This is a genomic window from Mycobacterium sp., assembly GCF_019247635.1.
In the GTDB taxonomy this organism is placed as follows: Bacteria; Actinomycetota; Actinomycetes; order Mycobacteriales; family Mycobacteriaceae; genus Mycobacterium.
The window spans coordinates 1-44,775 of record NZ_JAFBAR010000105.1; the positions used below are offsets into that span (position 1 = coordinate 1).

Genomic DNA, 44,775 nt, shown 5'->3' on the forward strand with positions numbered 1-44,775 from the left:
CTACCTCACCAACCGGGGCTGGCGGGTGTCCAGCCGACCCCGCCGGGACTACTTCGCCGACTATGGGCGCGCCTTCCCCGACGACGACCCGGCAACCCCGCTGCGCAACATCGTCACCGTCAGCGCAGTACTGGCATAGGAGACCAACCCATGACATCCGAGACATCCGAGACATCCGAGACATCCGGCACGCCCGACACCTCCCGGCATGACGGCGACAGTTGGGACCTTGCCTCCAGCGTGGGAGCCACCGCCACCGCGGTGGCCGCGCGGCGTGCCCTGGCATCCAAGGGACCGAACCCCCTGATCGACGACCCGTTCGCCGAGCCGCTGGTGAATGCCGTCGGCGTCGACGCCTTCATCCGGATGATGAACGGCGAAATCGAACTCGACGACGACGATCCCGCGTTCACGCCGCAACGGCTCAGCGAAGGGATGGCGGTGCGCACCCGGTTCTTCGACTCCTTCTTCATCGGGGCCGCCGACGCCGGCGTGCGCCAGGCCGTCATCCTGGCCTCCGGGCTGGACACGCGCGCGTATCGGCTGCAATGGCCCGCCGGCGCCGTGGTCTACGAGATCGACCAGCCACGGGTGATCGAGTTCAAGACCACGACGATGGCCGGCCTTGGCGCAACCCCCACCGCGGACCGGCGGCCGGTGGCCATCGACCTTCGTGACGACTGGCCGGCGGCGTTGCGCGACAACGGATTTGACTCAAGCCAGCCGACGGCCTGGATCGCTGAGGGGCTGCTGGGCTATCTCCCGCCCGAAGCCCAGGACCGGTTATTCGACCACATCACCGCGCTGTCCGCCCGCGACAGCCGGTTCGCCACCGGCTATATCGCCGACATCCGCGAGCGCGTCGCCAACCGCGGTCGCGAAATCAGCGAGCGGTGGCGCCGCCTCGGCCTCAACCTCAATTGGGCCGAGTTGATCTACGCCGATCAACGCAACGACGTGGTGGAGTACCTTGCGGCCCAGGGTTGGCAAACGCGCGTGCGCAGCACACGAGAGCTGTACGCCCACAACGGTTTCGAGTTTCCCGAGGAGTCGTCGATGGCTGCCTTCGGCGACATCAGATACGTTTCCGCGGTACGCGCTTAAGCGCACTCTGTGGGCGGTGAGTCGCCGGGCACAGAGATAGGCGTTTACCAGGACGTTTGAGGGCGCCTAGGCGGGTCGGCGGCCGGGGTCCGCACGACCATCGGCACGGCCGGAAAGCTGTAGGCCATCTCCGAGCGCGACTTGCGCAGCGCGGCAGTGCCGTAACCCTTCCTGCGGTGTTCGGGGTGTATCCAGATCCGCACGTCGACCTCGCCGTTCACCAACTCACCGAACACCATGCCGACCTTTTCGCCCGAATCGACGGCGACAAACCAGGCCGCCTCTTCGTCGTCGAGGCGTTTGAGCGCCGCGCTGATCTCGTCGTCGAGGTCCCCGGACGGCCGGCCGGATCCGTCGCCCGCGGCACCCATTTCCTGGGTTCGGGTGGCGAAGATGTCACGATCCTCGTCTGCGACGAAGGCCCGTAGCACCAGGCTCTCTCCCGAGCTCGCCGGGCGATCCTGCAATGTGAAGGTCAGCTGCTTGTTCAGGTCCTCCAGTTCGGCGAGGATCTTCCTCCGCGAATCGATGGTGAGCCGGTCGAACGACATGCCCATCACCGCTTCGGCCGCCAGCTGCGACGTGTCGAGCAGCTTGCCAATCGCCTCGACCGCGGCCGCCTTGTTCTCGGACTCCACCACGACGTCAGCCACCTCGTGCCGGCGTTCGAGCGCCTTGTACAACGCATCCGCGATCTCACGGCGGGCGGCGGTCTGGTCGTGGTCAGCCATTGGCTAAGCGTAGAACGCACACCGTCGCTCGGCGACACTCGGTCAGGCCAGCCTCGACCCACTCAGATGCAGGAATCGGCGGTAGCGGTCCAGGGTCGGACGCACCCAGTCGGGCCGGGGTTCCACGACCTTCTCGGTCGACGCCCAGCGGGCGGCGTCGGCGATCGAGGATTCCAGGCCGACGGCCATGCGCCCCAGGAACGCGGCTCCCAGCGCGGCGCCCTCGGCCACCGCGGAGACCTCGACCGGCCGGTCGGTGGTGTCGGCGATCGCCTGCATCCAGGAGCGGTCGCGGGTGCCTCCCCCCGCCGCGACGATGCGGGCTACCGGCGCGGCACTCAACTCGATCAGGTGGCGGACCACGAACGCCGACGACTCGTAGGCGGCGCGCCGCAGCGAAGCGGCGTCGTGGGTGAGGTCCAAACCGTCCAGCGCGGCGCGGCGGTCGGGGTCGTGGAACGGCGTGCGTTCGCCACGGACGTAGGGCAACCACACTGGCACCCGCCCCGGATCGACCGCCCCGAGATCTCCAGCGGGACTACCCGGTCCCAGCAGTCGATCCACCCAGCCGAGAAACAACCCGCCCGCGTTGCTGGCCCCGCCGATCAGGCTCTTGCCCGCCTTGGTGTGCGGGATGGTCCACAGGCCGGGCACCTGCCGAACCTCGGGGATGGTGATCCACACGATCAGGGTGGTGCCGCACAGCACCAACACGTCGCCGTCCCGGTCTGCACCGGCCACGAACTGCTCACACAGGGCGTCGATGGCGCCGGTGGCCAGGACCGCACTGGTGCGCTCCACCTGTCCGGCCGCCACTCCGAACGACTCCACCCCAGGCATCTGGTCGACCGTCACGCCACAATCGGCACACGCCTGCGGGTTCCAGCCGGTCCCGTCGAACAACGGAAAGCTGGTGATCGCGGTGGCGGAATCAATCACCGCCGCACCAGCCAACGCGTAGTTGGCCACCGCCGGCGCCGGCCAGTAACCCGCCGCGTCCGGGGCGTGCGCGGCCGTCCAGCGCAGGAACTCGGCGGCCTCACCCACCGCGGGCAGCGGCACCTCCGCGGCGTTCGCGACTTGGCCGCGGCTGTCGCCGTACAACAGCCCGGGTGAGACGGGCCGGCCCGTCGCGTCGACGGCGGTCATCGACGGGACCATCGCCGAAACCGCGACCGCCTTGGCGTCGGTGCCGGCGAGTTGGTCCAGGGCCGCCGCCGGCGCGCGCCGCCACACCTCGTCGGCGTCGTGCTCGAGATGGTCGGGAGTGGGGACCCGAAGTTGGTGCGGTATCCGGACCCGCGCCGTCACGTTCCCGTCGCCGTCGGCGGCGACCGCTTTGATCGCGGTGCTACCGATATCGATCCCGATAGTGACGTCCTGGACGTCTTTGCGTGACACGGGCGCCACCGTACGCCAGCATTGGCAATCGTGACGTCCCGACCACGAGCCCTGGTGACCGCCCCTTTGCGGGGTCCGGGGTTCGCCAAACTCCGCCAGCTGGCCGAGGTGGTGTACGACCCCTGGATCGATGCGACCCCGCTGCGGATCTACAGCGCCGAGCACCTCGCCGAGCGCATCACCGCCGAGTCCGCCGACGTCGTCGTGGTGGAGTCCGACTCGGTCGGGGGCCCCGTTTTCCAGCTGGATCTGCGTGCGATCGCCTCGACCCGTGGGGATCCCAACAACGTCGACATCGACGGTGCCACCGCAGCCGGCATTCCGGTGCTCAACACCCCGGCCCGCAACGCCGACGCCGTCGCCGAGATGGCCGTCGCCCTGCTGTTCGCGGCCACCCGCCACCTGCTGACCGCCGACGCGGATGTGCGTTCCGGCAACATGTTTCGCGACGGCATCATCCCTTACCAGCGGTTCCGCGGCTGGGAGATGGCGGGCTTGACCGCTGGCTTGGTGGGGCTGGGCGCCGTCGGCCGCGCGCTGCGCTGGCGGCTGACCGGGTTGGGCCTGCGGGTCATCGCCTTTGATCCGTACCACGACGAAGCACTGCACAGTCTCGACGAGCTGCTGGCCGAGGCCGACGTCGTCTCGGTGCATGCGCCGGTTACCGACGAGACCGTCGGCATGATCGGCACACGGCAGTTCGCGGCCATGCGCGACGGCGTCGTCTTCCTCAACACCGCGCGGGCCCAACTGCACGACACCGACGCGCTCGTCGACGCGCTGAACTGTGGCAAGGTCGCCGCCGCCGGTCTGGACCACTTCGCCGGCGAATGGCTGCCCGTCGATCACCCGCTGGTGCGCATGCCCAACGTCGTGCTGACCCCGCACATCGGCGGGGCGACGTGGAACACCGAAGCCCGGCAGGCGCAGATGGTCGCCGACGATCTCGAGGCGCTGCTCTCCGGCCGGGTGCCCGCGAATATCGTCAACCCGGAGGTGCTGGGCTAATGAAGTTTGTTGACGAACCGGAGGCCGCGGTACTGGCGGCTGCCAAGGACATGTTGCGCCGCGGCCTGGTGGAAGGAACGGCGGGCAACATCTCGGCAAGGCGCGCCGACGGCAACGTCGTCATCACGCCGTCATCGGTCGATTACGCCGACATGGTGCTTGAGGACCTGGTGCTTGTCGATGCGGAAGGTGTTGTGCTGCAAGCCAAAGAGGGCCGGATGCCGTCGACGGAGATGAAGTTGCACCTCGCGTGCTATCAGGCGTTCGACGACATCGGCGCCGTCATCCATAGCCATCCGGTGTGGGCGACCATGTTCGCCATCGCGCACCAGTCGATTCCGGCGTGCATCGACGAATTCGCCGTCTACTGCGGAGGGGATGTGCGCTGTGCCGAGTACGCCGCCTCCGGCACTCCGGACGTCGGCATCAATGCGGTCAAGGCCCTGGAAGGTCGCGGCGCCGCGTTGGTCGCCAATCACGGTTTGGTGGCGGTGGGACCGCGACCCGACAAGGTGCTGCATATCACCGCACTGGTCGAGCGCACCGCGCAAATTGTCTGGGGGGCAAGGGCTCTCGGCGGGCCGGTGCCGATTCCCGAAGAAGTGAATCGCAACTTCGCCGGTGTCTACAGCTATCTGCGCGCCAATCCGATGTGACCTCGACCTCCTTGCGCCGACTGTGAACTACGCGACGCAACACGCCGTGGAAGCGTCGTGTAGTTCACACTCGCGGCCTTACTTGAGGAGGGCAGTATGCGACGGTACCAAGTAGTTCAGTGGTCCACCGGCAACATCGGTAGGCGAGCGCTCGGCATTCTGCTCGACCGCGACGACTTCGACGTCGTGGGCGTGCACGCCTATGGCTCGGACAAGGTGGGGTCCGATGCGGGCGTGCTAGCGGGCCGAAACCCGGTCGGAGTTGCCGCGACGGGCGATGTCGATGCGCTGATCCATCTTCGACCGGACTGCGTGAACTACATGCCTCGCGTCATCGACTACGAATTGGTGGGCAGGTTGCTGCGCAGCGGCATCAACGTCGTCACGACCGGGGACTTCCTGACCGGCAGCCATCACCCGGTCGAGCGCGCGAAGCTGCACGAGGCCGCCCGAGCGGGCGGGGCGACCTTCCTGGGAACCGGGTTCGAGCCGGGCTTCATCAACGTCGTCGCCGGCTTCTTGACCGGCGCGTGCCGACAGGTGCGCAACGTTAAACTCGTCGAAACATTGGACTGCACAACCTATCCCGTGCGAGATGCGTGGACGGTGCTTGGGTTCGGCAAGCCGCCGCGTGAACGGGTGACGGTGATTGACCCGGCGACCCAACGCTTCGGCCTCGGCTACTTCGAGACGCTCGACATGATTGCCGAAATGCTGAGCGTCGAGCTCGACTCTACGGACGCCTTTGTCGAGCACGCGGTGCTGACCCGGGATCTGAGCCTGGGCTGGGCGGACTTCGCCGCGGGGACCGTCGGGGGCCAGCGCCGGTCCTATCGGGGTCACCGCAACGGACATCCGCTGATCGAGCTGGCGATCTGCTGGACGATGAGCGATGACGCGCTGGACCCGCAATGGGACGACCCGGAAGGTTTCAACATCACCATCGACGGCGAACCGCGGGTGGACGCGCTGATCCGGTTCGGCGAACCGGGGCAGGACGTCATGACCGTGTTGATGGACAGCACCGCCGTCGCCGCGGTCAACGCTATCCCGTTTGTCTGCGACGCGGGGCCGGGCGTCATCACCCCGACTGATCTGCCCGTCGTCGGATCCCGAGGCGCTGTGGGTTAGCCACGCCGACTGTGAATTTCATGACGCGACACGCCGTGGACGCGTCGTGGGATTCACACTCAGCGGCCGGAGACCCACCCCGCGGCCTGCATTGCGGCGAGGACACGGGCGATGAACGTGCCCTGTCGGAATCGCAGGAGTTCGGCACACACCCTGATGATCGTCCACCCCAGAACGAGTAATGCGTTGTGCCGGTCGATATCCCGCCCACGCTGCGCGGGGTCCGTCCAGTGTTGCGGTCCGTCGTACTCGATGCCGACGCGCAATTCCTCGTAACCCATATCGACGCGGGCAACGAAGTCGCCGTACTCGTCGAACACTTCGATCTGGGTTTGCGGTTTCGGCAGGCCCGCGTCGATCAACACCAATCGGGTTCGCGTCTCCTGCGGGGATTCCGCACCACCGTCGACAAGCGGCAAGATCCGTTGCAGCCGAAGCAGGCCGCGCACGCCCGGATGGTCGGCGATGATCGCCTCGACATCGGCGAGCTTGACATCGGTCGCGTTCGTCAGGGCATCGAGCCGCTGAACCGCCTGCAGTCGTGTGGTTGTTCGTCTGCCGATATCGAAAGCGGTGCGAGCTGGGGTCGTTACCGCGATCCCGTCGATTGCGAGGATCTCGTGTGGCCCCAATTCGTCGGTATGTACGACGATTCCCGACGGCGGCCGTCGATTGTCGTGCGCCAACTCGGCGTCGAGGGAGGGACTTACCCACTTCGCGCCAAGGAGGGCCGCCGCGGAATTGCCGGCGACAACCGCGCGCCGCCGCGACCACAGCCATGCCGCATGTGCGCGCTGCCTCGCCGTCAGCTCGATGCCCCCCGGTGCGTAAACGCCCGGGTAGACCGGCTCGTAGCTGGCACGCATCGCCCGCTCAGGAAGGGCCCTCGCTGCCAGCGCTTCTGAGCCCAGGAAGGGCCAAAGGTGTTCGTTCATGGGCGAATGCTGGCACCACCCACCGACAGTCTCGCCGACTGTGAATTCAGCGACGCGACACGCCGATGACGCGTCGTGGGATTCACACTCGGCGGGGGGCGGGCGCTGGGGCCGGCGGGGGGCGGGCACTCGGCGGGGGGCAGGCGCTGGGGCCGGCGGGGGGCGCTGGGCGGGGGGCCGGCGCTGGGGCTCGGCGGGGGGGCTGGCTAGCGCTGGTCGATGGCCACCTTCACAGCGCCACTCTCGCCCTGATCGGCGATCGCGAGGAAGGCATCGCGCCACTCGTCCAGCCGAAACGTGTGAGTGAGCATGGGTCGCAAGTCAATCCGGCCGTCGCTGGCCAGGTCGAGGTAATGGGCGATGGCGTGCTTGCGTTGACCGTCGACCTCCTCGACGCCGAAGGCGTTGGACCCGACCCAGCTGATCTCCTTGAAGTACAGCGGACTCCACTCCCACCGCCCGGGCGCGTGCACGCCGGCCTTCACCAGGGTGCCGCGCGAGGTCAGCACCCGCACCCCGACCTCGAACGTCTCCGGCTTGCCGATGGTGTCGTAGACGACGTCGACCGCGCCAGGGTGCGCCATCGGCAGGCCCTGCAACGGCTGATACAACCGGCCACCGCCCCAGGCGACTAGCTCTTCGACGACGGCCAACCGCGGCTCGTGCGCCAGCACCTTGGCCGCACCGAACCGGCGGGCTAGCTCGGCCTGAACGCCGAAGCGAGCCACGACCGCTACCGCGACGTCCGCGTAGAGCGCCCGCAGGATCGCGACGGCGCACAACCCGAGCGATCCGGCACCGTAAACCAGCGCCCGGCCCGACGCGGGCGGCGGGTGCCGGGTGATGGCATGCAGGGACACCGAGAACGGGTCTGCGAACACCGCGAGCTCGTCGGGCACCGCATCCGGAACCGGAAACAGCATGCTGTCGTGCGCGGGCATCAGTTCGGCGTAGCCGCCGGTCACGTCGGCCGACACCCCGGTGTGGATGCCGGGCTTGATGTCGCCGTCGGTGAAGCTCCAGCACAGGCTGTAGTCGCCGCCGGCGCAGGCCGGGCACGGCGGCTCGATGCCGCGCGGCCCGCAGGACAGCCACGGGTTGAGCACGACGCGCTGGCCCACCTCCAGGCCGCGGGCGGCCGGCCCGACCTCCACCACGTCGGCGACCACCTCGTGGCCCATGACTTGGGGGAACGAGCAGAAGGCGGCCATCGCATTGTCGACGTCGTGTTCGCCGAAGTCCATCAGGATCTGCTTGGAATCCGACCCGCAGATGCCGGTCAGCCGGGGCCGGGTGATCACCCAATCCTGGTGCGGCAGTAGCGGATCAGGCACCTGCCTCAATGCCGTCGGCGTCCGGGACAGGTTGTGCACCAAGGGGTTCGCGGTGCTCGGGACGTCGAAGGGCTCGGGTGCGACGCCGAAAACCAGCGCCTTCATCGGGGCGCCATTCCGGCCGCACCGACGATGAACGCATCGAGGTCGGCGTTCTTGGCGTCGACGACAGGTCTCATGTCCGGCAGGTAGTGCTCGAATCGGTCGCTGCCCAGCGCGCCGATGATGCCGTCGGCCACCTCGTCGGCGGCGACCTTGGGCCCCTGGTAGAGGGGCTCCTCGCTGCCCGGCTGGTCCCAGATCTCGGTGTCGACCGGACCCGGCTCGATCAGCTTCACCGAAACCCCGGTGCCATGTAGGTCGACGGCCATTGCCTCGCTCCACCCACATAGCGCGAACTTGCTTGCACAGTAAGCGCTTTCGTGGATGATGCCGAGCCGGCCGCCGACACTGGACACGTTGACGATCAGGCCCGAGCCGCGCTCCAGCATGCGCGGCAACAGCGCCAGGGTCAGCCGCATCGGGGCGAAGAAGTTGACCCGCATGACGTCCTCGACCTCGCCCGGATCCAGTTCCGTTACGACGCGGCGCTTCGGCATCGCGGCGTTGTTGACCAGCACGTCGACGCCGCCGAGAGCATCCCAGGCCTGCCCGGCCAGCCGCGCGACCGCCGCGGTATCGGCCAGGTCGGCGACCAACATCGCCGAGCCCGGCGAAGTCCGCCGACAGTCGGCCAGCACCTCTTCCAACCGGTCGCGCCGACGGGCGATGAGCCCGACCACCGCCGCCTGCGCGGCCAACCGCCTGGACAGTGCGGCCCCGATCCCCGACGAGGCACCCGTCACGAGCACCCGCTTACCGGCCACCGCGTACTCCATGGCTCCAGACTGCCGCTCGCGCGCCCTCGCGGGAACCTTTTGCCTACGGAGCTTGTTACGTTGGCCAAGCATTAACTCCGCAATCTTGCTTTGGGGGCTAGAGATGACTTCGACCGGCTCGGCCAGGCACGAGGGCGACACCTGGGACCTGGCATCCAGCGTCGGCTTGACCGCGACCATGGTCGCCGCGTCCCGCGCGATCGCGACCCGCGCCGAAAACCCGCTGATCAATGACCCGTTCGCCGAGCCGCTGGTGCGCGCGGTCGGCGTAGATCTGCTCACCCGGCTGGCCAGCGGGGAGTTCGACCCGGCCGAGTTGGCCGATATCAACAACCCGGATCGTGCCATCCGCGCCATGACCCGGATGGCCGACAACATGGCGGTCCGCACCAAGTTCTTCGACGAGTTCTTCATCGAAGCGACGACCAAGGCGGGCGTCGAACAGGCCGTGATCCTGGCGTCGGGACTGGATTCCCGCGCTTACCGACTAGCGTGGCCCGCGGGCACCGTGGTCTACGAGATCGACCAGCCGCAGGTCATCGAGTTCAAATCCCGCACGCTCGCCGACCTGGGCGCGCAACCCACCGCCGAACGGCGGACCGTGGCGATCGACCTGCGCGAGGACTGGCCCGCCGCGCTGCGCGCGGCGGGATTCGACCCGACCCGGCCGACCGCGTGGACCGCCGAGGGCCTGCTCGGCTACCTGCCCCCGGAGGCGCAGGACCGCCTGCTGGACACCATCACCTCGCTCAGCGCGCCGGGCAGCCGCATCGCCACCGAGAGCGTGAGCAGAATCGATCCCGACCACGAGGAGAAGATGCGGGAACGCATGCGCGTCATCTCCGAGCGCTGGCGCGAGCACGGCTTCGATCTCGACATGACCTCGCTGGTCTACTTCGGCGACCGCAACGAGGCCGCGCCCTACCTCACCGGTCACGGCTGGCAGGTGACGAAGAACAATGTGCGAGACCTGTTCGCGGCCAACGGGCTTCCGCCCATCGAGGACGAAGACATGCCCAGGGCTGACCTGTTCTATGTCAGCGGCACGCTTGCCGAGGACTAGGAGCCACCAAAGATGACGATCGAGTCCGCACGCACCGACGGTGACAGCTGGGGACCGGCGTCCGGCGTGGGTGCGACCGCAACCATGGTCGCGGCCGGACGGGCGATGGCGACCAAGTACCCGCGCGGCTTGATCAACGATCCCTTCGCCGAACCGCTGGTGCGCGCGGTGGGGCTGGACCTCTTTACCAAGATGATCGACGGCGAACTCGACACGTCGGCGGCCGAGAACTTCTCGCCTGAGCGAGAGCGGGCAATGATCGACGGAATGGCCGTGCGCACCAAGTACTTTGACGATTACTTCGGCGAAGCCGCCGACGGCGGGGTCAGGCAGGTGGTGATCCTCGCGGCGGGATTGGACGCACGCGCCTACCGCCTGCCCTGGCCCGCCGGGACGACCCTGTATGAGATCGACCAACCTCAGGTGATCGATTTCAAGACGACGACGTTGGCCGGTATCGGCGCCGCACCGACCGCGACCCGGCGCACCGTGCCGATCGATCTGCGCGCCGACTGGCCGACCGCGCTGCGGGCGGCGGGGCTGGACCCGCATGAGCCGACGGCGTGGCTGGCCGAAGGTCTGCTGATCTATTTGTCGCCGGAGGCCCAGGACCGGCTGTTCGACAACATCACCGCGCTCAGCGTCGAAGGGAGCACGGTCGCCACCGAATTCGTCCCGGGCATCATCGATTTCGACGCCGACCGGATCCGCGCGATGACCGGCCCGTTGCGAGAACACGGCGTGGACATCGACATGGCGTCGTTGGTCTACACCGGCCAGCGCAACCACGTTCTGGACTACCTGACCGCCAAGGGCTGGCAGGTCGAAGGAGTGCCCCGAACAGAATTGTTCCGGCGCAACGGCCTCGACGTGCCAGCCCCGGAAGACGACGATCCGCTGGGCGAGATCATCTTCATCAGGGGCAGTCTGATCGGTTAGAAGCGCGACTCCCCGAGCCACAGCACGCGGGCACCGCTCAGCGTCTGCTCGACTTGGCCGATGACGCCGGCCACCGAGCGGCCCAGCAGGGCAGCCACCGCCTCCGGCAGCGACGCCGCCGCCGGTTGCGACGAAGCCCGCGGGCGCAGCAGATCCAGCAGCGAGCCGCCCGGATAGCTGACGAGGCGAACCTCGGTGTCCTCGTCCAGCCCCGCCAACACCTTGGCCCGGCGCACCGCGGTCCGCAAACCGCCGAGCTCGTCGACCAGGCCGCGTTCCAAGGCGTCGGCTCCCGTCCAAACCCGGCCTCGCGCAACGACATCCACCGCTTCGATGCTCAGGTTACGGCCGTCGGCGACGCGTTCGACAAAGTCGGTGTAGAACAGGTCCGCCTCGGCTTCCTGATGCGCCCGCTGTTCCGGCGTGAACGGCTCGTCGATCGACCACGCGTCCGCGTTGGCGTTGGTGCGCACGGTATCCGACACCACCCCCAGCCGGTCCTTGAGATCCCGAACCACGAGCTTGCCGGTGATCACGCCGATCGAACCGGTGATCGTGCCCGGGTTGGCGACGATCGCGTCGGCACCCATCGAGACGTAGTAGCCGCCCGACGCCGCCACCGCACCCATCGAGGCGACCACCGGCTTGCCGCGTTTGCGGACCCGTTGCACCTCGCGCCAGATGGTTTCCGACGCGGTGACCGAGCCCCCGGGGCTGTCCACCCGCAACACGATTGCGGACACCGAATCGTCGGCGGACACCTCGCGCAGCGCCGCCGCGATGGTGTCGCCGCCGGAGGTTGATCCGCCGACCGGAAGAAACTGCGGTCCGCCGCGTCCGTTGACGATCGCGCCTTCGACGGTGACGACGGCGATGGTCGGCTTGCCCCGGCGACCGGGAATCGACGGCACCGGCGGTGCCAGCCTGGACCGTGCGGCCCCGGCGTAGCGCGTCAGGTAGAGCCGCGGCGGAGTATCTTCGTCGTCGTCGCTGTCTTCGGGTGAAATGCCCTCCACGCCAACCAGTTCCGCTATCCGTGCGTAGGCCTCGTCGCGGAACCCGATCCGATCGACCAGCCCGGATTGGACGGCGTCATCGCGCAGCAGCGGAGCCCTGTTGGCCAGCGCGTCGAGACCGCCCGCATCGACGTTGCGCGCTTCGGCGACCGCCTGCCACACCTGGTCTTGGACGCTTTCCAGCATGCGGGTGACGGCCTCGCGATGAGCGGCGGTGAAGCCGTACTCGGTGAACAGGTTTGCCGCCGACTTGTATTCGCCGCGCGCCACGAACTCGGCTTCGATCCCCGCCTTGTCCAGCGCATCGCGCAGGAAGGTCGCATTGCTGGCGAAACCGATCAGCCCGACGGTGCCCGAGGGCTGCATCCAGATCTCGCCGAACGCCGACGCCAGGTAATACGACAGCGTGCCCGGGTAGGTCTCGGCCCAGGCCAGCGACGGCTTGACGGCGGTGAATGCCGCGACCGCCGCGCGCAGTTCCTGGACCGCGCCTATCGGCGAGGCCGCAAGCTGCACGCGGGCGATCAGCCCGGCGACACGCGGGTCCTCGGCCGCGCGGTGGATCGCGGCGACTGCGTCGCGCAGCGCCAGCTGCCGCCCGCCCCCCGTGACGATCGTGAGGGGGTCGAAGCCCGTCGTTTCCGGCGGCACCGCGCGCAGGTTGAGTTCGAGCACGCAGCCGTTGGGGACGCCATGGTGCCGGGCCGTGTCGAGGCGGCCGGCCAGGGCACGCACGTCGTCAACCCCGGGTATCGAGGGCAGTAAGGCAAACATTTGTCCAGCCTACCGAGCGGCCAACGTACGGTGGTGACGTGAGGTTCTCGATCGCTATCCCACAATTCGACTCGGATGGCTTCGACGCAGCTGGGCTGCGCACCTATCTGGCCCGCGCCGAGGAACTTGGCTTCGAGGGCGGCTGGGTCCTCGAGCAGATCGTGGGCGAGGCTCCGCTGCTGGCCCCGCTGGAGCTGCTGGCGTATTGCGCGGCCTGTACCGAGCGGCTGCGCCTCGGAGTCGCCGTGCTGGTGACGTCCCTGCACGATCCGCTGCAGTTGGCATCGGCCCTGACCGCCGTCGACCGGGTCAGCCACGGGCGGCTGGACATCGGCGTGGCACCCGGCGGTGGCTTCCGCCAGTTCGCGGCCTTCGGTGTGGAAAAGTCTACGTACATAAGCTATTTCACCGAGGGCCTACAGCTGATGAAGGCGGCCTGGTCCGACGAGGCGCGGGTGAGGTTTCACGGCCGGTTCCGCGACGTGAACGACCTGCCCATCCAACCGAAACCGGTGCAGCGGCCGCACCCGCCCATTTGGTTCGGAGGCCACGTGCCCAAGGCGCTGGCCAGGGCGGTGCGCCACGGCGATGCGTTTCTGGGCGCCGGCTCATCGACGACCGCCGCGTTTGCCGAAGCGGTCCCGGTGCTGCGCCGAGAACTCGACGAACAGGGCAAGGACCCCGCCGGCTTCACCATCGGCAAGCGGGTGTACCTGATGGTCGACGACGACGCCGCGCGCGCCCGCCAACGTGTGCTCGCCGGGTTGCGCGCCATCTACGGCGCCATGCCAGGCGTCGACGCGGTTCCGGTGTCGGGCACGGCCGACGATGTGGTCCGCGGGCTGGCCGAGGTGATCGATGCGGGCGCACAGATGCTGCTGCTCAATCCCGTCGGCCCCGACGTCGCGCAGAATCGCGAGCAGATGGAACGCCTTGCCGCCGAGGTCATTCCGCGACTCGGTTAGGCTCGGTGAGGTGGCGCGAGCAGACGTAAAAGCCCCCGCACGCTCGGCGTGTCGGGGGCTTTTACGTCTGCTCGGGGCTACAGCTCGGTGACCGAGCCGCCGGCGGCGGTGATCTTCTCGCGTGCGCTGCCGCTGAACTTGTGTGCCGACACGTCGACCTTGACGGTCAGCTTGCCGTCGCCGAGCACCTTGACCAACGAGTTCTTGCGGACCGCGCCCCTGGCCACCAGTTCATCCACGCCGACGGTGCCGCCCTCGGGGAACAGCCCGTTGATGTCGCCGACGTTGACGATCTCGTACTCGGTGCGGAAGCGGTTCCGGAATCCCTTGAGCTTTGGCAGCCGCATGTGGATCGGCATCTGCCCACCCTCGAAGGTCGCCGGCACGTTCTTGCGGGCCTTGGTGCCCTTGGTACCGCGGCCCGCGGTCTTGCCCTTGGAGCCATCGCCCCGGCCAACGCGGGTGCGTGGGGTTTTCGACCCCGGTGCGGGCCGCAGGTCGTGCAGCTTGATGGTCATTTCGTTTTACCTCCGGACTCGGCCGGTTCCACCTCGACGAGGTGGCTCACCACGGCGATCAGCCCGCGGGTCTGCGGGTTGTCCGCGCGGATCACCGAATGACGAATCTTCCGCAGGCCCAGCGTGCGCAGGGTCTCGCGCTGCTTCCAGCGCGCCCCGATGGTGCTGCGCACCTGGGTGATCCTCAGCTCTGCCATGGCTACGCCGTTCCCTCACGCGGTGCTGAATTGGAGGCGGCCAACGCCTCACTTTCCCGGCGGGCCTTCAGCATCCCGGCGGGGGCGACGTCCTCGATCGGCAGGCCGCGGCGCGCCGCAACCTCCTCGGGACGCTGCAGCATCTTGAGCGCCGCCACCGTGGCGTGCACGACGTTGATGGCGTTGTCACTGCCCAGCGATTTCGCCAGAATGTCATGCACCCCAGCGCATTCCAACACCGCGCGGGCGGCACCGCCGGCGATCACACCGGTTCCCGGGCTGGCGGGACGCAGCAGCACCACGCCCGCGGCCGCCTCGCCCTGCACCGGGTGCGTAATGGTGCTCCCGATCAGCGGCACCCGGAAGAAACCCTTGCGGGCCTCTTCGACGCCCTTGGCGATCGCGGCCGGGACTTCCTTGGCCTTGCCGTAGCCGACACCGACCATGCCGTTGCCGTCGCCGACGATGACCAGGGCGGTGAAGCTGAACCGTCGGCCACCCTTGACCACTTTGGAGACGCGATTGATGGCGACGACGCGCTCCAGGTAGTTGCTCTTGTCACCGTCGCGGTCGCGGCCACCCCGGCCGCCGTCGCGCCGGCCCCGGCCCTCCCGGTCACCGCGCGTGTCACGGCCGTCTCCGGCACCAGCCGGTTGCTCCGCCATTATGCGGTCCTCTCGTTCATCAGAAACTCAATCCGTTCTCGCGGGCGGCATCGGCCAGCGCCGCGATCCGTCCGCCATAGGTGTATCCGCCGCGGTCGAACACCACGGTGTCGATGCCGGCGGCCTTGGCCCGCTCGGCGATCAGCTGCCCGACCCGCACGCTGCGCGTCTTCTTGTCGCCCTCGAGACCACGTACGTCGGCCTCGATCGAGGACGCCGCGGCCACCGTGGTGCCGTTTTCGTCGTTCACCAGCTGCACGTGAATGTGCCGTGCGGACCGGTGCACCACCAGTCGCGGACGCTGCGGGGTGCCCGCGATCTTTTTGCGCAGCCGTGCGTGCCTGCGCAGGCGGGCGACCCGTCGACTCGCAGATACGCTCTGTCCCACCGGCTTTCGCGTTTCCGTCTGTGATTGCGCCATGACTACTTACCTGTCTTTCCGACCTTGCGGCGGATCTGCTCGCCCTCGTAGCGCACGCCCTTACCCTTGTACGGGTCGGGGCGGCGCAGACGGCGGATGTTCGCCGAGATCTGGCCGACTTTCTGCTTGTCGATCCCGGAGACGGTGAACTTCGTCGGTGCCTGGACCGCGAACGTGATGCCTTCCGGTGCTTCGATCACCACGGGGTGGCTGTAGCCGAGCGCGAACTCCAGGTTGGAACCCTTGAGCTGCACGCGGTAACCGACCCCGAAGATCTCCATCTTGGTGGTGTAACCCTCGGTCACCCCGGTCACCAGGTTGGCCACCAGGGTGCGGGACAGGCCGTGCAGCGAGCGGTTGTGCCGCTCGTCATCGGGCCGGGTGACCACGATAGCGCCGTCCTCGTTGCGCGCCACCGTGATCGGCTCGGCGACCGTCAGCTCCAGGGTTCCCTTGGGGCCCTTCACCGAGACGTTCTGGCCGTCGATCGTGACGTCGACGCCCGCGGGCACCGAAACCGGCTGCTTACCAATGCGCGACATATCTATCCCCTCACCACACGTATGCGAGGACTTCGCCGCCCACGCCCTGTCTGGCTGCCTGCCGGTCGGTCAACAGGCCCGAGGAGGTCGAGATGATCGCCACGCCCAGGCCGCCGAGTACCCGCGGCAGGTTGGTGGATTTGGCATACACCCGCAGACCGGGTTTGGAGATCCGCCGCAGACCGGCGATGCTGCGCTCCCGGCTGGGCCCGTACTTGAGCTGGACAACCAACGCCTTGCCGACCCGGGCGTCTTCGGTCCGGTAGTCGCTGATGTAACCCTCGCTCTTGAGGATCTTGGCGATATTGGCCTTGAGCTTCGAGTGCGGCAAACTCACCTCGTCGTGGTACGCCGAATTGGCGTTGCGCAGACGTGTCAAGAAGTCTGCGATCGGGTCCGTCATGGTCATATGCGCCCGCTCCTTCTCATCGCTTGCGCGCTGCATCGTCGCTGGGCGGTCATCGAGCGCCACTCCTCTTCGTCGCTGCGCTCTGCATCGTCGATAACGCGGTCATGACAGTGTCTGTCACCTTCCTCGCGGTGGTTCCCGGTCCGGGCCTGTCGCGCTGTTGTCCTGTGTCTTTACCAGCTGCTCTTCTGCACGCCGGGCAACTCGCCCGCGTGCGCCATCTCGCGCAGGCAGATCCTGCACAGCCCGAACTTGCGGAAGACCGCGCGCGGACGGCCGCATTTACTGCAGCGGGTGTAGCCGCGCACCGCGAACTTCGGCTTGCGCGCGGCCTTGTTGACCAGTGCCTTCTTCGCCATCTGCTCAGTTCTCCTTGAACGGAAAGCCGAGGGCCCGCAACAGCGCTCGTCCTTCGTCGTCGGTCGTCGCCGAGGTGACGACGTTGATGTCCATGCCGCGGACCCGGTCGATCTTGTCCACGTCGATCTCGTGGAACACCGACTGCTCGGCCAGCCCGAAGGTGTAGTTGCCGACACCGTCGAACTGCTTGGGCGACAGCCCGCGGAAGTCACGGATACGGGGCAGCGCGATCGACGTGAGGCGGTCGAGGAACTCCCACATCCGGTCGCCGCGCAGGGTCACCCGGACCCCGATCGGCATGCCCTCGCGCAGTTTGAACTGGGCAATCGACTTGCGCGCCTTGCGGATTTCGGGCCGTTGCCCGGTGATCAGCGCCAGGTCGGTGACGGCGCCGTTGATCAGTTTCGCGTCCCGGGCCGCTTCCCCGACGCCCATGTTGACGACAACCTTGGACACCGTCGGGATCTGCATGACGTTGCCGTAGCCGAACTGCTTGTGCAGCGAATCTCGAATCTCGTTGCGGTAGCGCTCTTTTAGGCGCGGCTCAACCTTTTGTGCAGTGGTCATCAGATGTCCTTGCCGTTGCGCTTGGAGACGCGGACCCGCTTGCCGGTCTCCTCGTCAACCCGGTAGCCGATGCGAGTGGGCTTGCCGTCGGAGTCGACCACCATCACGTTGGAGACGTGGATGGGGGCCTCCTGGGTGACGATGCCGCCCGAGCGTGCCCCGCGCTGGGTGGTCGAAACCGCGGTGTGCTTCTTGATCCGGTTGACGCCCTCGACCAACACCCGGTTGCGAGCCGGATAAGCCTGCAGCACTTTGCCTTTGGCGCCCTTGTCCTTGCCGGCGATGACCAGCACGGTGTCCCCTTTGTGGACCTTCATTTACAACACCTCCGGGGCCAGCGAGATGATCTTCATGAATCGCTTCTCGCGCAGTTCGCGACCGACCGGCCCGAAGATACGGGTTCCGCGCGGGTCGTTGTCGGGCTTGATGATCACGGCCGCGTTCTCGTCGAACTTGATGTAGCTGCCGTCGGGACGCCTGCGCTCCTTGACGGTGCGCACCACGACCGCCTTGACGATTTCGCCACGCTTGACGTTGCCTCCGGGGATAGCCTCCTTGACGGTGGCAACGATGACGTCACCGATGCCGGCATAGCGTCGCGACGAACCGCCGAGCACCCGGATGCACAAGATCTCCCTGGCGCCGGTGTTGTCGGCGACCTTCAGCCGCGATTCCTGCTGAATCACTAGATCTCCTGACCTGAGTGGACGTGTGCACGGCAGGAGGCAAGCAGGGCCCACCGAAAAACCTGACGTGCGGTCTTGTAAAGCGGTAGTCACCGAAGGGCACGCGGGGCCGGTATGCACCAGCCGAGGTCTGCCCAAGGCAACCCCTGGAGTTTAGGGGAAGACCTGCTCAGCACCAAATTCACGCATTTGCCCACTACGCATTTGCCGCCCGCGTCAGGGCTCCAGTATCTCGACGCCGACCCGAACCACGTCTCCGGCGTTGCGAGTAATCAGCGGGACACCGAGGCTAAGGGCAGTCGCAGCGATCATGAGGTCGAGTGCACGGCCACGCGGGCTACGACCAATCTGCCGTAATCGCCCACATATCAGGCCGTAGTGGTGAGCCGTGTCGTCGGTGAACGCCAAACCGTGCCCATAGGTCGCCTGAATCAAGGTCAGCCGGTGCTGCCGTGCCAGTCGGACCTTGTCGCTGCTCGCGGACTGCACCCCGAAATGCAGCTCGGCGTAACTGACGGCGCTGATCTGGCAAACCAATCCGGACAAGTCCACATCGTCGGCGACCAACACACTTGTATCGAGGAGAACCCGCCTACTGCCAGGGGTCGGCAAGTGTCTCGTCCTCGCGGATCGCGGCTAATTCTGCTTCCCACCCCGCGTCCACAGGAGCTGTATAGATGCGTGAAGCGCGTTCGCCGTCAACCCATGCCGGTGTCTCGTAAGGCACAATTCGAGCTACCGGACGGCCGTTCACCGCCACCGTCACCTCGGCGCCTTTCTCGACAGCCCGTAAAACCGGGGCAGGATTCTGCCTCAGCTCGCGCATGCCGACCCTGTCCATGACCAGCAGCTTAGTCGTGATGTCGATCATGGTCTACATGAACGGAATGCGCCTCAATCCCCTTGCCGGACCCAGGCCACGATGTACAAGCTCATCGCCGTCACCAGCGCGATCAACACCCACTGCACGATCGCCTGGTCGATCCACGAGCCGGGCGGTGGCGCCCCGGGAAGGATGTTGCGGAGCGGGACGATGGCGAACAAGTTCGCGGCGTACCACGTGGCGAACGGCGGCAAGAACTTCCGCCTCCCCAACGCCATCGGAATGGCAACCAGCAGCGCCAGGGTGGGCAGGCTGATGAGCACCAGGCAGATGCCCAGGTCGAAGATCAACGGGCCCTTGGCCCTCTTGAGGGTGATGACCACATTCCCGTTGTCGACGGCGCGTGAGGTCGGCAGCGCGGCGGGGTCTTTGACGCGGTTGACGCTGACCTCCCAGCCGTCCAACGATCCGGTTACTTCGACCCGGGCCGGCACCTTTTTCACGTTGTCGCCCGACCCGACGAACGCGTCCGCCGAGATCGGCTCGGTGCTGTAGGAGTCGAACGGCCAGTTACCGGGGTCACCGTGCGCCTCGACGGTGGTGCTCAGTTGCGCCGGGGCCTTGCCTTTGGGGTAGTGCAGGTCGCCCAGATCGCTGGTCGGGTACAGGCGCACGGCGACGTCGGTGCCCAAAACATCGAAGCGATTGTCATACGCCGAAACACCGGGATACACAAGCACATTCACCCCGAGGCGGTTGGCGACCGGCTTCAACTCCTCGAGGCGAAGCTGCACGATGGTCGCATCGCCTCCGCCCTGGCTCAGATCCAGCGGAGGCAGCGGGCCCTCCGATTTCTCCAGCAAGTGAACACCGACCAGCGAGAGCACGTACGCGCTGGCGACCACGACCAGGACGATCACCCCGATCACGATGCGGGGTCTGTCCGACTTCGTCTGTGCCGGCCGCTTTTCCTGGCTAGGCGGACGGGCCTCAGCCTCGGCCGGCGGCGGGGTCGAGGGCGCCTCAGTGGTCACCGGTCGCCTCCCGACACGGGGCGGCGCAGTATCGCTCGTCGGGGCAACACGGGGTCAGATGCTAGCGAACGCGCGCCGAGCTCGCGCTCCGACCGATACGGGTTCATCCGTAGGCCACCCAGCGGTTACCCGCCGGTCGCCTCGGCGATCTCACCTGCTGCAGACGGCAGGTGCGGGTTTGCTCTGCGCCGGGTGCGCGACAACTCAGCCTGACGCCAGGTCCGCCACGCAGCGAAAGCCGATATGGGTGGTCGCGGTGTCCTGTGATTGCGGAGACCGGGCCGCGGGTCGGTAACGGTGGCAGTACTCCGGCGCACACAAGTGCGAGCCACCCTTCAACGTCTGGCTGACGGTCGGATCTGCAGGGCCCGATGGCGCGCAACAGGCCTTCGGCGGCTGATCGAGCTTGTGATGCGCGGAGAACTCGGTGGCGGTCCACTCCCAGACGTTGCCGATCATGTCGACCAGCCCGAAACCGTTGGGCGGGAACCACCCCACCGGGGACGTCCCGACCCAGCCGAGCGCGCCGTCGTTGCGGTGCGGGAACCTCCCTTGCCAGGTATTGGCCATCAATTGCCCACCGGGTCTTGCCTCGTCGCCCCACGGGTATGTCTCGGCGCTGCCACCGCGGGCCGCGTACTCCCACTCGGCCTCGGTGGGCAACCGCCTTCCCGCCCAGCGCGCATAGGCCGCCGCGTCGGGATAGGCGACCTGCACGACCGGGTGATCGGCCCGGTCCCCGCCGTCGGGGCCGCCGGGCCCGAACGGGCGGCGCCAATGCGCGCCCGGCACCCAGACCCACCACTGCCGCCAGTCACGCAGATCGACCGGGCCCGGGGTGGGCCGGAACACCATGGCCCCCGGGCTCAGGTCGTCGGCATTCACCCCGGGGTACAGCGCAGGGTCTATCGCCTGCTCGGCGACCGTCACATACCCTGTGGCGGCGACGAATTCAGCGAATTGCGCGTTGGTCACCGGGTGCCGCTCCACCCCGAACGGAGCCACCGTCACGGTATGGATCGGCGCCTCTTCGGGGTAGAAACTCGTCGAGCCCATCCGGAATGACCCGCCCGGAAGGTCGACTAGCCCGGTGAGCTCGGTGAGCATCACCCCAGGGTAGGGCGAAACGGCGGCCGAAACGCTCTACTCCGATTGTCGATACCACGTGAGCATGTAGAGCGCCATCGCGCCGACGAGGGCTATCAGCACCCAGATCACCAGCGCCTGGTCGATCCACGCCCCCGGCGGCGGTGAGCCGGGCAGGAAGTTTCGGATGGGGATGACGGCGAACAACATCGCCGCGAACCACGTCACGAACGGCGGGACGAACTTCCTTCTACCCAAAGCGATTTGAATGGCCACCGCGAATGCCAGGGTGGGCAGGGCGAACAGGACCAGGCAGATACCCAGGTCGAAGATCAGCGGACCCCTGGCCCGGTGCAACGTGATGATCACGCTGTCGGGACGATCCGAGTCCTGGCTGGCCTCGCCGACGCGCTTGACGCTGACGTCCCAGCCGTCCAGCGCCCCGGCTACCTCGACGCGGGCCGGGACGTATTGGCGTGCATCGCCCTGCCCGACGAGCACATCGGCCGACAGGGTGTCGGTTGAGTAGGAGTCGAACGGCCAGTTATTGGGATCGCCGTGCGCCTCGATCGTCGTGGCAACCATGGCCGGCGATTTTCCTGCCGGATAGACCAGGTCGCCCGCATCGTTGGGTGGATCCATGCGCACCGCGGTGTCTTGGATCAGCACATCGAGCCGCTTGTCGTACATCTTCTCCTCGGGAATCACCAGCACCTTCACCGAGAGTCGGTTCGCGACGGTTTTCAGCTCCTCGAGGCGAACCAGCACAACGGTGTCGTCGGTGGCGTTCTCGTTCGGCGGCTTGAGCGGCTCGGCCGATTTCGACAGCAAGTGAACGCCGAACAACGACAGCGAATAGACGGCGAGGAACGCCACGAGTATGCCGAACCCGATCAGGAGGCGCCGCCCTCGTCGATCGTGCGCGGGCGGAGGCGTCTCGGGCGGGGGTGCGGGTCGGGGGGTCTCCGGCGGCGCCGGGGGCGGGGGCGGGGGAGCCTGATGGGACATCTGTCGTTACCTCCGTGGGGGCCGGGGGACGCGCGAGACTCAGATGTTAGCGAACCAGCGCCCCCCGGCGCGGCGAACACGCGGAATTGGCCGCCGGCGGCCGCGCGCGCTGCCCGGCGGATCCCGTCAGGCCGTCGGGGACCACAGGAAATCCGATAACACCAGGCATTCATCCGGTGACCTCGACCAGTTCGTCTGATGTTTGCTTGCGCGCCGGTTTCACTAGTTGTAAATGTCATCATGTGTCGAAATCGGGGTGACCGGCCCATCGCGGGGATCCCACCGACAACCGAGCTCGCCGCCGACGCCGGGCACCGATGTGTCCGAGCGGGTCGGTACAGGTTTGTTCGCCAGCTCGGCCGCAGGTCAAACACATCGGGATCAGTCTCGCCGTCTGTTGTTCTCAAGGGGGCAATGAATGTGAAGCACACACGACCGAGTGCCGCCATGAGCATGCTGGCCGCGGCCGCGGTGGCACTCTCGGCATGCAGCAACGCCCACGCGACCCTGCCGTATGCCAGCGGGGCCAAGGTCGACTGCGGCGGCAAGCAGACTCTGACGGCCAGCGGCTCGACCGCGCAGTCCCACGCGATGACCCAGTTCATCGACGCCTATCACAAGGCCTGCGGGACCCAGACGCTAACCTACGACGCCAACGGTTCGGGAGCCGGAATCAGCGAATTCCTTTCCGGTAAAACCGATTTCGGGGGATCGGACACGCCACTTAGCGTGGAACAGTACGCCGCCGCCAAGCAGCGCTGCGGCGGTGCCGACGCCTGGAACCTGCCCGTGGTCTTCAGCCCCCTGGCCATCACCTACAACCTCAGCGCCGTCGACTCTCTGGTGCTCGACGCGCCCACAATTGCCAGGATTTTCAACGGCACCATCACCCGCTGGGACGACCCGGCCCTCACCGCGCTCAACGCATCCATGCCCGCCGAGGACATCCGGGTCATCTACCGCAGCGACGCCTCGGGCACCACCGATAACTTCCAGTCCTATCTGCAGGGCGCCTCCGGCGGAGTCTGGAAACAAGGCACCGGCAAAACGTTTAACGGCGGCGCCGGCACCGGGGCCGTGGGCAACAAGGGCACCTCGAGCCTGGTGAAATCGACCGAGGGCGCGATCAGCTATAACGAATTGTCCTTCGCGCTCGAGCAGGGCCTCTACGCCGCCGAGATCAAAACACCTGCAAGCCGTAGGTCGCTACGACCGGTGCGGATCGGTACCGACACGGTCGGCAAGACCATCAGCGGCGCCAAGATCATCGGCCGGGGCAACGACCTCGTGCTCGATCTTTCGGCGTTTTACAACCCCGCCCAACCCGACGTCTATCCGATCGTGTTGGCCACCTACGAGATCGTCTGCTCGAAATATCCCACCTCCGACCAGGCCCAGGCCGTCAAGGCCTTCCTGCAGGCCGCAATTGGCCCGGGCCAGGTCGACCTCAACAAACAGGGCTACATACCGCTGTCGACTGACTTCCAATCACGAGTCTCGAACGCCGTCGACGCCATGGGTGGTGCGCCATCCAAGGAGCCGACGAGCTGACCCCGGCCGGGTCAGGACTTTTTCGGCGACTTTCGATCCCTGGAGCGCCACCAGGCGACCACGAACAAGGTCATCGCGGCGACCACCGCTATCAACACCCACAGCACGACGGCTTGGTCGATCCACGATCCGAATGGTGGCCCACCCGGCAGGATGTTGCGTAACGGGACGATGGCGAAAAGCATTGCGCCGTACCAGGTTATGAACGGCGGCAAGAACGAGGTTCTGCCCAGCGCCATGGGAATGGCCACCCATAGCGCCAACACGGGCAGGGCGATTAGGACCAGGCAGATGCCGATATCAAAGATCAACGATCCCTTCGACCTGGACAACGTGATCCGCACGTTGTCCTGAACATCAGGGGGATCGGCGGGATCGTGCATTCGGGTGACGGTCGCGTCCCAGCCGTCCAATTTTCCGATCACCTCGACGCGGGCCAGTGCTTTTTCTTTGGTCGCCCCGGAACCCGTGAAGACGTCGGCGGCGATCTCGTCTGTGCTGTAGGAGTCGAAGGGCCAGTTACCGGGATCGCCGTGCGCCACGAGATTGGTGCTGACCTGTGCTGGTGCCTTGCCCACTGGGTATTGCAAGTCGCCCAAGTCGTTGTCTGGATACAGCCGCACGGACGCGTCTGTCGTCAGCACCCCAAAGTTCTTGTCGTACAACGAATCCTTGGGATAGACAAGCACATTCACCGTCAGACGGTTTGCCACGGTGTCCAGCTTCTCGAGGCGCACCTGCACGACGCTGTCCTCGGCCTCAATCTTGTCGAAATCCACCGGGGGAAGCGCGGGCGCCGATTTGGCCAACAGATGCACCGAAATCAGCGAGACGACATAAACCACCGCGACGGCCGCCAGGATCCCGAGCGTGGCGGCCACGCGCAGTCCTCGTGACGACGAGCCCGCTGACTCGGCCTCCGATGGCGGAGCCTGCATGGTCATGGTTACCGCCTCCCGGGCTGGGTGAGGGCCGCGTCGCCAACGCGGCGCAACCGGATGAACAGGATCGGCTCGTCAGAGCCCGCCCGCGGCAGATGCTAGCAGTCGGGTCGATACCAGCACGGCATTTCCTCCAACCCTGCTTCGAAGTGGCGCGTCCCGGGGACGCGTGCTGCGGCCGCCGCGGCGGCAACCCCGCGCACCAGCACCGCCTAGCGGCTAATCACGCGAAAAGGCAAGCGCAAGACCCTTTTTCACGTCCTCGTAGGGCCGGCCCGACAGGTCCACGGTGACCTGGGCGATGGTGCCTCCGGTGAACGTAAACGGCGCCTTGTAGCGGCTGGACACCCCCGAACCGCCGTTGCGGCCGACGGTGATGCCCGCACCCGCCAACCCGAACGTTCCGGGGTGCGCCTGCACGTCGGCAAGCGTGCCGACCGCGTCGTCGTCGAAGTAGAGCGTGAGATCGCCCAATGGTGTGTGGCTGTTCGGCACGGTTCCGGTCCGCGCATAGCGCACGCCGAGCAGATGCCTGCCCAACGGTACCGGCCTGGTCGACGACACCAACTGCTGGCGCTCACCGAGGAAGTTGTAGACGTAGTGCAGGCGGCCGTCCTGGATGAACAACACGTGCCCGCCGTGCGCGCCGCCCTGCTTGAACAGCACGCCTTCGGCGCCGGTGCTATCCACCGTCACCTCGGCCAGCACGGCGAACGAACGACCCCGTATCTCGGCGGCGGCCCCGATGCCGACGTCGGCGCAGTCGGGATAGTAGATGTAGCTGGATCGTTCGCCGACCAGGTAGGGCCGGAAACGTGTCAGCGTCTCCATGAGGTTCAAGTCGGCCAGCGGTAGCCCGTTGTACTTGGCGGCCTCGGAAAACCACAGCGCCGTAAGCTCTTCGAGCTTGCCTGGGTTATCGGCGGCCAGGTCGTGGCACTGGCTTCGGTCTTTCTCTATGTTGTAGAGCTCCCAGCGGTCGGCGTCGAAGTGTGACCAGCCCGCCGGTGTGGCGGCATGCACGGTGTTGGCGAACCAGCCCTTATGCCAGATCCCGCGGGTGCCCAGCATGGTGTAAAACTGGGTGGTCTTGCCGGTGTCGGCGTCGGAATCCTGAAGGGCCGCTTTGAAACTCACGCCGTCCAATGGTTTTTGTGAAATACCTTTGACGGTGTCCGGCGGTGTTATGTCGAGTAGATCGTAGACGGTCGGGGTGATGTCGCTGACGTTGACGTAGTTGTCGCGAATTTCACCGTGCGCGGCAATACCGTTGGGCCACGAGATGATTGCCGGGTCGGCGATACCGCCTTCGTGCGAGGCGTAGCGCTTGAACAGCTTGTAGGGCGTGTTGAAGGCCATCGCCCACCCGATCGGGTAGTGGTTGTAGGTATCGGGCCCACCGAGGTGGTCGAAGAGCTTCATGCTTTCCTCGACGGTGTCGATGTAGCCGTTGAAGAACTTGCCCTCGTTGACCGATCCGTTCGGGCCGCCCTCGCCACTGGCGCCGTTGTCAGAGATCACCACGATGATCGTGTTGTCCAACTGGCCGGATTCCTCGAGATAGTCCAAGATCCGGCCGATCTGCGCGTCGGTGTAGCTCTGGAAGCCGGCGAACACCTCGGCCATCCGGTTGAACAGTTTCTTTTCCTCGTCATTGAGCGAATCCCACGGCCGGACCGTGTCCTGCAGCGGCCAGGGCTCGCCTTGGGGTCCCTTGACGTCAAGATACGGGTTGACGGGCGACAATTCGGTGTCCCCCGGCACGATGCCGATCGACTTCTGATTCTCCAGCACGATTTCGCGGTACTTTTCATAACCCATGTCAAACTTGCCGGCGTACTTGTCGGCCCATTCGGCGAAGACATGATGCGGCGCGTGCCCGGCGCCGGGGCACACGTAGCTGAACCACGGCTTGTCGGGCGCGATCACCTTGGCGTCGCGGATGAATTGGATGGTCTTGTCGGCGATGTCCTTCGACAGGTGGTAACCGTCCTCGGGTGTGCCGGGCGGGTTGACCGGGTGGTTGTCGTAAACCAGGTCGGGGTACCACTGGTCGGTCTCACCGCCCATGAAGCCGTAGAAACGTTCAAAGCCACGCGAGGTCGGCCAGTGCCGCTTGGTCGACGCCATGCTGGACTCTTCCAGCGGGGTCAGGTGCCACTTGCCGACACAGTAGGTGTTGTAGCCGTGGTCGTTGAGCACCTCGGAGAGCAGCGCGGTGTCGGCCGGAATTCGGCCGTTACAGTTGGGGAATCCGTCGGTGAATTCTTCGATGGTGGCCATGCCTACGGTCGTCGCGTTGCGTCCGGTCAGCAGCGACGCCCGAGTCGGCGAGCACAGCGCCGTGGTGTGGAACTGCGACAGCCGCACGCCGCGCTCAGCAATCCGGCTCATGGCGGGCATTTCGACCAGGCCGCCGAAGCAGTCCCAGGTCGCGATGCCGGTGTCGTCCCAGACCAGGTAGAGAACGTTCGGCGAGTTCTCCGGTGCGGTCGGTGCCGCGTACGGGCCCCAGTCCGGCTCGGAATCGCGAATATCGAGTTCGATCTTGCCGTTGAATTCAGCCACCGCCCAGCCTCACTTCCCTGATGGATCAACTCCGAGCGCGGACATACCGAACGTCCGTGGACATTACACGCGTGAGGTAGCAATCAGCTGAGGATTTGTCCTGGCGGACGGTGTGCGATTGCGAAGGCCCGGCAAGCGCTGTCGGCACGCCGCGCCACCAGACGCAAAAGCCCCCGACACGCCGAGTGTGCGGGGGCTTTTGCGGCTGCTCGCCGAAGGGCTACTTTGCCCTCTCCAAAATCTCAACGAGGCGCCACCGTTTGGTCGCCGATATCGGACGCGTCTCCATCAACGAGACACGGTCGCCGATGCTTGCGACGCTGTTCTCGTCGTGCGCCTTGACCTTCTTGGTGGTCCGAATGATCTTGCCGTACAGCGGGTGGCGCATACGGTCTTCCAGCTCGACCACGATGGTCTTCTGCATCTTGTCGCTCACCACGTAACCGATGCGGGTCTTGCGCCGCCCACGCGGCTTGGGTGTGCTCGGAGTGTGCTTGGGCCCCTTGTCTTTTGACGCGGCCGCCGTCGGGGCGGCCTTCTTGGGGGCGGTCTTTGCGGGCGCCTTCTTCGGGGCAGCCTCTTTCTTGGCTTCTGCCATCACGATTCCTTATTTCCGTCAGGACCAGATGCCAGGCCCAACTCTCGTTCGCGCAGCACGGTGTAGATACGCGCGATTTCCTGGCGCACCGTGCGGAGCCGGCGGTTATTGCTGAGCTGGCCGGTCGCCATCTGGAAGCGCAGGTTGAACAATTCTTCCTTGGACTCGCGCAGACGCTCGGTGAGCTCCTCTTCGGTAAGCTCCCGCAGTTCGCCTGGCGACACTCCCACTGCCATCAGAACTGCTCCTCTCGGGTCACGATGCGCGCCTTGATCGGCAGCTTGTGGATCGCGCGGGTGAGCGCGGCCCGGGCGGTTTGCTCGTTGGGATAGCTGAGCTCAAACAGCACTCGACCGGGCTTGACGTTGACCACCCACCACTCCGGCGAGCCCTTACCGGAGCCCATCCGGGTCTCGGCGGGCTTCTTGGTCAGCGGGCGGTCGGGGAAGACGTTGATCCACACCTTGCCGCCACGCTTGATGTGACGGTTGATGGCGATACGCGCGGATTCGATCTGACGGTTGGTGACGTAGGCGTGCTCGAGCGCCTGGATGCCGTAGTCGCCGAAGTTCACCTGCGTGCCGCCGCTGGCGATGCCGCGCTGGCGTGGGTGGTGCTGCTTGCGGTGCTTAACCTTGCGGGGAATCAACATGATTCAGCTCTCCGTGCTCTGCGGTTCGCGGGCAGGCGCCGCGTCAGGCGACGCCGCGGATTCCTCGCCTGCAGCCCGTCCGGCCTCTGTGCTAGTGGCCGTAGTGCCCGACGCGCCGCTGCGACGCGGGCGGGTGCCCGACGGCCGCTCGCGGCGCGGCCGGTCGGCGCCCGCCGGCGCGGCGGCAACCAATTCGCGCTTGCCACCAACGATGTCGCCCTTGTAGATCCACACCTTCACGCCGATCCGGCCGAAGGTTGTCTTGGCCTCGTAGAGGCCGTAGTCGATGTCGGCGCGCAGCGTGTGCAGCGGCACGCGGCCTTCGCGGTAGAACTCCGAACGGCTCATCTCGGCGCCACCGAGGCGGCCCGAACACTGCACCCGGATGCCCTTGACGTTCGGCTGACGCATGGCCGACTGGATGGCCTTGCGCATCGCGCGGCGGAACGCCACCCGGTTGCTCAGCTGTTCGGCAACGCCCTGGGCCACCAATTGTGCTTGCGACTCAGGGTTTTTGACCTCGAGGATGTTCAGCTGGACCTGCTTGCCGGTCAGCTTCTCCAGGTCGGCGCGGATGCGGTCGGCCTCGGTGCCGCGGCGGCCGATGACGATGCCCGGCCGCGCGGTGTGGATGTCCACCCGGACCCGATCACGGGTGCGCTCGATCTCGACGTCGGCGATGCCCGCGCGCTCCAGACCGGTGGACAGCAACCGACGGATCGCGACGTCTTCCTTCACGTACTCGGCGTACTGCTTGTCGGCATACCAACGCGACTTCCAATCGGTGGTGATACCGAGGCGGAAGCCATGCGGATTGATCTTTTGGCCCACTAGTCGGAGCCTCCCTTCGCTTCAGAAGCCGCAGAGGTCTTGGCCGGAGCCTTCTTGGCCGGAGCCTCCTTGGCCGGAGCCTTCTTGGCCGGAGCCTTTTTGGCGGGCGAACTGGCTGCAGCCTTGGTGGCCGGGGCCTTCTTGGCCGGCGCTTTCTTCGCGGCGGCCTTGCTGCCCTCGGCGCGGCGGGCCCGCGACGACTTCGCCGACCGCTGGTCCTTGACCGGCCGGCTTTCCACGATCACCGTGATGTGGCTGGTACGACGGCGGATCCGGAACGCCCGCCCCTGGGCGCGCGGCCGGATGCGCTTGGCCGTGGGGCCCTCGTCGGCGTAGACCGTGGCTACCACCAGGGAGGCCGGGTCGAGGCCATTGTTGTTCTGCGCGTTGGCCGCTGCGCTGGCGATCACCTTGGCGACCGACTCGCTCGCGACCTGCGGCGCCCAGCGCAGAATGTCCAACGCTTCTGACACCGTCTTGCCGCGCACCAGGTCGATCACCCGGCGCGCCTTTCTCGGCGACACCCGCACGAACCGTGCTTTGGCGACCGCGGTCGGAAATTCGGTGGTGGTGGTGCTCATCGCCGTTTGGCCTTCCGGTCGTCCTTGATGTGCCCCTTGAAGGTGCGCGTAGGTGCGAACTCACCAAGTTTGTGACCGACCATCGCCTCGGTGACAAACACCGGGACGTGCTTGCGCCCGTCGTGCACGGCAAAGGTGTGGCCGATGAAGTCGGGAATGATGGTCGACCGCCGCGACCAGGTCTTGATGACCTGCTTGCTGTTCTTCTCGTTCTGCACGTCGACCTTCTTGAGCAGATGGTCGTCGACGAACGGGCCCTTCTTCAGGCTGCGTGGCATGGTTGGCTACTCCTCTTACCGCGAGTGCTTCTTGCCGGTGCGCCGGCGTCGGACGATCAGCTTGTTGCTGGCCTTGTTCGGATTGCGGGTGCGGCCCTCGGGCTTGCCCCATGGGCTCACCGGGTGACGGCCACCAGAGGTCTTGCCCTCCCCACCGCCGTGCGGGTGGTCCACCGGGTTCATCACGACGCCACGGACCGACGGGCGCTTGCCCTTCCACCGCATGCGCCCGGCCTTGCCCCAGTTGATGTTTGCCTGCTCGGCGTTGCCCACCTCACCGACGGTGGCGCGGCACCGCACGTCGACGCGCCGGATCTCACCGCTGGGCATGCGCAGCGAGGCGTAGCTGGCCTCCTTGCCGAGCAACTGGATGCTCGAGCCAGCAGAGCGCGCCAGCTTGGCGCCACCGCCGGGACGCAGCTCCACCGCGTGCACCAAGGTACCCGCAGGGATGTTGCGTAGCGGCAGGTTGTTTCCCGGTTTGATGTCGGCGTTGGGGCCCGACTCCACCACATCGCCCTGCGAGAGTCCTTGCGGTGCAATGATGTACCGTTTCTCTCCGTCCAGGAAGTGCAGCAGTGCGATGTTTGCGGTGCGGTTCGGGTCGTACTCGATGTGTGCGACCTTGGCGTTGACACCGTCCTTGTCATTGCGGCGGAAGTCGATCACTCGGTAGGCCCGCTTGTGGCCACCACCCTTGTGGCGGGTGGTGATCCGGCCGTGGGCGTTGCGCCCACCATGACCGTGCAGCGGGCGCACCAACGACTTCTCCGGCTCCGACCGCGTGATCTCGGCGAAATCGGACACACTCGCGCCGCGACGACCGGGGGTCGTCGGCTTGTACTTGCGAATTGCCATGTCTAATCAGGTCTTTCTCTCGCGCTCGGCTACGGGGCCGGTGCTCCGAACAGATCGATCGGCTTACTGCCGGGCGCCAGCGTGACGATGGCGCGCTTGGTGCTCTTGCGCTTGCCGTATCCGGTTCTGGTGCGCTTGCGCTTGCCCTGCCGGTTCGCGGTGTTCACCGATGCGACCTTGACGGAAAAGATCTTCTCGACGGCGATCTTGATCTGCGTCTTGTTCGAATCGGGGTGCACCACAAAGGTGTACACGTTGTCGTCGAGAAGCGAATAGGACTTCTCCGAGATGACCGGAGCCAGGATGATGTCACGGGGATCAGCGATGGTCGCCATCAGGCCGAAACCTCCTCGGCAGAAGCGGTATTCGTCGCAGTATGGGCGTCGATGTAGGCATTGAGGGCCTCGACACTGAACACCACGTCATCGGCACGCAACACGTCGTAGGTGTTGAGCTGGTCGGGCGCCAGGACATGCACACCTGGCAGGTTGCGCACGCTCTTGGCGCCCGCCTCGTCGGCGCGGCCGATGACCACCAGCACCTGCTTGCGGTCGGTCAGCGTGCCCAGAAATGCCTTGGCGCTCTTGGTGGACGGGGTCTGATCCTCGACGAGTTCGGTCACCGCGTGGATGCGCCCGTTGCGCGCCCGGTCGGACAGCGCCCCGCGCAACGCGGCGGCGATCATCTTTTTGGGCGTGCGCTGGCTGTAGTCACGCGGCTTGGGACCGTGCACCACACCGCCGCCGGTGAACTGCGGGGCGCGCGTCGAGCCCTGCCGGGCGCGACCGGTTCCCTTCTGCCGGTAGGGCTTTTTGCCTCCGCCCCGGACGTCGCCGCGGGTCTTGGTCGAGTGGGTCCCTTGCCGGGCAGCCGCCCGCTGGGCGGTGACCACCTGGTGCAGCAGCGCGATGTTCACCGGGGCATCGAACAACTCGGCCGGCAGCTCGATGGAGCCGTCGACCTTGCCACCCGGCGTCTTGACCTGAATTTTTAAAGTCTTCGGCTGGTCTTGTGCTGCCATTACTTCTCACCTCGTTTGACCGCGCTGCGAACCATCACGAGTCCCCCGGTGCGACCGGGTACCGCGCCCTTGATCAGCAGCACGCCGTTCTCGGTATCGACCTTGTGTACCAACAGGTTCTGGACCGTCACCCGGTCGTTGCCCATCCGGCCGGCCATCCGCGTGCCCTTGAACACCCGGGAGGGTGTGGCGCATCCGCCGATGGAACCCGGGCGGCGATGCACCGCCTGGGCGCCATGGCTGGCGCCCTGCCCGCGGAAGCCGTGCCGCTTCATGGTGCCGGCGAAGCCCTTGCCTTTGGAGGTGCCGGTCACGTCGACGTAGCTGCCGTCGGCGAAGATCTCCGCCGTCAGCTCCTGGCCGACTTCGTATTCGGTGGTTGCGTCCGGGTCGTCCAGGCGCAGCTCGGCCAGGTGACGCCGCGGGTTGACGCCCGCGGCGCTGAACTGACCGGTCACCGGCTTGTTGACCTTGCGCGGGCTGATCTCGCCGTAGGCGAGCTGCACCGCGCTGTAGCCGTCACGCTCCGGTGTGCGGATGCGGATCACCACGTTGGGGCCCGCCTTGACCACGGTCACCGGCACGATCCTGTTGTTTTCGTCGAACACCTGCGTCATGCCCAGCTTGGTGCCCAGAATGCCTTTTCTTGCCATTGCTCGCCGATCCCCTACTGGATGTTGACGTCAACACTGGCCGGAAGGTCGATACGCATGAGCGCGTCGACGGTCTTCGGCGTCGGGTCGAGGATGTCGATCAGCCGCTTGTGCGTGCGCATCTCGAAGTGCTCCCGCGAGTCCTTGTATTTATGCGGAGAGCGGATGACGCAATACACGTTCTTTTCGGTCGGCAACGGCACCGGACCTACGACGCTGGCACCGGTACGGACGACGGTCTCGACGATCTTTCGCGCCGAGGCGTCAATAGCCTCATGGTCGTAGGCCTTAAGCCTGATGCGGATCTTCTGTCCCGCCACGCTTCTCCTACCTCACTCCTACTTGAGGCCCGTGCTCGGGCCTTTCCGTGCCGTCCGGGCACTTCTGCCCCCAGCGCGCCGATCGGCCGGCCAAGCTGGGGCCGATCTAGCGTCGCGCCGGACTACTGCGCCGCTGTTTACCTGTCGTGGTCCACCCGGCCCCCCGCGGTCGGGCGTGTCACCCTTACGCAGCCTGATCCGCGGCCGAAATTAGCCGCGCTCCAAGGTTGGGACCGGACGCGCCCGTTTGGGCGCTGGTCGTATGCCCGGCCAAGCGCAAAACCTGGCTCAAGGCAACCCGAACAGTATGCCTCAGATCAGCGTCTCGGCCAAATCTCGCGCCCTCGGGGCCTACTGAGGGTTAGGGCGTCCCGCGGTTACCGGTTCGTTTGTCCTCACCAGCCTTCCTAGCTGCACATATTCGGTCGTGGCGACGTGACCATTTTGAGCAGGTTGTGCGGGCGAGGTGTCCAGCTTTGTGGCGGCCTCAAGCACCTGCCGATTCGATACTCGCCGCGCTAGCCTCCCTGTTTCTCGCGCGCTGAACATGCAAGAAACCGTCGACGGCAGCGCGCGCACATTCGCGGTAGTCGAAATCCGGCAGGGTGGACAGGCGCCCCAGCACCAGCGGACCGATCAGCAGGGCGATCGCACGCGATCGGTCGACCTCCCCCAGCTCGGCCGCCTCCGGGCTGTCGAAGATCGCGTCGAACGGCGCCGCGTACTGCTGCGCGATGCGTTCACGCAACGTGCTGATCGCCGAGCTGGCTCCGGTGTGGCCAGCTTCTGGCAACTCCTCTAGATCGCGACCCAGCGCTACCCAGGACATGGCGGTGAGCAACGCCGGAGCGTCGGCCACCGCCTCGGCTTGGGCCACTACCAACGCGGTAAGCCGGTCCCGCAGCGACCCCTCCTGCGGCGGCGTGGGTGCCGGCGGAATGAGACTGTTGAAAGCCGCTGCCAGCAAATCATTTCCGGTGGGGAAGTGGCGATATAGCGTGGCGCGCGCTACGTTGGCACCACGGGTGACCGCATCGATGGTCACCGCACTCGGCCCCCCGGAGCGCAGCAGCGCGGCAGCGGCTTCGAGCAAACGGGCCCGGGACCGTGCCGGACGGGGATCCTCGTTAATCCCATCGCTGATTGTGATGCACCTCCTTGTTTGGCTACGAGACTATCGGTCTATGTACGAGACCATTAGTCTCGAATACCTACCACGCCCCCGAAAGGAGGCGCGTCACTGTGGTCGAAACCCTTATCCGACCCGATCAGCGTAATGAGGCGCCAGGCATCGCAGGGAGCGCCCGCGCTCGAAGCTGGACCCTTGCTGTCGCCTGCGCCGGCGTGTCGCTGGTGGTCGCGTCGATGACCGCGCTTAATACGGCACTGGGTGACCTTGCGGTGGCCACCACGGCGACGCAGACGCAGTTGACCTGGATCGTCGACGGTTACACCGTGGCGCTGGCCTGCCTGCTGCTGCCCGCAGGAGCCATTGGCGATCGTTACGGCAGACGGGGTGCCCTGCTGGCCGGTCTGATGATCTTCTCGCTGGCGTCAATGGCGCCGGCGATGCTGCACTCGCCCCTGCAGATCGTCGTGGGCCGGGCGGTGGCAGGTGTAGGCGCCGCCTTTGTGATGCCCGCGACGCTGTCACTGCTGACCGTCGCGTACCCGAAGGATCAGCGGCTCAAGGCCGTTGGTGTCTGGGCCGGCACTGCGGGTTCCGGTGGTGTCATCGGCATGCTCGGTTCCGGTGTGCTGCTGCGCTTCTGGGACTGGCACGCGATCTTCTGGGCGCTGGGCGCGGCCGGCTTGGCGATCTTTGTGCTGGGATGCACCGTTTCGTCGTCGCGTGATCCCGGCGCTCCTCGGGTCGATTGGTTCGGCGCGATCCTGATCGGCGCGGCGGTCGCGATCGGGGTAATCGCCATTCTGGAAGCGCCCAACCGGGGCTGGAGCGACTCCGTCGTCTGGGGTGGGCTCGTCCTCGGGACGGTCCTCGCCGCGGTGTTCGGCGCCATCGAACTCCGAAAGCGCCAACCGCTTTTGGACGTGCGGCTGTTCGCGGACCCCGGTTTTGCGTCCGGGGTGGCCTCGATCATCATCCTCTTTGGCGGAACGTTCGGTTTCTTCTACCTCGCGATGCAATACGTCCAGCAGATCAAAGGCTATTCGCCGCTGACGACGGCGCTGGCCTTTGGGCCTTTTATGGTGCCGCTGGGCATCTGCTCGGCGCTGTCGTTCTGGTATGTCCCCAGACTCGGACTGCGGATGGTGCTTTTCCTGGGCACCACGCTGATGGCCGTCGGCTTCGCGTGCATGCGGAGCCTCGATCTGCACTCGACTTTTCTCGGGTTCGCGTGGCCGACATTGATACTCGCAACGGGCATCGGGTTTTGCACGGCGCCAACAACTTCGGCGATCATGGCCGCCGTTCCCGATGAAAAACAGGGAGTCGCCTCGGCGGTCAACGACACATCCCGCGAATTGGGCGGGGCCCTGGGCATTGCCGTGGCGGGGTCGATCCTGGCGGGCCGGTACAGCCACGAGGTGATACCGAATTTGGCGGGATTCCCGGCTGCCGTGCGCGGCCCCGCGTCGGATTCGCTGGCCATGGCCGTCGAGGTGGCGGGAAGGCTTGGGCCACAGGGCGTTCAACTGGCGTCGCTCAGTAAGACCGCGTTTATGACGGCCATGCAGGCGTCGATGACCACGATGGCGGTGATCGTCGCGGCGGCGGCCGCACTGATCGGGCTGTGGGCGCCGGGGCGTGACGGGCGCCAGTTGCGATTGGTGCGTCGCATGGTTGCCGTCCGCCGCGCGAAAGGCCATCCAGCCGAACTTGCGCGGCACCGCAGACCGGTTTCGCGCCCGTTGTCGCGTTAGTCGTGGCCGGGCAAGCCGTCGCCACCGTCGGGGCTGGGGGCGACGGCAACCCCGGCGGCTAGGCGGACGGTTCGCCCCCCGGGGTGCCGGCCGGTGCCGCGACTACCAGAAATGGTGGCGTCGCTGAACCCGACGGTGCCGCGCGAGCCGGACGGACCGCCGTTGCAGAGCTAACAGCTTGGCCGCACTCCCGCGCAGGCAAAGGGGTCTGGCGTCCCAGGTGCGCAAACCAAAGAAGGCCCTCCCAGCGCGATTGCGCGCCAAATGAATTCGTTGTGACGATCTGCAGACCACCCGGCTTTCTGCGCCAAAACGCCACGATGGCCTCCACGTCGGCGCTACTCTGGTCAAAGAGTTCGCCTGGGGGGTGGACGGCATCCTGGCGACACCGTGGGGAGCAAGATGTCATACGTCATCGCAGCGCCGGAGTATGTGGCTGCGGCGGCGACTGACCTGATGAATATCGGCTCGGCGATAGGCAATGCCAACTCCGCGGCGACGGCCCCCATTACCGGGGTGATGGCCCCAGGCGCCGACGAAGTCTCAGCGATGCTCACAGCGCTGTTCGCCTCGCAAGCACAGGCCTATCAGGCGCTCAGCGCCCAAGCGGCGATGTTCCACGACCAGTTTGTCCAGCTGATGAACACCGCCGGGTCGCAGTACGCCCTCACTGAGGCCACGAACGCCTCTCCCCTGCAAACGGTCGAGCAGGGTGTCATGACCGGGGTCAGCGCACCGGTTCAGGCGCTGACCGGGAACCAGCAGGCCGGCACCGGTGCCAGCGCGGTAGCTGCCGCCCCGGCAAGTGCCATATATCCCCCAGGGGACCGACTCGTCGGCGTCACCGGCGCACTCGGGCCCGCCGCAAACGTCGGCACCGGCGCTGCCAGCGCAGCCTCGGGCTTACCGACGGGTGGATATCTGGTCGCCGGGGGCATAACCGGTGGAAATGGTGGGGGGCCGACCGTCGCCAGTGCCGCATCGTTCGGCACTGGCGACGGCGCGGGCCTCGGTGCCGGCGGCGGCCTGGCCGCCGAGTCCGAAGTGGCACAGCAGGCGGCACTCGCCCCGGCGGTGACGCCGTTGTCCGCAGCTCCGGCCGCAACGACGTCGCCTACGGCATCGGGACACTCCGAGGGTACGACCGCGCCCACCGGAACAGCACGGGAACGACAGGCTGCAACTTAGGGCTGATCGTCGACCGCCACGGTTGAGCGCCATCAGCAACGGGAGTCCGCCCAGCCGCCCTACGCGACGAATTCCGCTGCCCGATGGGCCAGCATCACGATCGTCGCGTGCGGGCCGCGGCTGGGTACCGTTGGCAGGACTGATCCGTCGACCACCCAGAGCTTCTCGACACCGCGAACCCGACACCGTTGGTCGACAACGGCTTTCGGGTCACCCTCGATGCCCATCGGGGCGGTGCCGGACAGGTGCTGCGACGTCGACCACACCGGTGGTCCAACATCCGTTGCGGCTCCGACCAATTCGTGGGCCAATTGACTGCCGGTTTGCAGCGCCGCGATATCCAATGGCTCACTGTCATAACGGTGCTCGATACGCGGCTGCAGCGCGGGATCCGACGACACCAACGTCATGCGTCCGCGTGCCCGCGGCCGCATCAGTGCCACGCCGATGTGCGGCCAGTCGGGGTGACCGGCCGTCCCGTCGCCGGTCATCCCGACGAAACCACCTGTGTAGGGGCGGATCTCGACATCAGTGGCGATGGTGAGCACGACCTCCAGCACCGGCCTGCCCGCGGCCACCGTCCACGACGTGGGCAACACCCATTCCGGGTGATCACTGAACCCGGCGCCGACCGGCAGCGATGCGACCAGCGGCACGCCGGCCGCCCGCAACATCGCGTGATCACCGACGCCGGACAGCATCAGCAGATGTGCCGACTCGATCCCTCCGGCACACAACACAATTCGGTCGGCCGAAAGACTCATCGGACCCGACGGGGCGATCGCGTCGACACCCACCGCGGTAGTACCGGCAAACCGCACGCGCAGTACGCGCGTCCGGTCCAGCAACGTCAGGTTGGCACGGCTGAGCGCCGGCAGCAGGTACGCCGCCCCCGAGTCGTTGCGTACACCGTCGACGATATTGAGCGGTACGGCGCCAACCCCCGAAACCGCTTCCAGCCCAGGGTCATTGAGGTCGGTGATCCAGTGGAACCCGAACTCTTCGGCCGCGTTTATGAAAGTTTGTGTGACGCCGGTCATTTCGTGCGTGCGCCGGACTCGGATGGGGCCCGACTGGCCATGGGCGGGACTATCGAAATCGAGATCCGTCTCGATCGCGCGGTAATGCTCGAGCACGTCCGACCACGCCCAGCCGGGCAGACCGAGTCCGTCGAAGTCGCGCGGCAAACCGCGGCAGAAGTAGCCGCCGTTGACCGCGCCCGAACCCCCGACCGCCGACCCCCGCATGATCGGATGCCGGCGAGCCGGTTGCTCGGTCAGCCAGGTCTGATAGCGCTGTACCAGTGGGCTGTCATCGCCGATCGGCAGTTGCAACCCGTTGGTGGTCAGGGCCAGCAAGTCCGGATCGGTCAGCCCGGGCCCCGCCTCGAGGACCGTCACCGTGCGCGCCGGGTCGGCGGAAAGGCGTTCGGCAATAACCGATCCAGCACTGCCCGCGCCGACGATCAGCACGTCACTGTGCGCAGGAATCAAGACTAAGTTCGTATCTGCGGCTTGAGGGCACCGATATTGCGCTCGCGCACCACCCCACGCCAGAGCCCGATGCCATAGGCCAGATCATCGACACGCTTGAGCACCAGATAGGACAGCAGCCCAATCGGCTCGGCGTCTTCGTCGATCGCGTCGTGACGGCGAAGCCAGTCCACCACCCCGTCCACGACGGCGGCGATCAGCACCACCCGCCGGCAATGGCGCGACAGTATGGCCGCAAGCAGCGCCACCGGCCAGTAGTGCCGGCACAGGGCGGACGCGAGTTGCAGCGCGGCAGACCACAGCCCGCGGACGGCAATCATCAAGACGTCCCACACCGACGTGTCGGCACTGCGGATGGCCTTGGCGATGCGACGACCCGTTAAAACGGCGATGATCACCGACGCGAACTGGGCAAGACCCGTTCCGATCGACATCAGCACCCAGGCCATCAGTGCCCAGCCGGAGATCACCAGGGGGGCCGTCTTGTCGGGGTGCCGCACCGACAGCGGAGCCGCCGACCCGCCGTAAAACGCCTTGCGCGCAATCCAATCCCGCAGTTCGGTGCGGTGGTCGTGGGCGACCAGCGCGATCGGCTCGTAACGCAACCGCGCGCCCGCTTCGATCAGCCGCCAGCACAGATCGACGTCCTCGCCGGACTGCATGGTCTCGTCGAACCCGCCGACGTCACGGATCGCCGAACGACGACAAATGATCGCCGCGCTCGGCACGTAGGACACCGTGCTATGCGGCAGCACCGGCGCCTCCCGCTGCCCAAGGTCCAGCGACGAGCGCACCGCCTCGTAGCGGGCCACCACATTCTCGCTCTGCGCCAAACCGACGATGCGCGGTGCGACGAGCGCGACGGTGGGATCGCAGAAGTGTCCGAGCAACGCTTCGAGCCAACCGCGCCGCGGCGAGACGTCAGAATCCATAAACGCGACGAAGTCGGTGGTGCAGGCGGCCAGCCCGGTGTTGCGCGCGGCCGACGGCCCCTTGCTGCGGTCGTGACGCAGGACTTCGACGTCACAGTGCGCGCCGACGAAATCCTCGGGCTGCAGGGGTTGCGCGGATCCGTCGTCCACCACGATCACCCGTAGCCCACGAAGCGACGACACCAGGCGCCGCACACCAAAAGCATTGTCCCGCACAGGAATAACCACGGTAACGTCACGGTGTGACGGGCCCCCGGCGGGCCGGGGGTGGGCTACGGTGGCGTCCAACAGGGTGCGGGCCAGCTCCGCGCTCATCTCGTCGCGAACCTTGAGCCGGCCATCGCTGAGCATGTTCTGGGCGGCCGGGGCCAACCGCAGCAGCCGGGTGGGTGAACCACCGAGCAGTGTCGAACCATCGCCGAGCACCCGCACCCGGCGATCGACCTGGACAGCAAACCCGTCCGGCAGTCGGGGCTGACTCATGCCAGCTTCCCGTCCGGGCCGGGTGACCAGCGGTCGACTCGTCGCACGCACCCCTCGACCATCTCCGAGAAGATACGTTGGCCGTCGGCCGCGGTCGCCGTTGTCGGGTCCCCCAAGACACCCACCGCACTGACCGCGGCCACTCCCCCACGAAGCATCGTCGGGAGCAACTCGGGCAATGGCGCGGCGTTGCCCGCGAGCCATTGGTCGGTGAGCACGTCGGCCGGTGAAATATGCAGCAGCACGGATGTTTCGGTATGACCCGCGTGGGCGTCGCCGCCGGCGGCGGCGCAGGGGCACCATCCGGCGTCGCGGCCCTCACTGCGCAACAGCCCTACCGCCCGGTTCAAAGCCACCATGTTCCCCCCGTGGCCGTTGACGAAGACCATGCGCTGTGCCCAGCAGGAGGCCGACCTGCCGTACTCCACCAGCAGCGACGTTAGGGCCTCGATGCCGATGGAGATGGTTCCGGGGAAGCTCTGGTGCTCACCGCTGGCCCCGTAGGCGATGGCCGGTGCGACCAGCCAGCCGTGCAGGCGCGCCGCAGCCGCGCAAGCGACCGCGGTCGCTATCCGGGTGTCGGTATCTAGCGGCAGGTGCGGACCATGCTGTTCGGTGGACCCCAGCGGGATCAGTATCGACGGCGAGATTCGTAGCTGGCTCGACGTCAGGCTTCCCAATTCGCCGAGTACGGGCACTTGCCGATGGTAGGACGAATTCACCTGGTATGCACCAATTGTTCTATCTTCTAATGAATTATTTTTCTGGCCGAACTCTTTGGCGCCCCAATTTAACTCCTCCGCCCCGACTGCCACGCCCGCATCAAAATTAGCGCCGGCGTTGATTTCGCAGACGCTAGGTGTTGGCGGCGACCGGCTAGGCCTCAGGCCCGGAGGGGACCCCGAGCGACCGAGCAAACCCGCCGGGGACCAGAAGATCGCCGGGACCCAGGTCGTGAACCGAGGCATGACCGAGCCCCATCAACGCCGAGTCGATACCTGCCCGCAGAATATCGAGGACGTTCTCGACTCCGGCTTGGCCGGCCGCCGCGAGGCCCCACAGGTAGGCGCGGCCGATCATCACGGCCCGCGCTCCCAGCGCTACGGCCTTGACGACGTCGCTGCCGCGTCGGATGCCACCGTCGAGCAACACCTCGACCTGGTCGCCGACCGCCGCCGCCACGGCGGGCAGGGCGCGTATCGACGCCGGGGTGCCATCCAGGTTGTTACCGCCGTGGTTGGACACCGAGATCGCCGAAACACCGGCATCCACGGCCCTTTTGGCGTCATCGACGCGCATCACGCCCTTGAGCATGAAGGGTCCGCCCCATAGCTCCCGCAGCCACGCGATGTCGTCCCAGCTCGGCGGTGGGGTGCCCAGCCATTCGCCGTAGGCGGCGAAAAACGGCGGGCCGGGCTCACCGCGCCGACCCTGATTGGGCACCCGCAGGTCCGGCGGCCGCAGCGTCTTGCCGTACTTCCACAGCCACCGCGGCTTGGTGAGCGCCTCGGGGGAAAGCCGCAGGATGGTCCGCAGGTTCATCTCCTCGGGGATTTTCGGGCTTCCCCAGTCCCGCCCGTGCGAGAACGTCCAGTCGGTGGTGACGATCAATCCGGCGGCGCCGGCCTGCCGCGCCCGCTCGACGCGCTCGGCGATCGCGTCGCGGCCGCCGAGCCAGTACACCTGAAAGAAGGTCTTAGGGTTTGCGGCGATGACCTCTTCGATCGGCTTGCTGGCGAACGACGACAAACCCATCGCGGTTCCGCGCGCCGCGGCGGCGCGTGCGACGGCGACCTCGCCGTCCGGGTCGACCGCCTGTACACCGGTCGGCGAAATGATCACGGGCAGCGAAACGTCCTGCCCCATAACGGTGGTCGACAAGTCGCGTTTCTCGAGCGCACCAACGACGTGCGGGGCAAAACCGAGTTCGCTGAATGCTTCGACGTTGTCGGCGACGGTGATTCCCTTCTCGCTGGCCGAAATCAACGACGAGTAAACCGATTTTGGCAGCCGGCGCTTCGCGCGTTGCTGAGCGATGGCAACCGTTTCAAACCATTCGTCGGCCATGATTACACGGGGCTTTCGTTGCACAGGCGGGCCGGCGGTCGCCGGGAAAGGGTCAGCGGCACGGGTTCGCGGACCCGGCGCCCCCGGGAATGGTCGACCCGCGGTCGAGGCGTCTGGCGCTCCCGCGCCAGCGCGGGCGCGCCATGGCCTTGCACGCACTCAGGATCCGGCCCATCCAGCGGCAGGCCGGTGAAGAACTTGGCCGCCATGCAACCGCCCCGGCAGCTGTCGTAATGCCCGCAGCTGCCGCACGCGCCGGCGGACTGCGGTTCGCGCAGCTCGGCAAACAGCGGAGCGTTCTTCCAGACGTTGGCGAAACCGGAGCCAAAACCAGTATCCGTCAACACGTTTCCCGCTAGGAAGCGGTCATGGATCGCGAAGGGACAGGCGTACACGTCGCCCACCGGATCGATCAGGCACACCACCCGGCCGGCACCGCACATGTTCAAGCCCGGCAGCGCGCCGGACTCGCCCAGCGGCGCCAGATGGAAGAAGGAGTCGCCGGTGAGCACTCCCTCCCCCTTGGCGACCAGCCAGCTGTAGAGCTGAACCTGCTGTTCGGCGGTCGGATGCAGGTCCTCCCAAACGTCGGCGCCGCGGCCCGACGGCCGCAGCCGGGTGATCCGCAGGGTGGCGCCGTAGCGGCTGGCCAACGCGGCGAACTCGTCGAACTGGCCGACGTTGTGCCGGGTGACCACTACGGAGACCTTCGCGCCGCCGAAGCCCGCCTCCGCCAGGTTCTCCAAAGCACGCACCGCGGTGTCGAATGAACCCGGGCCGCGGACGGCGTCGTTGACCTCGGCGGTGGCGCCGTCCAGGGAGATCTGGACGTCCACGTAGTCGCTGGCGGCCAACCGCGCGGCGACCTCCGGCGTGATCCGGACGCCGTTGGTGGAGAACTTCACGCCGACGTGGTGCGCGGTGGCGTAGTCCACCAGCTCCCAAAAGTCCGGGCGCACTGTGGGTTCCCCGCCACCGATGTTCACGTAGAACACCTGCATGCGTTCCAGGTCGTCGATGATGTCCATGCATTGGCGGGTGGACAGCTCGCGCGGGTCGCGCTTGCCCGACGACGACAGGCAGTGCACACACGCCAGATTGCAGGCGTAGGTCAGCTCCCAGGTCAGGCAGATCGGCGCATCCAGTCCGCGCTCGAACTGTTCGATCAGACGCGGTACGGCGGTGCTCACTCGGCCTCCTTAGGGACCAACATGTCGGAACCCGCCAGCACGCCCAGCGCGTGCAGGTAGGGACCCTGGCTGGAATCCTCGACCCCGGCCGCGCGGCAGGCCGAACGGACATCGGGATGATCGGCCAGCGAGCGCACCACCGTGACGATGGTGCGGTTCTTCAGGAACGAAAGCTTGCGCGTACCGAAGTGGTAGAGCAGCGCCCCAAACGGCTCCGGCCGAATCGCCACCTGCGGGTGCAACCGCCAGCCGCGGTCCGGGTCGAAAGAGCTTGAGTCAGCCCGGCCAGCCTGCGCGGGCGCGGACACGGTCAGTAGACCCCGCACATTCCGTCGATGGATACCTCTTCGACAAGGGTCTCGGTGACGAGTTCGGTGTCGGCCTCGGTCTCGTGGTCCATAGCAACTTGCCTTTCGATAGATCTCGACAACGATGGTGGTTCTAGTCACAATCGTTGACAGAATATATGGCATCGAGTGCCGAAATGGAAGGGCGGGGTCTGATGTTGCCGCAGACGCGGGTGGGCCGCCGCCGCTCGACCACGCCGAATGACATCAGTGACGTTGCCACCGAGTTGTTCGTCGCGCGGGGTTTCGAAGAGGTCAGCGTCGACGACATCGCACAGGCCGCCGGGATCTCCCGGCGCACGCTCTTTCGCTACTACGCCTCCAAGAACGCAATCCCCTGGGGCGACTTCGACACTCACCTGGCGCACCTGCGGGATCTGCTCGACGAGGTCGACGACGAGATTCCCGTGGGCCAGGCCCTACGTGCTGCACTGTTGGCGTTCAACACCTTCGACGAATGTGAGTCTGTGCGGCACCGCCAGCGCATGCGCGTCATCTTGGAAACCGCTGAACTGCAAGCCTATTCGATGACCATGTACGCCGGCTGGCGGGAGGTGATCGCTGGGTTTGTCGCCCGCCGCGCCGGCGTCAAGACCACCGAGCTGCTCCCCCAGACCGTCGCGTGGACGATGCTTGGCGTCGCGTTGAGCGCCTACCAGCACTGGTTGGGCGACGAGTCCGTGACGCTGCTTCAGGCACTGGGAGACGCTTTCGACGTCGTTAGCTCGGGTCTCGATGGACTGCACCTGTGACGGGCACCGAGCACCTGGTGCACACCCTGCGATCGCAGGGGCGGTTCTGCAGGGACTCGGGATCCACGATGTACGGCGAGCTGTGCGACCGGGTGGCCGACGACGTGGCAGCCGGTGGCGTCTTCGCAACGATTCTGTCCGGCCAGGAGGACGCCCCGTCCCGGCAGGCGGTGCCGCTACGGCTGTTGGGCGGGTTGCACCGGATGGTGCTCGACGGCCGGGCGGCACACTTGCGCCGTTGGTACCCGAGCACCGGCGGCGTTTGGGACTCCGAGGCCGCCTGGCCCGAAATCGTGCACACCGCGGTCGCGCGGGGTGAGGTGCTGCGCGCCGC

Annotated in this window: 54 protein-coding genes; 12 read left to right on the forward strand and 42 right to left on the reverse strand. The window is 66.7% G+C overall.

Annotated features, from left to right (window positions below):
• Positions 1 to 150 precede the first annotated feature (150 nt).
• Complete coding sequence (locus JO236_RS17695; RefSeq protein WP_293333239.1) at positions 151 to 1,104, forward strand: class I SAM-dependent methyltransferase; 954 nt, start codon at positions 151 to 153, stop codon at positions 1,102 to 1,104.
• 44 nt (positions 1,105 to 1,148) lie between these two features.
• Here the strand turns inward: JO236_RS17695 and JO236_RS17700 are convergent, their stop codons facing one another.
• A complete protein-coding gene (locus JO236_RS17700) occupies positions 1,149 to 1,835 on the reverse strand; it encodes a GNAT family N-acetyltransferase (protein ID WP_293333242.1) in 687 nt (228 codons plus the stop codon).
• A gap of 42 nt (positions 1,836 to 1,877) precedes the next feature.
• A complete protein-coding gene (locus tag JO236_RS17705; RefSeq protein ID WP_416362277.1) occupies positions 1,878 to 3,245 on the reverse strand; it encodes a xylulokinase in 1,368 nt (455 codons plus the stop codon).
• Positions 3,246 to 3,266: 21 nt separating this feature from the next.
• On the opposite strand from JO236_RS17705, the gene JO236_RS17710 reads away from it, so the two are divergent.
• The 3 genes from JO236_RS17710 (at position 3,267) to JO236_RS17720 (ending at position 6,031) form a co-directional block, all read left to right on the forward strand.
• Entirely contained in the window at positions 3,267 to 4,244 is a 978-nt protein-coding gene (locus JO236_RS17710; protein WP_293333248.1) for an NAD(P)-dependent oxidoreductase, read from the forward strand.
• Entirely contained in the window at positions 4,244 to 4,900 is a 657-nt protein-coding gene (locus tag JO236_RS17715) for an L-fuculose-phosphate aldolase (protein WP_293333251.1), read from the forward strand. The genes JO236_RS17710 and JO236_RS17715 overlap by 1 nt, the downstream gene beginning before the upstream one ends.
• Before the next feature lie 96 nt (positions 4,901 to 4,996).
• Positions 4,997 to 6,031: a dihydrodipicolinate reductase gene (locus JO236_RS17720; RefSeq protein ID WP_293333254.1), complete on the forward strand. Its 1,035-nt coding sequence runs from the start codon at positions 4,997 to 4,999 to the stop codon at positions 6,029 to 6,031.
• A 59-nt stretch (positions 6,032 to 6,090) separates the two neighbouring features.
• Here JO236_RS17720 and JO236_RS17725 read toward each other — a convergent pair whose 3' ends face one another.
• From JO236_RS17725 to JO236_RS17735, 3 genes are all read right to left on the reverse strand, one after another.
• Complete coding sequence (locus tag JO236_RS17725; RefSeq protein WP_293333257.1) at positions 6,091 to 6,966, reverse strand: endonuclease domain-containing protein; 876 nt, start codon at positions 6,964 to 6,966, stop codon at positions 6,091 to 6,093.
• Positions 6,967 to 7,172: 206 nt separating this feature from the next.
• Entirely contained in the window at positions 7,173 to 8,405 is a 1,233-nt protein-coding gene (locus JO236_RS17730; RefSeq protein WP_293333260.1) for a zinc-dependent alcohol dehydrogenase, read from the reverse strand.
• On the reverse strand, positions 8,402 to 9,166 hold the full coding sequence (locus JO236_RS17735) for an SDR family NAD(P)-dependent oxidoreductase (RefSeq protein ID WP_323802173.1): 765 nt from the start codon (positions 9,164 to 9,166) through the stop codon (positions 8,402 to 8,404). The genes JO236_RS17730 and JO236_RS17735 overlap by 4 nt, the downstream gene beginning before the upstream one ends.
• 115 nt (positions 9,167 to 9,281) lie before the next feature.
• Between JO236_RS17735 and JO236_RS17740 the strand changes: the two genes are divergently transcribed.
• Together JO236_RS17740 and JO236_RS17745 are read left to right on the forward strand one after the other, a co-directional pair.
• Complete coding sequence (locus JO236_RS17740; protein WP_293333266.1) at positions 9,282 to 10,241, forward strand: class I SAM-dependent methyltransferase; 960 nt, start codon at positions 9,282 to 9,284, stop codon at positions 10,239 to 10,241.
• A 12-nt stretch (positions 10,242 to 10,253) separates the two neighbouring features.
• Positions 10,254 to 11,180, forward strand: a complete 927-nt coding sequence (locus tag JO236_RS17745) for a class I SAM-dependent methyltransferase (protein WP_293333269.1) — start codon at positions 10,254 to 10,256, stop codon at positions 11,178 to 11,180.
• Here JO236_RS17745 and sppA read toward each other — a convergent pair.
• Positions 11,177 to 12,970: a signal peptide peptidase SppA gene (gene sppA / locus JO236_RS17750; RefSeq protein WP_293333272.1), complete on the reverse strand. Its 1,794-nt coding sequence runs from the start codon at positions 12,968 to 12,970 to the stop codon at positions 11,177 to 11,179. The two genes, JO236_RS17745 and sppA, sit on opposite strands and share 4 nt — an antisense overlap.
• Before the next feature lie 38 nt (positions 12,971 to 13,008).
• Here sppA and JO236_RS17755 point away from each other — a divergent pair, with 38 nt between their 5' ends.
• Entirely contained in the window at positions 13,009 to 13,935 is a 927-nt protein-coding gene (locus tag JO236_RS17755; RefSeq protein WP_293333275.1) for an LLM class flavin-dependent oxidoreductase, read from the forward strand.
• A gap of 77 nt (positions 13,936 to 14,012) precedes the next feature.
• Here the strand turns inward: JO236_RS17755 and rplO are convergent, their stop codons facing one another.
• The 15 genes from rplO to JO236_RS17830 all read right to left on the reverse strand — a co-directional run bounded on the left by rplO (position 14,013) and on the right by JO236_RS17830 (position 22,251).
• Complete coding sequence (rplO, locus tag JO236_RS17760; RefSeq protein ID WP_293333278.1) at positions 14,013 to 14,453, reverse strand: 50S ribosomal protein L15; 441 nt, start codon at positions 14,451 to 14,453, stop codon at positions 14,013 to 14,015.
• Positions 14,450 to 14,650 carry a 50S ribosomal protein L30 gene (gene rpmD / locus JO236_RS17765; RefSeq protein WP_293333281.1) on the reverse strand — a complete coding sequence of 67 codons (201 nt, stop codon included), beginning with the start codon at positions 14,648 to 14,650 and terminating at the stop codon, positions 14,450 to 14,452. The genes rplO and rpmD overlap by 4 nt, the downstream gene beginning before the upstream one ends.
• Before the next feature lie 2 nt (positions 14,651 to 14,652).
• Positions 14,653 to 15,315 carry a 30S ribosomal protein S5 gene (gene rpsE / locus JO236_RS17770; RefSeq protein ID WP_293333284.1) on the reverse strand — a complete coding sequence of 221 codons (663 nt, stop codon included), beginning with the start codon at positions 15,313 to 15,315 and terminating at the stop codon, positions 14,653 to 14,655.
• A 19-nt stretch (positions 15,316 to 15,334) separates the two neighbouring features.
• Complete coding sequence (rplR, locus tag JO236_RS17775) at positions 15,335 to 15,703, reverse strand: 50S ribosomal protein L18 (RefSeq protein WP_293333391.1); 369 nt, start codon at positions 15,701 to 15,703, stop codon at positions 15,335 to 15,337.
• Between the two features lie 35 nt (positions 15,704 to 15,738).
• On the reverse strand, positions 15,739 to 16,278 hold the full coding sequence (gene rplF / locus JO236_RS17780) for a 50S ribosomal protein L6 (RefSeq protein ID WP_293333287.1): 540 nt from the start codon (positions 16,276 to 16,278) through the stop codon (positions 15,739 to 15,741).
• A gap of 10 nt (positions 16,279 to 16,288) precedes the next feature.
• The gene (gene rpsH, locus JO236_RS17785; RefSeq protein ID WP_293333290.1) at positions 16,289 to 16,687 is read right to left on the reverse strand and encodes a 30S ribosomal protein S8; all 399 of its coding nucleotides are present in this window, start codon (positions 16,685 to 16,687) and stop codon (positions 16,289 to 16,291) included.
• Between the two features lie 173 nt (positions 16,688 to 16,860).
• Positions 16,861 to 17,046 (reverse strand): type Z 30S ribosomal protein S14, encoded by a 186-nt coding sequence (locus tag JO236_RS17790; RefSeq protein WP_011739072.1) that lies wholly within the window; start codon positions 17,044 to 17,046, stop codon positions 16,861 to 16,863.
• A 4-nt stretch (positions 17,047 to 17,050) separates the two neighbouring features.
• Positions 17,051 to 17,614: a 50S ribosomal protein L5 gene (gene rplE / locus JO236_RS17795; RefSeq protein WP_293333293.1), complete on the reverse strand. Its 564-nt coding sequence runs from the start codon at positions 17,612 to 17,614 to the stop codon at positions 17,051 to 17,053.
• On the reverse strand, positions 17,614 to 17,931 hold the full coding sequence (gene rplX / locus JO236_RS17800) for a 50S ribosomal protein L24 (RefSeq protein ID WP_293333296.1): 318 nt from the start codon (positions 17,929 to 17,931) through the stop codon (positions 17,614 to 17,616). The genes rplE and rplX overlap by 1 nt, the downstream gene beginning before the upstream one ends.
• A complete protein-coding gene (gene rplN, locus JO236_RS17805; protein ID WP_066962997.1) occupies positions 17,932 to 18,300 on the reverse strand; it encodes a 50S ribosomal protein L14 in 369 nt (122 codons plus the stop codon).
• A gap of 216 nt (positions 18,301 to 18,516) precedes the next feature.
• A complete protein-coding gene (locus JO236_RS17810) occupies positions 18,517 to 18,912 on the reverse strand; it encodes a PIN domain-containing protein (RefSeq protein ID WP_323802172.1) in 396 nt (131 codons plus the stop codon).
• Positions 18,893 to 19,171 (reverse strand): type II toxin-antitoxin system Phd/YefM family antitoxin, encoded by a 279-nt coding sequence (locus JO236_RS17815; protein ID WP_293333313.1) that lies wholly within the window; start codon positions 19,169 to 19,171, stop codon positions 18,893 to 18,895. The genes JO236_RS17810 and JO236_RS17815 overlap by 20 nt, the downstream gene beginning before the upstream one ends.
• Positions 19,172 to 19,194: 23 nt before the next feature.
• On the reverse strand, positions 19,195 to 20,055 hold the full coding sequence (locus JO236_RS17820; protein WP_293333394.1) for a DUF4436 domain-containing protein: 861 nt from the start codon (positions 20,053 to 20,055) through the stop codon (positions 19,195 to 19,197).
• A gap of 306 nt (positions 20,056 to 20,361) precedes the next feature.
• Positions 20,362 to 21,264: a formylglycine-generating enzyme family protein gene (locus JO236_RS17825; RefSeq protein WP_293333316.1), complete on the reverse strand. Its 903-nt coding sequence runs from the start codon at positions 21,262 to 21,264 to the stop codon at positions 20,362 to 20,364.
• A gap of 36 nt (positions 21,265 to 21,300) precedes the next feature.
• Positions 21,301 to 22,251, reverse strand: a complete 951-nt coding sequence (locus JO236_RS17830) for a DUF4436 domain-containing protein (RefSeq protein ID WP_293333319.1) — start codon at positions 22,249 to 22,251, stop codon at positions 21,301 to 21,303.
• Between the two features lie 420 nt (positions 22,252 to 22,671).
• On the opposite strand from JO236_RS17830, the gene pstS reads away from it, so the two are divergent.
• The gene (gene pstS / locus JO236_RS17835; RefSeq protein ID WP_416362278.1) at positions 22,672 to 23,802 is read left to right on the forward strand and encodes a phosphate ABC transporter substrate-binding protein PstS; all 1,131 of its coding nucleotides are present in this window, start codon (positions 22,672 to 22,674) and stop codon (positions 23,800 to 23,802) included.
• Positions 23,803 to 23,813: 11 nt separating this feature from the next.
• Here the strand turns inward: pstS and JO236_RS17840 are convergent, their stop codons facing one another.
• The 14 genes from JO236_RS17840 to JO236_RS17905 all read right to left on the reverse strand — a co-directional run bounded on the left by JO236_RS17840 (position 23,814) and on the right by JO236_RS17905 (position 34,148).
• On the reverse strand, positions 23,814 to 24,746 hold the full coding sequence (locus JO236_RS17840) for a DUF4436 domain-containing protein (protein ID WP_416362279.1): 933 nt from the start codon (positions 24,744 to 24,746) through the stop codon (positions 23,814 to 23,816).
• Between the two features lie 216 nt (positions 24,747 to 24,962).
• Positions 24,963 to 27,311 carry an arylsulfatase gene (locus tag JO236_RS17845; protein ID WP_293333325.1) on the reverse strand — a complete coding sequence of 783 codons (2,349 nt, stop codon included), beginning with the start codon at positions 27,309 to 27,311 and terminating at the stop codon, positions 24,963 to 24,965.
• Positions 27,312 to 27,531: 220 nt separating this feature from the next.
• Complete coding sequence (gene rpsQ / locus JO236_RS17850; RefSeq protein ID WP_293333328.1) at positions 27,532 to 27,912, reverse strand: 30S ribosomal protein S17; 381 nt, start codon at positions 27,910 to 27,912, stop codon at positions 27,532 to 27,534.
• Positions 27,909 to 28,145 carry a 50S ribosomal protein L29 gene (gene rpmC, locus JO236_RS17855; RefSeq protein ID WP_293333331.1) on the reverse strand — a complete coding sequence of 79 codons (237 nt, stop codon included), beginning with the start codon at positions 28,143 to 28,145 and terminating at the stop codon, positions 27,909 to 27,911. The genes rpsQ and rpmC overlap by 4 nt, the downstream gene beginning before the upstream one ends.
• Entirely contained in the window at positions 28,145 to 28,561 is a 417-nt protein-coding gene (gene rplP, locus JO236_RS17860) for a 50S ribosomal protein L16 (RefSeq protein ID WP_085233446.1), read from the reverse strand. Before rplP ends, rpmC begins: the two co-directional genes overlap by 1 nt.
• A 3-nt stretch (positions 28,562 to 28,564) precedes the next feature.
• Positions 28,565 to 29,392, reverse strand: a complete 828-nt coding sequence (gene rpsC / locus JO236_RS17865) for a 30S ribosomal protein S3 (RefSeq protein WP_293333336.1) — start codon at positions 29,390 to 29,392, stop codon at positions 28,565 to 28,567.
• The gene (gene rplV / locus JO236_RS17870; RefSeq protein WP_293333339.1) at positions 29,392 to 29,973 is read right to left on the reverse strand and encodes a 50S ribosomal protein L22; all 582 of its coding nucleotides are present in this window, start codon (positions 29,971 to 29,973) and stop codon (positions 29,392 to 29,394) included. Before rplV ends, rpsC begins: the two co-directional genes overlap by 1 nt.
• Positions 29,970 to 30,251 carry a 30S ribosomal protein S19 gene (gene rpsS / locus JO236_RS17875; protein WP_025738376.1) on the reverse strand — a complete coding sequence of 94 codons (282 nt, stop codon included), beginning with the start codon at positions 30,249 to 30,251 and terminating at the stop codon, positions 29,970 to 29,972. The genes rplV and rpsS overlap by 4 nt, the downstream gene beginning before the upstream one ends.
• Positions 30,252 to 30,266: 15 nt before the next feature.
• Positions 30,267 to 31,109, reverse strand: coding sequence for a 50S ribosomal protein L2 (gene rplB, locus JO236_RS17880; RefSeq protein WP_293333346.1), 843 nt, complete (start codon positions 31,107 to 31,109; stop codon positions 30,267 to 30,269).
• A 29-nt stretch (positions 31,110 to 31,138) separates the two neighbouring features.
• Entirely contained in the window at positions 31,139 to 31,444 is a 306-nt protein-coding gene (gene rplW / locus JO236_RS17885) for a 50S ribosomal protein L23 (protein WP_293333349.1), read from the reverse strand.
• Positions 31,444 to 32,130: a 50S ribosomal protein L4 gene (rplD, locus tag JO236_RS17890; RefSeq protein ID WP_293333352.1), complete on the reverse strand. Its 687-nt coding sequence runs from the start codon at positions 32,128 to 32,130 to the stop codon at positions 31,444 to 31,446. The genes rplW and rplD overlap by 1 nt, the downstream gene beginning before the upstream one ends.
• Positions 32,130 to 32,783, reverse strand: a complete 654-nt coding sequence (gene rplC, locus JO236_RS17895; protein WP_293333355.1) for a 50S ribosomal protein L3 — start codon at positions 32,781 to 32,783, stop codon at positions 32,130 to 32,132. Before rplC ends, rplD begins: the two co-directional genes overlap by 1 nt.
• A 14-nt stretch (positions 32,784 to 32,797) precedes the next feature.
• A complete protein-coding gene (gene rpsJ, locus JO236_RS17900; RefSeq protein WP_003873519.1) occupies positions 32,798 to 33,103 on the reverse strand; it encodes a 30S ribosomal protein S10 in 306 nt (101 codons plus the stop codon).
• A gap of 487 nt (positions 33,104 to 33,590) precedes the next feature.
• Positions 33,591 to 34,148 carry a TetR/AcrR family transcriptional regulator gene (locus tag JO236_RS17905; RefSeq protein WP_416362281.1) on the reverse strand — a complete coding sequence of 186 codons (558 nt, stop codon included), beginning with the start codon at positions 34,146 to 34,148 and terminating at the stop codon, positions 33,591 to 33,593.
• Between the two features lie 197 nt (positions 34,149 to 34,345).
• Between JO236_RS17905 and JO236_RS17910 the strand changes: the two genes are divergently transcribed.
• Both JO236_RS17910 and JO236_RS17915 read left to right on the forward strand, forming a co-directional pair.
• Complete coding sequence (locus JO236_RS17910) at positions 34,346 to 35,989, forward strand: MFS transporter (protein ID WP_416362280.1); 1,644 nt, start codon at positions 34,346 to 34,348, stop codon at positions 35,987 to 35,989.
• A 402-nt stretch (positions 35,990 to 36,391) separates the two neighbouring features.
• Entirely contained in the window at positions 36,392 to 37,177 is a 786-nt protein-coding gene (locus JO236_RS17915; protein WP_293333364.1) for a PE family protein, read from the forward strand.
• A gap of 59 nt (positions 37,178 to 37,236) precedes the next feature.
• On the opposite strand, the gene mftG is transcribed toward JO236_RS17915, so the two are convergent.
• The 7 genes from mftG to mftA form a co-directional block, all read right to left on the reverse strand.
• On the reverse strand, positions 37,237 to 38,670 hold the full coding sequence (gene mftG / locus JO236_RS17920; RefSeq protein ID WP_293333367.1) for a mycofactocin system GMC family oxidoreductase MftG: 1,434 nt from the start codon (positions 38,668 to 38,670) through the stop codon (positions 37,237 to 37,239).
• 2 nt (positions 38,671 to 38,672) lie between these two features.
• Positions 38,673 to 40,085: a mycofactocin biosynthesis glycosyltransferase MftF gene (gene mftF / locus JO236_RS17925; protein WP_293333370.1), complete on the reverse strand. Its 1,413-nt coding sequence runs from the start codon at positions 40,083 to 40,085 to the stop codon at positions 38,673 to 38,675.
• Positions 40,082 to 40,807: a mycofactocin biosynthesis peptidyl-dipeptidase MftE gene (gene mftE, locus JO236_RS17930; RefSeq protein ID WP_293333373.1), complete on the reverse strand. Its 726-nt coding sequence runs from the start codon at positions 40,805 to 40,807 to the stop codon at positions 40,082 to 40,084. The genes mftF and mftE overlap by 4 nt, the downstream gene beginning before the upstream one ends.
• A 154-nt stretch (positions 40,808 to 40,961) precedes the next feature.
• The gene (gene mftD, locus JO236_RS17935) at positions 40,962 to 42,152 is read right to left on the reverse strand and encodes a pre-mycofactocin synthase MftD (protein WP_293333376.1); all 1,191 of its coding nucleotides are present in this window, start codon (positions 42,150 to 42,152) and stop codon (positions 40,962 to 40,964) included.
• Positions 42,153 to 42,154: 2 nt separating this feature from the next.
• Positions 42,155 to 43,342, reverse strand: coding sequence for a mycofactocin radical SAM maturase (gene mftC / locus JO236_RS17940; RefSeq protein WP_293333379.1), 1,188 nt, complete (start codon positions 43,340 to 43,342; stop codon positions 42,155 to 42,157).
• Complete coding sequence (mftB, locus tag JO236_RS17945; RefSeq protein ID WP_293333382.1) at positions 43,339 to 43,668, reverse strand: mycofactocin biosynthesis chaperone MftB; 330 nt, start codon at positions 43,666 to 43,668, stop codon at positions 43,339 to 43,341. The genes mftC and mftB overlap by 4 nt, the downstream gene beginning before the upstream one ends.
• On the reverse strand, positions 43,653 to 43,742 hold the full coding sequence (gene mftA / locus JO236_RS17950) for a mycofactocin precursor MftA (protein WP_293333385.1): 90 nt from the start codon (positions 43,740 to 43,742) through the stop codon (positions 43,653 to 43,655). The genes mftB and mftA overlap by 16 nt, the downstream gene beginning before the upstream one ends.
• A 102-nt stretch (positions 43,743 to 43,844) precedes the next feature.
• Between mftA and mftR the strand changes: the two genes are divergently transcribed.
• Positions 43,845 to 44,441, forward strand: a complete 597-nt coding sequence (gene mftR / locus JO236_RS17955) for a mycofactocin system transcriptional regulator (RefSeq protein ID WP_293333400.1) — start codon at positions 43,845 to 43,847, stop codon at positions 44,439 to 44,441.
• A partial coding sequence (locus tag JO236_RS17960; RefSeq protein WP_293333388.1) for a DUF2332 family protein occupies positions 44,438 to 44,775 on the forward strand: 338 nt, incomplete at its 3' end. The genes mftR and JO236_RS17960, both read left to right, overlap by 4 nt.

Bases quoted from the DNA above. Each gene is read 5' to 3' on its own strand.
- JO236_RS17695 (WP_293333239.1), top strand. From the start codon at position 151: ATGACATCCGAGACATCCGAGACATCCGAGACATCCGGCACGCCCGAC.
- JO236_RS17700 (WP_293333242.1), bottom strand. From the start codon at position 1,835: ATGGCTGACCACGACCAGACCGCCGCCCGCCGTGAGATCGCGGATGCG.
- JO236_RS17715 (WP_293333251.1), top strand. From the start codon at position 4,244: ATGAAGTTTGTTGACGAACCGGAGGCCGCGGTACTGGCGGCTGCCAAG.
- JO236_RS17720 (WP_293333254.1), top strand. From the start codon at position 4,997: ATGCGACGGTACCAAGTAGTTCAGTGGTCCACCGGCAACATCGGTAGG.
- JO236_RS17725 (WP_293333257.1), bottom strand. From the start codon at position 6,966: ATGAACGAACACCTTTGGCCCTTCCTGGGCTCAGAAGCGCTGGCAGCG.
- JO236_RS17730 (WP_293333260.1), bottom strand. From the start codon at position 8,405: ATGAAGGCGCTGGTTTTCGGCGTCGCACCCGAGCCCTTCGACGTCCCG.
- JO236_RS17740 (WP_293333266.1), top strand. From the start codon at position 9,282: ATGACTTCGACCGGCTCGGCCAGGCACGAGGGCGACACCTGGGACCTG.
- JO236_RS17745 (WP_293333269.1), top strand. From the start codon at position 10,254: ATGACGATCGAGTCCGCACGCACCGACGGTGACAGCTGGGGACCGGCG.
- sppA (WP_293333272.1), bottom strand. From the start codon at position 12,970: ATGTTTGCCTTACTGCCCTCGATACCCGGGGTTGACGACGTGCGTGCC.
- rplO (WP_293333278.1), bottom strand. From the start codon at position 14,453: ATGACCATCAAGCTGCACGACCTGCGGCCCGCACCGGGGTCGAAAACC.
- rpmD (WP_293333281.1), bottom strand. From the start codon at position 14,650: ATGGCAGAGCTGAGGATCACCCAGGTGCGCAGCACCATCGGGGCGCGC.
- rpsE (WP_293333284.1), bottom strand. From the start codon at position 15,315: ATGGCGGAGCAACCGGCTGGTGCCGGAGACGGCCGTGACACGCGCGGT.
- rplF (WP_293333287.1), bottom strand. From the start codon at position 16,278: ATGTCGCGCATTGGTAAGCAGCCGGTTTCGGTGCCCGCGGGCGTCGAC.
- rpsH (WP_293333290.1), bottom strand. From the start codon at position 16,687: ATGACCATGACGGACCCGATCGCAGACTTCTTGACACGTCTGCGCAAC.
- JO236_RS17790 (WP_011739072.1), bottom strand. From the start codon at position 17,046: ATGGCGAAGAAGGCACTGGTCAACAAGGCCGCGCGCAAGCCGAAGTTC.
- rplE (WP_293333293.1), bottom strand. From the start codon at position 17,614: ATGACCACTGCACAAAAGGTTGAGCCGCGCCTAAAAGAGCGCTACCGC.
- rplX (WP_293333296.1), bottom strand. From the start codon at position 17,931: ATGAAGGTCCACAAAGGGGACACCGTGCTGGTCATCGCCGGCAAGGAC.
- JO236_RS17815 (WP_293333313.1), bottom strand. From the start codon at position 19,171: ATGATCGACATCACGACTAAGCTGCTGGTCATGGACAGGGTCGGCATG.
- JO236_RS17825 (WP_293333316.1), bottom strand. From the start codon at position 21,264: ATGCTCACCGAGCTCACCGGGCTAGTCGACCTTCCGGGCGGGTCATTC.
- JO236_RS17830 (WP_293333319.1), bottom strand. From the start codon at position 22,251: ATGTCCCATCAGGCTCCCCCGCCCCCGCCCCCGGCGCCGCCGGAGACC.
- JO236_RS17840 (WP_416362279.1), bottom strand. From the start codon at position 24,746: ATGACCATGCAGGCTCCGCCATCGGAGGCCGAGTCAGCGGGCTCGTCG.
- rpmC (WP_293333331.1), bottom strand. From the start codon at position 28,145: ATGGCAGTGGGAGTGTCGCCAGGCGAACTGCGGGAGCTTACCGAAGAG.
- rplP (WP_085233446.1), bottom strand. From the start codon at position 28,561: ATGTTGATTCCCCGCAAGGTTAAGCACCGCAAGCAGCACCACCCACGC.
- rplV (WP_293333339.1), bottom strand. From the start codon at position 29,973: ATGAGCACCACCACCACCGAATTTCCGACCGCGGTCGCCAAAGCACGG.
- rpsS (WP_025738376.1), bottom strand. From the start codon at position 30,251: ATGCCACGCAGCCTGAAGAAGGGCCCGTTCGTCGACGACCATCTGCTC.
- rplB (WP_293333346.1), bottom strand. From the start codon at position 31,109: ATGGCAATTCGCAAGTACAAGCCGACGACCCCCGGTCGTCGCGGCGCG.
- rplW (WP_293333349.1), bottom strand. From the start codon at position 31,444: ATGGCGACCATCGCTGATCCCCGTGACATCATCCTGGCTCCGGTCATC.
- rplD (WP_293333352.1), bottom strand. From the start codon at position 32,130: ATGGCAGCACAAGACCAGCCGAAGACTTTAAAAATTCAGGTCAAGACG.
- rplC (WP_293333355.1), bottom strand. From the start codon at position 32,783: ATGGCAAGAAAAGGCATTCTGGGCACCAAGCTGGGCATGACGCAGGTG.
- JO236_RS17915 (WP_293333364.1), top strand. From the start codon at position 36,392: ATGTCATACGTCATCGCAGCGCCGGAGTATGTGGCTGCGGCGGCGACT.
- mftF (WP_293333370.1), bottom strand. From the start codon at position 40,085: ATGAGTCAGCCCCGACTGCCGGACGGGTTTGCTGTCCAGGTCGATCGC.
- mftD (WP_293333376.1), bottom strand. From the start codon at position 42,152: ATGGCCGACGAATGGTTTGAAACGGTTGCCATCGCTCAGCAACGCGCG.
- mftA (WP_293333385.1), bottom strand. From the start codon at position 43,742: ATGGACCACGAGACCGAGGCCGACACCGAACTCGTCACCGAGACCCTT.
- mftR (WP_293333400.1), top strand. From the start codon at position 43,845: ATGTTGCCGCAGACGCGGGTGGGCCGCCGCCGCTCGACCACGCCGAAT.